Here is a 56861-nt window from a genome sequence, read left to right as displayed (position 1 = left end):
TCAGGGCGGTATGCAATAGCGGCAGGGCTTGATCTAGTTGGCCCAACTGCATGGCGATCACCCCCAGATTGTGGTTGGCATCCGGATGGTTGGGCATCGCCTGCAAGACCACACGGTAGAGCATTTCCGCTTGACTCAAGCGGCCAGCCTGGTGGTGAGCAATAGCCGACTGAAAGGCGGCGTTCAGGTCAATTTCGGTGGCAGCGGGTTCTGACATGGTATGGGACAGCGGACGAGAATGTCAGCAGTGTACCCCAAGCCACCAGTCAGGCGGCATCCGGCATTACAGATGCAGCAGGCGAGCCCCTTGGTAAAACAATGCCGCCACGCACCAGGCCAGCGCCAGCGAATAACCCACCGACAGCGCGGCAAAGCCATTACTGCGCGATTCTTTACGAATGGCGGCAATGGTAGACAAGCAAGGCGTGTAAATCAGCGTGAACAGCATAAAGCTGTACGCCGCCACCCAGTCCAGCTGCTGGCTGATCACCTGGGCCAGGCCGGCCTCCGGCACGCCATAAATCACCGCCATACCACCCAGCAGAATTTCCTTGGCCACCACCCCCACCATCAGCGCTACCGCCAGTTCATGATGGATGCCCAGCGGATCCAGCACCGGCGCCAGCCATTCACCCAGTTGAGTGGCCAGCGTCGGGCCGCCGGCCGCCGGCAGATGGGTCAGCGCCCAGATCAACACCACGCCAGCCAGAATGAAAGTGCTGGCCAATTGCAGAAACGCCTTCACCTCGCCGCCAGCGCGGGTGAACAGATAGGTCAGCACCGGCAAACGGTAGGGCGGCATTTCCATCACCAGCGCCTCACGATGCGGCAAGGCGCGCTTGAACAGCCAGGCGGTCAGCATCGCCACCAAAAAACTGGCCAGATACAGGCTCAGCAACACCCACGGCGCCGCCTGGGCAGAAAACAGCGTGCTGACAAAAAACAAAAACACTTGCAGCCGCGCCGAGCACACCGAAAACGGAATCACCAGCATGGTCAGCCAACGCAGCCGACGCTCACGCATGATGCGCGTGCCCAGAATAGCCGGCACATTGCAGCCAAAGCCCATCAGATGCATGACAAAGCTGCGGCCATCCAGCCCCAGCCGGGTCATCCAGGCGTCCATCAAAAAAGCCGCGCGCGCCAGATAACCGCTGTCTTCCACCACGGCCATCAGCACAAAAAACACAAACAGGATGGGCACAAAGGTCAGCACCGTGCTCACCCCCTGCCACACACCTTCCAGCAGCAAGCTTTGCAGCCACGCGGGCGCGCTGGCCAGCGCCGGTTGCCACCACTGCGCCTGCACCCAATCCAGACCAGCGCCCAGCTCTTCTTGCATGGGCGTGCCCAGCAGATAGGTGGCCTGAAAAATCAGTGCCATCAGCACGGCAAACATCGGCAGCCCCAGCCAGGGATGCAACAACAGCTGATCAATGCGGGTGGTCCAGGTGGCTGGCAGGGTGGCCGGCACATGATGCACGCCCGCCAGCATGGCGCGCGCTTCTTCCAGGCCGGCAGGCAAAGCATCCAATGTAGCAATCGCCACCGGCGCCTCGCGGGCCGGAATCTGCGCCGCCAATTGCGTCAACGCCGCGCGCACCGCCGGCCAGTTTTCACCTTTGCGCGCGCTCATCGCCAGCACCGGCGCGCCCAGACGGGCGGACAAGGCATCCAGGTCGGCGCGAATGCCCAGCTGGCGCATTTCGTCCTGCATATTCACCAGCACCACCAGCGGCAAGTCCAGTTGCGCCAGTTGCCACACCAGCCGCCAATGGCGATCCAGCTGCGCGCCGTTGACCACCACCACCAATCCATCGAACACGCTGCCGGCCAGCACCTCGCGCACTACCGCTTCGTCTTCGCTGTAGCCGCTCAGGTCATGAATGCCCGGCAGGTCTACCACTTCCACCGCACGCGCGCCCAGCACCACCTTGGCGCTGGCCAAGTCGATGGTCAGCCCCGGCCAATTGCCCACCCGCTGCGACAGCCCGGTCAGCCGGTTGAAAAACGTCGATTTGCCGGCATTGGGCAAGCCCACTACAGCCAGGCGCCGCCCCTGGCGCGCCGCTTCAATGGCGGACAGACCCGCACCGGATGGCGGACACTTCGGACAACTGGCCGTCATGCTTACGCCCCTTGCAGCTCGACGCGGATGCCTTCGGCCAGCAGCCGGCGCAACAGCAGTTGGGTGGCGCCCACCGCCACATGCAGTGGCCCGCCCAGCGCCGCCCGGCGGAACACTTGCACCTGTGCGCCAGGCAAAATGCCAAAAGCGGACAAACGCTGGCGCTCGGTGTCGGGCAGATCAATGGCCACCACCTGGGCGCGATGGTGGGCAGCAAGCGTGGCAAGCGAAGTCATGTGGGCTCCTTACGCGGAAAGATGTTGCATCACATTCTCAGATAATACGCTGAATGCCGGATTTTGGGCACTGCTTGCGCGGTGTGACAGGAACAATCCAAGTGGGGATTGATCTCTGAACAGCGGATTAATATGTGGCCGGCGCGGCGCCAGCGTAGCGCAGCACAACAATACAGCCAGCAACAAGTGCGCCAGTTTGCTGGCCTTACAAAACAACATGAATAGCTGTTAAACTGTCGGGTTAACGTTTTTAGCAAATCATTCTTCAGACGCCACCCCGTAGCGGCCCTGGCGGCCAGACAGGATGTGGCGCGTTTTCCCCAATTCTCGTAGCGCAGGCGCACATGAGCATCAAATCGGACAAATGGATTCGCCGGATGGCGACAACAGACGGCATGATCGAGCCATTCGAGCCCAACCAGGTGCGCGAGGTGGATGGCCGCAAAATTGTGTCCTACGGCACCTCCAGCTATGGCTACGATATCCGCTGCGCCAACGAATTCAAGATTTTCACCAATATCAACAGCACCATCGTTGACCCGAAAAATTTTGATCACAACAATTTTGTCGACTTCACCGGCGACGTTTGTATCATTCCGCCCAATTCGTTTGCCCTGGCGCGCACGGTGGAATACTTCCGCATCCCGCGCAATGTGCTCACCGTCTGCCTGGGCAAGAGCACCTACGCCCGCTGCGGCATCATCGTCAACGTCACCCCGTTCGAGCCGGAATGGGAAGGCTATGTGACGCTGGAGTTCAGCAACACCACGCCGCTGCCGGCCAAGATTTATGCTGGCGAAGGCTGCGCGCAAGTGCTGTTCTTTGAATCCGACGAAGTGTGCGAAACCAGCTATAAAGATCGCGGCGGCAAGTATCAAGGCCAGGTGGGCGTCACCCTGCCCAAGACCTGAGCGCGGCCGCTGGCCGTCTGCCGCAGCGAGCAAATCGTCGGCGTAAATTGTCCGCCGCCGTCCCCGTCGTGGTCTATGCTGGGTAAAGAATCTCCTGAGTTGGGTCCACGACTGAATGGCGCATCCGCCCCCCCTTGCGGCTGCGCCATTTTTTTAGAGTCGCTCACAAAGCTCAGCGCAGCGATCCTGGCTAGGCGTGCAGCCGCAGGCAGTACAAGAAGTACGACCAGGCTGCACAACAACGCCAGGAGGGTTTTGTGAGTGGCTCTATAATTGCAAATTCACGGATTTCCGATTGACGCACAGTGTGTGCGTCTTATAATTCGCCCCCATTGTTGTTTCCGTTTTTTGCCATGCAGCACGTCGGCCGGTGCCCGACGCGCCAAGCTGGCTGGAGGTCATCATGACAAGCCGTGTACTTACTGCCGTTTCGGCCCTGTATCAACCCTCATTCTTGCAACATATTCCTGTCACCTAGGTTTCTGGAGACCCCGATCAATGGACCGAATCGCTGCCGACGCACTCGCCGCCGCCCCTGAACTCTCTCTCGACTTTGCCCGCGTCAAGGCCCAACTGGCCAAGGGCTACGAAAAACCCTTCCTCATCCTCGATACGCAAATCGTGCGTGAAAAATGCCGGCGCTTTTTTGCCGCCATGCCGCGCGTGCGCCCGCACTTCGCCGTGAAATCCAACCCGGATCAACGCGTGCTGCAAGTGCTCAAGGAAGAAGGCGTCGGTTTTGAAATCGCCTCGATCGCCGAGCTGGATCAGCTGCTGGCGCTCGGCGTGCCGCCGGCGGAAATTTTCTACAGCAACCCGATGAAATCCCGCGCGTATGTCGAATACGCCGTGGCCAAGGGTGTCGAGTGGTTCGTCATTGATTCGGTGGAAGAACTGCAAAAGGTGCATCGCGCCTCGCCGACCGCCAAAACCTACCTGCGCATCTACACCACCAATGTCGGCAGCGACTGGCCGCTGTCTGGCAAATTTGGCGCCTACGAAAGCGAAATCCGCGACATCATCGCCGAAGCCGAGCGCCTGGGCGCCGATCTGGCCGGCGTGACCTTCCACGTGGGTTCGCAATGCCTGAACCCGGAAAACTGGAAAGTCGGCCTGGAAACCACCCGCGCGGTGTTCGACCAGATGCTGGCCGCCGGCCTGAAACCGCGCCTGGTGAATATCGGCGGCGGCTACCCGGTGACCCACACCAAAGACATCCCGACCATCGCCGAAATCGGCGCCGTGGTGAACGCCGGCCTGGCCGCGTTTGGCGACGACGTGCAGGTGATTGGCGAGCCGGGCCGTTATCTGGTGTCTGACGCCGGCTACTTTGTCTGCCGCGTGGTGGGCACCGCCACCCGCGAAGGCAAGCGCTGGGTGTACTTCGACGCCGGCATGTTCGGCGGCATCATCGAAACCACCGAAGGCCTGAAGTACAATATCCTGACCGACCGCAGCGGCCCGGAAATTATCTGGACCGTGGCTGGCCCGACCTGCGATTCGCTGGACATCTGCACCCGCGATCAGGCGCTGCCGCAAGACCTGGTGGAAGACGACTTTATCTACATCAAAAACGCCGGCGCCTACACCACCGCCTATGCCAGCACCTTTAACGGCTTCCCGCTGCCGGATGTGATCATCCTGTAAGCCGCCGTTCACCCCACCGCCGCCCCCGCCAGTTTTGCGCTGCCGGGGGCGGCGGCGTTTGAGCGACTCTACATACGCCATTCGCACCAGACATGCCGACGCAAGGGACTGTCCGCCGCCAGCGCCGGATGGTCAAATTCGCCCTGTTCCAGCATGCCCAGCCGCGCCATCAAGGCGCGCGAGCGCAGATTGCCCAGCGCGGTGAACGCCACCATGCGCGACATGCCCAATTCGCGCGCTGCCGCCAGCGCCAGTTGCGCGCCCTCATGGGCCAGCCCTTGCCCCCAGGCCGGCCGAGCCAGCCGCCACAGCATTTCCACCGCCGGCGCAAACGGGAAACTGGCCGCCACCGGGTTCAGCCCGACACAGCCCAACAGCGCATCATCATCGCGCCGCGCCAACACCCAGGCGCCCCAGCCGCGCTCAGCCAAGCCGGCGCGCAGACGGGCAGCCAGAGCGTCACTGTCGCTGCAGCTCAGCGGCGCCGGAAAATGCGCCATCACCTGCGGGTCGGCATTCAAGGCGGCAAAAGCCGGCAAATCCTCATCACGCCAGTGGCGCAGATGCACCCGTGGTCCGCTCAGCGGTAAAGCTGTGTGCATGTTCAATCTCCTGCCGCCCCTTTCGGCCAGGCGGAACTTTTGTCTGTCATTGGCGCTCGTGACTGGATATGCCATGCATGCGCATGGTGCTTCAGGAGCACTTATGTTGAAAAAACTGCTGGCCTCGATTGGTGTAGGCAGCGCACAGGTAGATACCCAGATTGACAACCCGGAGCTGGCCCCTGGCCAATTATTGCAAGGCCAGGTGCTGGTGCAGGGCGGGCAATCCGCGCAGGATATCGAAAAAATCGAGCTGGTGCTGATGACTCAGGCCGAAGACGAAAGCGCAGACAGCGAACGCAGCGTGGCTTGGCCCTTGTGCCGTCTGCCGGTGTGCGGGCCATTCACCATCGGCGCTGGTGAAACCCGGTATTTTCCGTTTCAGATGACCTTGCCGCTGGAAACCCCGGTCAATGCCCTGCGCACCCGTGACCGCCGTGTGCCGCTGGTGTGGATTCACACCGACCTGGCGATTGCCGCCGGGGTGGACAGCGACGATCGCGATCAATTGCTGGTGCGGCCCGGCATGGCGCTGCAAACCCTGCTGGACGCCTTTGCCCGGCTGGATTGGTATGTGCACAGCTCGGACGTGGAGCTGGGTTCGGCACGAGTGGGGCCGATCAGCAGCACGCTGGGCTGCTATCAGGAAATCGAGCTGCGCCCGCATGGCGGCAGCTGGCGCATTGAAGAAATCGAGCTCACTTGCCTGTGCGATGGCCACCACACCCATGTGCTGATTGAGGTGGATCATCGTCTGGGTGGAGATCACTTCTATAGCCTGGTGATGGGCCCGGACTTTGCCCGCCGCGACTGGGTGGCTATTCTGCGCGACACCTTGCCCTTGTAAGAGCCGCTAACAAAACCCGCCTGGCGTTGTTGTGTGACCTTGCCGTACTACCTGTACTGTCTACGGTCACACGCCTAGCCAGGCGCGCTGCGCTGGGTTTTGTTAGCGACTCTAAGCACCGCTCACAAAACCCGCCAGGCAAACAGCAAAAAGCCCGCATCACTGCGGGCTTTTTGCTGCGGCGTTGCTGAATACGGGCGACGATTACTTGCCGTACACCGGGAAGCGGGCGCACAGGGCTTTCACCTGTTCGGCCACATTGCTCAGGTTGGCGTCGTCGTTCGGGTTGTCCAGCACGTCGGCGATCAGGTTGGCCAGCTGACGGGCTTCGGTTTCGCCAAAACCACGGGTGGTCATCGCCGGGGCGCCGATGCGGATGCCAGAGGTGACGAACGGTTTTTCCGGGTCGTTCGGAATGGCGTTCTTGTTGACGGTGATGTGGGCGCGGCCCAGGGCGGCTTCGGCGTCCTTGCCGGTGATTTGCTTGGCGCGCAGGTCCAGCAGGAACACATGGCTTTCGGTGCGGCCGGAGACAATGCGCAGGCCGCGCTTGATCAGCTCTTCGGCCATGGCGCTGGCGTTCACCTTGACTTGCTTGGCGTAGGCCTTGAAGTCATCCGAGGCGGCTTCTTTGAAAGCAACGGCCTTGGCGGCGATCACATGCATCAGCGGGCCGCCTTGCAGGCAGGGGAAGATGGCCGAGTTCAGGATTTTTTCGTGTTCGGCGCGAGCCAGAATCACGCCGCCGCGCGGGCCGCGCAGGGTCTTGTGGGTGGTGGTGGTCACGAAGTCGGCAAACGGCACCGGGTTCGGGTATTCACCGCCGGCCACCAGGCCTGCGTAGTGGGCCATGTCCACAAACAGATAGGCGCCCACTTCGTCGGCGATGGCGCGGAAGCGCGCCCAGTCGATTTCCAGCGCGTAAGCAGACGCGCCGGCGACGATCATTTTCGGCTTGTGTTCACGGGCCAGACGGGCCACTTCGTCATAGTCGATGGCTTCGGCTTCGTTCAGGCCGTAGGCCACCACGTTATACAGCTTGCCGGAGATATTGACCGAGGCGCCGTGGGTCAGGTGGCCACCATGCGCCAGGCTCATGCCCAGGATGGTGTCGCCCGGCTTGAGCACCGACACATACACCGCCTGGTTGGCTTGCGAGCCGGAATGCGGCTGCACATTGGCGTATTCGGCGCCAAACAGGGCTTTCAGGCGGTCAATCGCCAGTTGTTCGACCTGGTCAACGTATTCGCAACCACCATAGTAACGCTTGCCCGGATAACCCTCGGCGTACTTATTGGTCAGCACCGAGCCTTGTGCTTCCATCACGGCGGGGCTGACGTAGTTTTCCGAGGCGATCAGTTCGACATGGTCTTCCTGACGACGGAACTCGGCGTCCATCATCGCGGCGAGTTCGGGATCGTAGGCATGAATGGTCTGGTCGGCAGCAAACATTGTTTGGATTCCAGTTCGGTGGAGAAAAAAGATGAAACGAATTTTACACGACTTGCCGTAAACGGGGCCATGAAATGGCGACACCCCGACATGAAAACGCTTCATCATGCCGGGGTGTGGCGGGTGGACGCACGCATCCACCCAAGGGGAGAGCAAGAGCCGCTGACAAACTCAGCGCCGCGACCCTGGCCAGGCCGCGCAACAACGCCAGGCGGGTTTGCTGGGCGGCGCTAAACCGCGCGGGTCAGGACTGGCCGGTGACCGCCTGCTTGACCTGCTCCAGGCCGCTCGGATCGTCCAGCGTGGTCAAATCGCCCGGATCGCGGCCTTCGGCAATCGCCTGAATCGAACGGCGCAGCACCTTGCCCGAGCGGGTTTTCGGCAGCTGGGTGACAAAGTGGACCTGCGAGGGGTTGGCAATCGCGCCCAGCTCTTTGCTGACGGTGGCGATCACTTCCTTGGCCAGGCTGGCGCGCAGGGTTTCGTCGGCCAGCTGGGCCGGGTCTTTCACCACGGCAAACGCCATCGGCACCTGGCCCTTGAGCTGGTCGGCCACGCCCACCACCGCGCACTCGGCGATGGAATTGTGGGTGTTGACCGCTTCTTCGATTTCGCGGGTACCCAGACGGTGGCCGGCGACGTTGATCACATCGTCAGTGCGGCCCAGGATAAAGTAATACCCGTCTTCGTCTTTCAGGCCCCAGTCAAACGAGGAGTACACCAGCTTGTCCTTGAAGCCCTTGAAGTAGGTGTTGACGAAGCGGTCATCCTGACCCCACACGGTGGACAGGCAACCCGGCGGCAGCGGCGGCAGCACCGCCACCACGCCTTTTTCGCCCGGACCGACTTCTTCGCCGCTGACTTCGTCCAGCAGCTTGAGGTTGTAGCCATAAGCCGGGAAGGACGGGCTGCCAAACTTCACCGGGGTGTTTTCCACGCCCGGCATGGCGGTCAGCATCGGCCAGCCGGTTTCGGTCTGCCAGTAGTTGTCGATGATCGGCACATTCAGCGCGTCGGAAATCCATTGCGCGGTCGGCTCGTCCAGCGGCTCGCCGGCCAGGAACAGATAGCGCAGGGTGGAAATATCGTATTTTTTCAGCCAGGCCGGGTCCTGTTTTTTCAGCACGCGCACTGCAGTCGGCGCGCTGAACATCACGGTGACTTTGTACTTCTCGACAATCTGCCACCAGATGCCCGGATCCGGGCGAATCGGCAGGCCTTCATACACCACGGTGGCCATGCCGCCAATCAGCGGGCCGTAGACAATATACGAGTGACCCACCACCCAGCCGATGTCGGAGGTGGAGAAATACGCCTCGCCCGGATTGCCGCAGTAGATATGCTTCATCGACGCCGCCAGCGCTACCGCATAGCCGCCAGTGTCGCGCTGCACGCCCTTGGGCTTGCCGGTGGTGCCGGAGGTGTACAGGATGTAGCTGGGGTGATTGGACTCCACCCATTCGCACGGCACGTTGGCGTCCAGATGGCGCTCGCGCAGGCTGGCGTAATCCACATCGCGGCCGGCGACAATCGCCATGTCCGGGTCCAAGCCACGGTTGACGATCAACACGCTGGCCGGCGGATGCTCGGACTGCGCCAGCGCGTCGTCCACCAGATGCTTGTAAGGAATGATCTTGCCGCCGCGCATGCCGCCGTCAGCGGTAACCATCACCTTGGGCTGGGCGTCGTCCACGCGGGTGGCCAGGCTGTGCGCGGCAAAGCCGCCAAACACCACCGAGTGAATCGCCCCCAGGCGCACGGTGGCCAGCATGGCGAAAATCGCTTCCGGGATCATCGGCATGTAGATCAACACGCGGTCGCCCTTGCCCACGCCCAGGTCTTGCAGACAGGCGGCAAAGCGGCTTACCTCGCGGTGTAGCTCGGCGAAGGTGTAGGTTTTTTCCGTGTCGGTTTCGGTGGACACAAAAATCAGCGCGTTCTGGTCGGCGCGATCTTTCAGGTGGCGGTCCACGGCGTTGTGGCACAGGTTGGTTTCACCGCCGACAAACCAGTCGCGGAACGGCGGGTTGTCAAAACGCAGCACCTGCTCGAAAGGCTTGTGCCAGTCGATCAGCTCGGCCTGTTCGGCCCAAAAAGCTTCTGGTTGCTCAATGGAACGGCGATGAAACGCCTGATAGGTTTCGGCCATGGGGTCTCTCCTCCAGCACAAAGACAACCCCGTGGCGGCACATTTTGGTGGTGTTGGCGGCTCGGCACGGGGCGAATATTCTCCTGACCAAGCAATTGCTTGGTAGGGAGCAACCCTACACGCTAACGTCGGGCCGGTCAAATCTTCATGCTGTTGCACTGCGCCAGCCATCTTGCGCGGCGATTGAATGCTGCGACGCAATAATTTGCCAACAAGCGGTATAGATTAGACCCATGCCGTTTTAATCAGCCCATTTTCCGCAGTGCAAAAACGCCGAGCGGGTGTGACGGAATTACCGCATCAGGCACGGGGTTTTCCATCCCGCCGGCCTGGGCCCAAGCCTGAAAGCAGGGCGGGAGCCCCCCACCCTGTGTCATTTCTTGCGCAAACTCACACTGGCCACCCCGCCCACCACCAGCGCCGCACCAGCCAGTTGCAACAGCGACATGCTCTCGGACAACACCAGCCAGCCCAGCAGCAGCGTCATCACCGGCCCCAGCGTGGACACCAAGGCCACCTGATTGGCGCCAATCTGGCGCATCGCCTCGTTCATCAGCACCACCGGCAGCACCGTGCTCAGCAAGGCCATCGCCAGCCCGTAGGCGTACACCGGCCACGGCAGATTCAGCGCCGCCGACAGCGGGTGAGTGAGGGCAAAATGCACCATCACCGCCAGCGTGGCCACCATGCACAGCCAGGCCGACAGCCGCAGCGCGCCCGCCTGCTTGACCAACTCGCCCACACCGATCAGATACAGCGAATAACTCAGCGCGCTGGCCAGCACCCAACTGACCCCCAGCAAGACATTGCTGCCGGCGCCCAGCGCCTGCCAGTCATGCGTCACCGCCAGGCCCGCGCCCAGGTAACACAGCGACAAAGCCAGCCACTCGCGCCCAGCCACCCGGCGGCGGAACAACAGCGCCGAAAACAACAGCACAAATGTGGGGTAGAGAAACAACACCAGCCGCTCCAGCGTGGAGGACACATACTGCAAGCCGATAAAATCACACACGCTGGACAAGTAATACCCCATAAAGCCCAGCGGCAACACCAGCGCCCACGCCCGACGCGGCATCGGCGCCGCCCCACGCGCGCCCATGCCGGCCATCAGCATGAAAAACGGCAGCGCAAACACCATGCGCAACAACAATAAAGTGACAGCGTCCACCGAATAGGCATACGCCAGCTTGACGAAAATCGCCTTGGCGGAAAACCCGGCCGCCGACAACACCGCCAGCACCACGCCTTTGCCAATAGAGAACCCTCCCAAGCGGGGAAGGCGAATCGACGCCGCAGACATCACACGCTCCTGAGTCTTGATCTGCCGGGAAGTATGCGCAGGATACACCCGCTTTCCCATCAGTATTTGACACACTCAGGCTTCGTGAAATACGAAGGCTATGCGAAACTCAAAACCGGCTTTCCACGATCAATGTTACGGCAGCGCACCGTGACGCCGCTCGCCAAGCAGGCCAAGCCGCGCTCAACGCCACAGCCGCCACGCCACCGGCAAGGCCAACCAAAAGCCCGACGCCGGCATCAGCGTCACCCCAATCAGCACCAACACCAGCAAACCCACCGCCAACGTCGGGCTATGCCAAGCCGGCGTTTGCCGCTCCAATTCATCCACCGCCAGGCCCAGCAAGGCCAGCAGCACGCCAAACAGAAAAAACCACGCCACTGCCCCGCGCAGTGGATCACGCCCGACGCTATCCACCACCCCGGCCGCCCACAGCTCGCGCCACACCGGGGCAAACTCGACGCCCGCCACCAGGGTGTGCACCCCGGCAATTGCGCACAATGCCCGCCCACGCCAACGACGCCCACCCATTGCCAAACCCATCGCCCATCCTCCTGTTGCCCATCTCCGGCATGCCCCGGTAAGCGCGCAGAATACGCCCGCAGGTGGCGCGGGTCTTGTACGCAGACGACATCTTGCCGCCCCGGCCGACGGCGCTTACACTGCCAGACAGACGGCTGGGGAAAGCATCCCGAGCAGGAGCCGCTGGGAAACCAGTAGCCAGATCCTGACCTGGTTAGAGTTTAGACAACCGTGGATTCGGGCCGGTTGACAGTCGTACACGGGCGAGTCAGGCGACGTCCAACTTTTCGGTGAAATGCTGCACAGGCATCTGCCAGTCACCCTGAACAGGGCTTAAGAATGCCTCACAGGCATCAGTCAGTACACTTTCAGGCTCGTAGCGCATCGAGCTTCGATAGGAAAAAATCTGTGGTCTGAAAATACCTTAACACTAAAAAATCGGATCGCTCTACAATCAGCCAACAATCTAAGAAGGTGGGTCAAATGGCAGTTTATGCAATATGGAATAACAAAGGCGGCGTTGGCAAAAGTTATTTAACTTTCCAAGTTGCATCTGAATATGCGCAGCAAAATCCAAACAAGAAAGTTTTAGTTATTGATCTTTGCCCGCAGGCAAATTCATCGTCGATGCTGCTTGGCGGAATGGTCAATGGTGAGAATGCACTTGCTGCCTTGCATAGCACAGTTCCGAGAACATCAATCGCCGGATATATTAATGATCGAATCGTAAGTCCATATCAGAACCCAAGGACCGGGAGCCAGTATGTAAAACCGCTTGCCGCAACCAATCCGGCACTGCCAAGCAATCTTTATTTGATTGCAGGTGATGAGCAGCTCGAATTACAATCGTCAAGGGTTCGTGCAGCAACAGAACGTGGGCCAGATGATGCTTGGCGTCTCGTCCATATGTGGATTCGTGATCTGATTGCTGATGTTGCAGACGCGTGGGCCCATCATGAACATGAATATACCGTGTTCGTTGACTGTAATCCCAGCTTCTCCATTTATACAGAACTCGCGCTGTCGGCTTCAGACAGACTGATTATTCCTTTTTCAGCGGATGGTTCCTCGAAGCGCGCCGTTCGTTCTGTTTTAGCCCTCGCTTATGGTGTTAGCCGGCAACCTGGACAGGCACAGTCTGAGTTCTTCTTAGGAACTCTGAGGCACCAGATGAATCGGCCTAAAATCTACATGTATGTAGGCAACCGGTTGACGCAGAGCTATTACTCCTCAGCCGCAGCTTTCAAAACTGTTGTCGGAGAGATTGGCGACGAAATCTATGATGTGTGGTGCGCGAACCCGAATGAATTCAGCATCCATCCAGCGGGCTCGCCTTTTCCAGCCAGCAAGAGAACATTTAAAGCGATGTTCCAGAAAGAAGTTGGCGATGCCAACACGGCTTCTGTCGTATCTAGCACCTTGGGAACACCGATATGTCAGATGACTTCTGGCACTAAATTGGTTCTCGGTAAAAATGTCGTTGTGAATCAGTCTCAGCTAGATAAGCAGGCACCAAATATCCGGGACGTTGTTAGTGCCATTGAGTAACTGTCAAGTAACGGCTTTATTTTTCAGGGTGGCAGCTCAAGGCTGTCACTCGTTTGTCAAGTCCCGGCCTCCCAGCGAGGCCGTTTTCACGTCCCGCATTCTTCAATACGCCCACTCCAGCCAAGCATACGCTTGGCTGCGTTGCGGCAGTTGCCGGATCAGCGCACTGGCGGGGCCGGCGTGGCGGCGCAGGCCGGCTTCCAGTTTCAGGCGGTCGCCTTGCCAGCTGAGTGCGGCGGTGAGCATCAGCCCGCCGTCCTGCGGGTGATACAGCGCGTCCAGCGTGGGTTGCCAGCCGTCGTGCGTCCAGCTTAGCCGGGCAAACAGGCTGTCGCGGCGCAGATTGCCCGAGGTGGGGAACATCTGCGCTTGCCAGGCTTGGTTGCCGGCCACCGCCATGGCTGGCGCGCCGGCAGCGGCGTAGCGGCTCAGCTCGGCATTGCGCGCGGCCCAGCCGCGCCAGTCGGCGGCGGACGGCGCTGTGTCGTCGCGCCAGGCTTCCAGCAGCAGGCTGATTTGCTCGGCGGTGGTCCAGCTGCCGCCGATCAGCCATTGCCGGGCGCTGCCTTGCCGCTGGTTCAGCCAGGGGTTGCTGGCGCTCAATGGCGGGCTGTCGGCGCTGTGGCGCAGGGTGTCGTGGTGGCGCAGGTAGCGCGCCGAGGCGTGCAGTTCCAGCGATTCGTTCACCACCCAGGCGGCGGCCGCGCCCACGCTGGCGCCAGTGTGGGCGCCCAGGCGGGCAAAGCCGTGCCAGTCGGCGTCGCCGTCGCGCTGGTACACCCGCGCCGCCAGCGCCGGCTCGCTGCCGCCCGTGGCGCTGCGCCGGGCGGTGGGGTTGACCGCCGCCAGCGACCAGGCGCGCTCGGCGCTGAAATATTCGCCCAGCAGCATGCTGCGCCCTTCCAGCGGCAGATTCAGCAGGCTGCGCCGGGTTTCTTGTTGCACCAGGTCGTTGGGGCGAAAGCCCTGACCAACATCCCAGCTGAGCACTTTTTTGCCCACGGTCCATTGCCAGGGGCCGCTGCCGCCGCTGAGTTGGGCTTCATTGAATTGCATGCGGCCTTGCTCGTCCTCGCCGCTGCGCCGTCGCTGGCGCGCCAGCGCCTCCACCCGCAGTTGCGCGCCGCCCAGCATCAGCGCGCCTTGCAGCTGGGCTTCGCTGTTGAGCGTGCTGGGCGGGCTGATGGCCAGGCCGGCGGCGTCGGCGGCGGCCAGCGGGCCGGCATTGGCGGCGCGGCCGCCTTGCCAATAGGTGCGCAGCACGCCATGCCAGGCGGGATCATCGGCCTGGCTGGGCGTGGCGGCCAGCAGCGCGGCCAGCGCACAAGCGGCGCGGCGCCACAGCGGGGGCAAGCAGGTCATCGGGCTTAGTCCAGGCTGGGGTTGCGCACCAGGAACATCGGGTTCAGCCAGGTGTCGGGAATGCTGCGCGGCTTGCGGCTTTGGTAGCTCACTCGGGTTTCTTTTTGTTTGTTCAACTGGTCGGTCAGAATCATGTCGGTGACAGTGCTGCGCGCTTTGTCCAGGGTGAAGCGCGCCTGCTTGGCCAGTTTGTCGGATTGCACATACAGATCAGCGCGCACCGGCTCGTGGCGGGTTTTGCCCAGCCACAGCTCGATGCGCGAGTAGGTCACCCCCTTGCGTGTGGCGTGCAGGCTCAGGTGCAGGCATTGGCGGGCGGCCTCATTGGGCTGGCAGGGTTCTTCGCCCACCAGTTCGGCGCGGTAGTCGCCGCTCCAGCTCAGTGTGGCGATGTCGCCGGTAGAGGCGTCGCCCAACAGTTTTTGCATCGGCGTGATGCGCAGCGGGCGCTGGCTGTTGGGCATCAGCAGCCAAAAGTCATCGCCCAGCATCAGCACTTTTTGGCCTTGTTCGGCCGGGCTTTGCATCAGCACCAGCGATTGGCGGCCGGCCTGGGCAAACACGGTGTAGCGGCGTTCTTTGTCCAGCTCGCCGCTGGCGTGGTAGGTTTGCACCAGGGTTTCCACTTGCAGGTTGTCGGCGCTCATGCGGTAGCGGTCGGCGTCGCGCAGCAGGGTGTCGAGGTCTTGTCCCCAGGCGGGGGCGATGGCGCAGAGCGCCAATAAGCAGGCTGTTCGGGTCATGGTGGGTCTTTGTGCAAAGCTAAACGTGTTCAGAATATGTGCGCGCGCTGCGCGCAGTATTTGGTTGGGGCGGGGTTTCACCCCGCACCCGACCCTATTTCTTTGTCTCGCCAAAGAAATAGGGGAAAGAAAGGCGACCCGGGCGCGCGGTCAGCCCTGCGGGCTGACTGCCCTGTGCTTCTCGAAAGTCAGGGCCGCCACGGAATGGCGCGTCGGCTGCGCCGCCGCTTAGCCGTGGCGGACACCTCCCTGACTTTCTGCGATGCTCGGCGCGCTTAACGGGGGGTAGACCGGCTAAGCACAACCGTCAGCACATGAAGAGCCGCTAACAAAACGCTTCTGGCGTTGGGGTGTGCGGTCGTGCGCCTCGCCAGGATCGCTTCGCTGAGTTTGGTGAGCGACGCTAAAAATCAGCCCATCATCACTCAGGTATGCGCCAGCGCATCCACCACCGGCAGGCGCACGGTTTTGCGCGCCACCAGCAGCGAGGCGGTCAAGGTCAGCAGCAGCATCAGGCTCATCACCACGGCGTACATGCTGGCGTCCACGGTCACCAACAGCGGGTAGCCGACGCTGCGGCCGGGTGGGGGCGGCATGTCCATCGGAAACACATGCAACAGCGCGCTGATGGCCAGCGCCAGCGCCGCGCCCAGCAGGGCGCCGGCGCCGCCCAGCAAGGCGCCTTCCAGGCCCAGTGTGCACAGCAGTTGGCTGGGCAGGGTGCCCAGCGCGCGCAGGGCGCCGATTTCGCGGGTGCGCTCGATGATGGCCATGGCCATGGCGTTGGCCACCACGGACACCACAATCACCGCGATGATCAGGCCCAGCGCGCCAAAGATGCGGTTATACAGATTGCGCACCGCCCGGTAGAACGCGGCTTGTTCTTCCCAGGTTTGCACCGCCAGTTGCGGCAGTTGCGCGGCCAGGCGCTGGCGCGCGGGCTCGGTGGCTTCCATGCGATCGAGAAACACGCCCAGGGTGGAGACTTTGTCGGTCACCAGCAGCTGCTGGGCGGTGGCGATGCTGGTGTACACCATGCGCTTGTCCACTTCCGGCACGCCAGTGGTGAACAGCCCGGCGACGACGACGTCCACCGCGTTCATGGCGCCTTCGGTGGTGCTGGCCAGCAGGGTGAGGCTGTCGCCGGGGCGGGCTTTCAGGTTGCGCGCCAGGTCGGCGCCCAGCATCACTTGCGGCTGGGCGGCGTCGGCGGCCAGGGTTTTGCCGGCGGTGACGGTCAAAAACGGGCCTTTGACGGTGAATTCGCCGTCCGGGTCCACCCCGGCGGCCAGCATCACCGTGGATTTGTCGCCATTGCTGATCAAGCCGGTAAACGCCACGCGCGGCAGCACATGGCGCACCGCCGGGTCGGCCAATAGCGTGGCGCGCAGTTGTTGCACGCCGCTTAAGCCGTGTTGCAGCGGCACGTCTTCGTCGCGGTCAAACTGCGCGGGCGTGCCCAGCACCAGATGGCCGCTGTCGCGGGCGGAGGCTTCGGCCAGGCTTTCGTAGGTATAGAGGGCAAAGCCGCCCGCCAGCAGCATGCCGGCCGCGCCCAGCGCCACAATCGACACCGTCACTAGCGAGCGGCGGCGGTTGCGCAGGGTGTTGTGCCAGGCAAATTTCAACCAGGTCAGCAAGGCGCGCATTGGATTCTCCCGTCCAGTAAATTCACCACCCGATCACAGCGGGCGGTCAGCCGGTTGTCGTGGGTGGCGATGACAAAGGCGGCGCCTTCGGCGCGGCCGCGTTCGCGCATCAGCGCCAGCACTTGCTCGGCGGTGTGCGAATCCAGGCTGGCGGTGGGTTCGTCGGCAATCACCAGGCTGGGGCGCTTGATCAGCGCGCGGGCAATCGCCACCCGCTGGCGCTGGCCGCCGCTGAGCGCATCCGGGCGGTGGTGGGCGTGTTCGGCCAGGCCCACGGCCGCCAGTTGCGCCGCCACCCGCGCGCGGCGCTCGGCCGGCGGCACATCGGCCAGAAACAGCGGGTAATCGACGTTCTCGGCCACGGTCATCACCGGAATCAGATTGAAGTTCTGAAACACAAAGCCCAGCGCATCGCGGCGCAGCAGGGTGCGCGCGGTTTCATCCAGCGCATTGACGGGCTGGCCGTTGAGCTCGATGTCGCCGGCGTCCGGGGTGTCGATCAGCCCGCACAGGTTCAACAGCGTGCTTTTGCCGCTGCCGGACGGGCCGGTCAGCGCCAACAGCTCGCCGGCCTGCACGTCCAGGTCCACGCCGCGCAAGGCGTCGATGCGGTGTGCGCCCAGTTGGTAGTGTTTATGCACACCGGCCAGGCGCAATACTGGCCCATTCTGTGGCGACATCAAGACCGCGCTCATAAGCCCACCCCGTATTGTTTGGCGGTTTGCCGCACACGCTCGCGCAAGGCGGCAGGCGCGGCGGCCAGTTGCGGATGGGCCTGCACTTGCGCCAGCAGCCGCATGCCCTGCTCGTGGCGGTGCATCACCGTGGGCACCGCCAGAAAGGTGCGCGCCGCCACATACTGAACTTCCAGCGTGGTGGCCGCGCCGCTCGGGCTGAGCCCTGGCTGGCCCGTTGCCAACATGGCCAGTGATTTATCCAGCATGGCCAGGCCATCCTCGGCCTGACGCATTTTTTTCCAGGGCATCCACATGGTTTTGGCCAGCATGGCCGTGGCCGCGCCACGGTAGGCCAGCAATACCGCATTGCCTGGTTCGGACTGGGACAGCGCAGAAAATGCCTCAGCTGCGGGCTCGATGGCGGCATCGTCGCCATCGCTGGCTTGTAAAAACACATGCAAAGCCGGCATGAATTGCGCTTCGTTGACGGCGTGCGCCGGCATGGTGATCAAGCAAAGCGCACAGCAGGCACCAAGCCACAGGGATTTGAACATCAGAAGCCTCGCTATCAGGGGGTCATGCTGACAGTATGGCGAGGTGGCTGCGCGGGCTCAGTAAGCATGTGACGAAAGGGGTTATTCACGGCGTCAGCCGGGATGCCAGGCCCGCCAAACGCGGGCTCGCCATGTCGGCAAATTTCCCCGATGATGGCGAACCCATGGCTGTCTGGATCTCTGCAATGCGATTTGATTTTGTCGATCTGCGCCTGTTGGTGCATGTGGCCGAAGCCGGCAACCTCACTGCCGGCGCCGCGCGCCTGCCGATTGCCCTGTCGGCGGCCAGCCAGCGCATCCGCAAGCTGGAAACCCTGTTTGGCGTGAGTTTGTTCGAGCGCGAGCGCGACGGCGTGCGGCTGACGGCCGATGGCGAGCGTTGCGTCGAGCATGCCCGGCTGCTGCTGCGCGGGGCCGACCGCATGCAGCGCGAGCTGACCCACCCGGCGCAGCAAGGTCGCCATGTGTTGCGCCTGGCCGCCACCACGGTGACCACGGCGGAATTTTTACCCGATGTGCTCGGGCGCTTTTTGGCGCTGCACCCGCAGGTGGACGTGGAAATCGACGAACGGCAAAGCGCGGCGGCGATTCAGGCCATCCGCGACGGCGAGCACGATCTGGGCATTATCGACGGCAACACCGGCGCCGAGCGGCTGGCGCTGCTGCCGTTCAGTCGCGACAAGCTGGTGCTGGTGGCGCACGCCGGCCATCCGCTGGCGGCGCGCCAGCAGGTGTCGTTTGCCGAAGCGCTGGATCATCCGTTTGTCGCTCTGCGCCCGGACAGCGGTATGCAGCAATTTATCGAGCGCGCCGCGCTGCTGCACGGCGGCAAGCTGCAAGTGCGGCTGCGCGTGCCCAGTTTCGAGGCGCTATACCGATTGGTGGCGGCGGGGGCGGGTTTGGGGGTGTTGCCAGAAGCGGCCGCGCTGCGCTATCGCAGCGCCGGCCAGCCGGTGACCATTGTCGAGTTTCGTGATCGCTGGGCCGAGCGCGAGTTAAAGCTGTGTGCGCGCGACTTTGTCAGCCTGTCGCCCTTGCAGCAGACTTTCGTGGCGTTTTTGACGCCGGCCTGACGCCGTGCTGCCGGGCCCGCTCAATAGCCGTCGTAAGGCAGCCACACCGGCACATAGCCGACGTCCGGTTCAGCGGCCAGCAGCTCGGTGTTGATGCCAGCGCCGGGCGCGGCGAGCAGGGTGTCGTTCTGATAGATCAGCGGCAGGCGCTCGCGCCGGTAAGGCGGCATGCCGGCTTCTTGCAGCAGGTTTTTCAGGGTTTTGGTCACGCCGTTTTGCGGCAGGCTCTCGCCGCCCTGGCGCGGGCGCAGGGTCAGGCCGCCGGTCAGCGCCACCTGGCGCAGGCCGCCATTGGCAATCGGGTTAAAGCGCAGCCGGCCGCCCCAATCGGGGAAGTCCAGGGTGAGTTGCTCGGGCGAGAATTCAAAGGCAATCGGCGCGGAGGGGGTGGTGAACGGGCGAATCAGATAGGCGCGCTGGCGATAGCGGGTGAGCCGCCAGGCGCCAACGTCGATCATCGGATTGGCGTCGGGCGCGGCGTCCAAAAGCTGCACCAGCGCTTCGTCCAGCCCATCCGGGGTAAGCGCGCCGCCGCGCTCTTCCACCCAGGCAAACAAGGCATTGCGCGCACGCGGCAGCGACACATGGGCGAGTACGTCCAGGTCGAGCGAGCTGTCGGCGCCAACCATCAACTCCAGGTCGGACGCCGCCAGTTCGTCCAGCAGCGCGGCGGCATCGGCGGCACGGCGCACGCTGCGCAATAGCTGCTCGCGGTAGTCCGGGTAGCCTTGCGCCAGGCGCGGCAGGATGTCGTGGCGCAAAAAATTGCGCCGCAAGCGGGTGTCGTCGTTGCTGTCGTCTTCGATCCAGATCCAGTCTTCCACCGTGGCCAGCGCTTCCAGTTGGTCGCGGGTGGCGTTCAGCAGCGGCCGCCATAACTGGGTGTGCTCGGTCAGCGCGCGCGTCACCGGCATGGCGGCCAGGCCGTGCGGGCCGGCGCCGCGCAGCAGTTGCAGCAGGATGGTTTCCGCCTGATCGTCGGCGTGGTGCGCCAGCGCCAGCACATCGGCCTGGCTCTGGGCAAAAATGGCGTAGCGCGCCTGACGGGCTTCGGCCTCCAGGCTGTCGCCGCCGCCCCAGTTGACCTCCACCTTGGCGGTGCGCAAGGGAATGTTCAGCGAGGCGCACAGCCATTGGCAGAATTCCTGCCAGTCGCCGGCGCGCAGATTGATCTGATGATTGACATGCACGGCAGACAGGCGAAAGCCGCGCCGTTTGGCCAGGTCGGCCAAGAGATAGGTGAGGCAGACGGAATCCACCCCACCGCTGAGCGCCACTTCGATATGGCGCGCCTCTGGAAACGCCTCGTGCAAGGCGCTTTCCAGATAGTCCACCCAATCAAGCCTCAGCGTCGTCCTTGAATCGGCCATAGTTCATCAAGCGGTCAAAGCGTTGTTTGAGCAGTTCATCCACCGGGGCGTCCTGCAGATCGCGCAACGCTTCGGCCAGCGCGCGCTTCATGGATTGCATCATCGCCGCATGGTCGCGCTGGGCGCCGCCCAAGGGCTCGTTGATGACTTTGTCGATCAGGCCCAGGGTTTTCAGTCGGCTGGCGGTGATGCCCAGGGTTTCGGCGGCCTCGGGGGCTTTTTCGGCGCTCTTCCACAGGATGGAGGCACAGCCTTCCGGCGAAATCACCGAATACGTGGAGTATTGCAGCATGTTCAGCTGGTCGCCCACGGCAATTGCCAGCGCGCCGCCAGAGCCGCCCTCGCCGATCACCGTGCAGATGATGGGCACGCGCAGGCGGGTCATTTCATACAGATTGCGGCCAATGGCTTCGGACTGACCGCGTTCTTCTGCGCCGATGCCAGGGTAGGCGCCGGGGGTGTCAATAAAGGTGATGATGGGCAGATTGAATTTTTCTGCGGTTTTCATCAGCCGCAAGGCCTTGCGATAGCCTTCCGGGCGCGGCATGCCAAAGTTACGGTAGATCTTTTCTTTGGTGTCGCGGCCCTTCTGGTGGCCGATCACCATCACCGACTGGCCATTGAAGCGGGCCAGGCCGCCCACAATGGCCGGATCGTCGGCATAGGCGCGGTCGCCGTGCAGCTCGTGAAAGTCGGTAAAGATGCTTTTGATGTAATCCAGCGTATACGGGCGCTGCGGGTGGCGCGCCACCTGGGAGATCTGCCACGGGGTGAGCTTGGCGTACACAGCCTTGGTCAGTTCCTGGCTTTTCTTTTGCAGACGGCTGATCTCTTCCGAGATGTCCAGCACCGAATCATCCTGGACAAAGCGCAGCTCTTCGATCTTGCTTTCCAGTTCGGCAATGGGCTGCTCGAAATCGAGAAAAGTGGTTTTCATGCGTGACATCGGTCGATTTCAGAATCGGGCAATCATACAGGAGGCCTTTGGCGTTTGCCATGAAACGGTTGTTCGGATTGTGGCGAAATGGCGCAAAAGCGCCTGCATACCGGGCACTGCCTTGATCCAGGGCAGATGGAGATTGGTTTGTGTATTTACGCATAAGACCATCGCGGCAGGCTGGCATGCGAATACGGCAAACACGGCGATTATCGCCCGCAGGCAGGTGCGCACGCATGCACAGCAGGCACGCCCAATTGCCGATTTATCAAACAACATGCTGTTTTCAAAAAATATTCAAGGTAGTTCACCCGCCATCCGACATGGTCCGGCAAGAAAAAATGCACATTTTTGCAAAAAAACGCTTGCACACCTCATGGGCCTATGGTTAAATGCGCACCTCTTCGCTGCAGCGCAAACAGCAACGCAGCGATGGGCGGTTAGTCTCAGTTGGTAGAGCACTGCCTTCACACGGCAGGGGTCACTGGTTCGAGTCCAGTACCGCCCACCATTTAGGAGTGGTAGTTCAGTTGGTTAGAATACCGGCCTGTCACGCCGGGGGTCGCGGGTTCGAGTCCCGTCCACTCCGCCAACCCCAAGCAGTACTCAGCAATACCGTGCATTCGCGCAATCTCTGCCCGCTGGAGTGGTAGTTCAGTTGGTTAGAATACCGGCCTGTCACGCCGGGGGTCGCGGGTTCGAGTCCCGTCCACTCCGCCAATTCAGAGAATATCGCGTTTGCCATTGCACTGTGGGTGATTAGCTCAGTTGGTAGAGCGTCTGCCTTACAAGCAGAATGTCGGCGGTTCGACCCCGTCATCACCCACCACGCTTCTATAGCGTTACAATTCGGAGTGGTAGTTCAGTTGGTTAGAATACCGGCCTGTCACGCCGGGGGTCGCGGGTTCGAGTCCCGTCCACTCCGCCAATACTCAGTAAGATATCGCCACCGCCAGGTGGTTTTTTTACGTCCTTACGCCAGCGGTGTTCTGCCGCATCCTGTCTTTTCCGGCTTTTCACTTCTGTCTGTCTTGCTCTGCGTGGTTTTTTTATCTGTTTGCCATGCAAACGAGTGTTCTTCACGACAGGCAAGCAATTTCTCGCGTGCGCGCTAGAATGGAATCAGAAACACGTCATTCAGTCCATGTCCGGCGTGTTTCACCACCATAACAGCCCGCCGGCGCCGGAGATTCGCCACGGGCGCACAATGAGGAGATTCAGTCATGGATGCTCTGTTTCACCCCCTGCCAACCAGCCAACTGCCCGTCAATACCGATTTATTGCATCTGGACGAACGTCCGGCCCGCCCGGTGACTTACGACAGTCCGGCGCTGGAGGTGATGACCGACCTGCGCGTGCTTGATCCGGTCAGCATTGCTGAGGACGCCACGCTGGACGCCGCGCACACGCTGATGGTCAGCCGCGCCATTCGCCTGCTGTTTGTCACCGACGGCGACCATCACCTGACCGGGGTGATCACCGCCACCGACGTGCTGGGTGAGCGGCCAATGCAGTGCATCCATCAGGATGGCAAGCGCCACACGGAAATCCTGGTGCGCGACGTGATGACCCCGCGCACCCAGCTGGACACCTTGCAGCTCAAAGACGTCAGCCACGCCAAGGTGGGCCAGCTGATCGCCACCATGAAACAGCTGGGCCGTCAGCACACCCTGGTGGTGGAGCACAACGCCCACACCGGCCACCACGAGCTGTGCGGGCTGTTTTCTACCTCGCACATCGCCCGCCGCCTGGGCGTATCGCTGAATTTTATCCGCGTGCCGCAGACGTTTTCCGAAATTCAGCACACGCTGACCCACCCGGCCTGAGCGGGTTTTGCCCGCCAGGAGCATGCAGACAAAACCGCCATTTCCACACGAGTGGGCATGGCGGTTTTTGATTTTGCCGGGTTTGGCGCCTGCTTTAGCGTTCAGCCGCCGCATAGTTCGCCGATGATCTGACGCAACTGTGCGGCGGTTTCGCGCGGGCGCTCCAGCGGAAACAAATGACGACCGGGGTGTTCGTATAATTTCAGGCCAAAGCGCCGGCAGGCAAAGCGCACATCGCTGGGGCGCATCACCTCATGGCGGCTGCACGCCACATAGGCGCCGGGCACCGCCAGCCGGCCGCGATAGGCGGCAAAGCTGTGCGGCAGGGTGGCGAAAATCCGGCCTTCGATCTGCGGCTGAAAGCGCAGGCGCACGCCGTGCTCGCTGGCGTCGGCGCCGTGTTCAATATAATCGCGCAGCGCCTGCGGCGAAAACTCGGCAAACAGCGCCTTGCCGGCAAAGTGCTGCACCGCGCTATCGGCGTCCGGCCAGTGCGCGCGGCGGCGCAAGGCCGCGCCGGCCGGGGTGATGCGCTCGGTTTGCCCCAGCAATTTGCCCAGCCAGATCAAGCGCCCGCGCCAGGGGTTGAACAGCGGCGCATCCAGCAACACCACGGCGCGAAACGCCTGCGGCCGGCGCAGCGCCGCCAGCAGGGTGATCACCCCGCCCAGCGAATGCCCCACGCCAATCACCGGCTGGGTGTAACGCGCTTGCAGGGTGTGCAGGGTTTCTTCCACCAGATGCGGCCAACTGTCGGTCACCGGATAGCGCGGATCGTGGCCGATCATGTCCAGATAGCCCATGTCGTAATCCGGCGACAACTCAGCAAACAGCTGGCGGTACACCGGCGCCGGAAACCCGTTGGCGTGAGAAAAATGAATGATGTCGCGCATGCTTTGTGAGCTCCCTGTCTGGCGGCCGATTGCGCTTGGCGCGGCGCACAACACCGGCCTGGCCTTGCCGTATTTTTTTGTACTGTCTGCGGTTGCGCGGCTCTGCGCTGAGGAAGGTGAGCCGTGCTGATACACCCAGAGCCAGTGTCGGCCTGGCGATAAGGTCGTCGCACCGAACAAGCAAACAGTTGTTTTAATTTCTCCGCCAGCATTGTAAACACCTCAATGCAGTTCCCGCCATGGTGGCGGCAAATCTTGCTAACATCATGCTCTCCCGCCGCTGCCTCTGGAGCTGTCATGATGCGTCCCAACCCTGCCGACTGGCTGGCCTTTCACGCCCACACCCGCCCGCAGGCGCGCGCGCTGGCTGCGCCAGCCGAGGGGGTGCTGTATGACTACGCCAGCCTGCATGCCCGCGTCGAGCGCCTGGCCGGCGGCCTGGCTGCGCGCGGGGTGACGGCCGGCGCGCGGCTGGCGGTGCTGGCGCTGAATCACAGCGACACCCTGTGCCTGACGCTGGCCTGCGCCCGACTGGGCGCCATGCTGCTGCCGCTGAACTGGCGGCTGACCGCCAGCGAGCTGCAATACCAGCTCGACGACGCCGAACCGGCCTGGCTGTGGCATGACGATACCCACGCCGCGCTGGCCCACCAACTGAGCGGCCCGGCATGCGCGCCGCTGGCCACGCTGGACGACTGGCTGGCCGCGCCGCTGCACCCCACGCCGGACATCGACCCGGAAACCCCGCTCTTGCTGCTGTACACCTCGGGCACCACCGGCCGGCCCAAGGGCGCCTTGCTGTCGCAACGCATGCTGGCGGCCAATGCCGACAATACCGCGCTGTCCTGGGATTTGTCCGGCGCGGACAGCAGCGTGGCGCATGCGCCGTTTTTTCATACTGGCGGACTGAATGTGCTGACCCTGCCGCTCTTGCAGCGCGGCGGCTTCAGCGTGTTGCTGCCGCGTTTTGACCCCGGCCAGGTGCTGGACGCCATCGTCCGCTGGCGCTTGAGCGTGCTGTTTGCCGTGCCGACCATGTTCCAGATGCTGGCCGACCACCCCGACTTTGCCGCAGCGGAACTGGGCAGCCTGCGCTTTTGCATCTCGGGCGGCGCGCCCTGCCCGATTCCGCTGATCGAGCACTGGGCGGCGCGTGGGCTGACCTTCAAGCAAGGCTACGGCCTAACCGAAGCCGGGGTGAACTGCCTGACCCTGCCAGAAGCCTACGCGGTGTCGCATCGCGGCTCGGTGGGCTTTGCCAACTGGGGCACGCAAACGCGCATTGTCGATGAGGCCGGCCAGGATGTGGCCGTCGATCAGGTGGGCGAGCTGTGGCTGGCCGGGCCAACCTTGTGTTCTGGCTACTGGCGACGGCCAGACGCCAGCGCCGAGCTGTTTGCCGGCCGCTGGCTGAAAACCGGCGACCTGTTCCGCCGCGACGCCGCCGGTTTTCATTATGTGGTGGACCGCAAAAAAGACATGTATATCAGCGGCGGCGAGAATGTTTACCCGGCCGAGGTGGAAGCCGCCATCCAGCGCCACCCCGGCGTGCGCGCCGCCGCCGTGGTGGGCGTGGCCGATGCGCGCTGGGGCGAGGTGGGCCATGCTTTTGTCGAAATGGCCGCCGGCCTGACCCTGAACGTTGACGCCTTGAATGCCCATCTGGCCAGTTGCCTGGCGCGCTTCAAGCGCCCGCAGCGCATTGAGCAACTCGACGCGCTGCCGCTGACGCCCTCGGGCAAGGTGCACAAGGTGGCGCTGCGCGCACGGGCCGGGGGCTGACGGCAAGCATGCCGATCACCCACCGGCATGAGCCGGCAAGTGATCTCCCGAACAAGGTGAATGGAAAAACCACAGTCAGCGGTCGGCTTTGCCGGCCATACTGGCCAACCCGGCCAGTTTGCGCGCCAGCCACGCGGGCTGGCGCCCGGCGTCCTCGGCGCGCTCCACCCGACGGATGGCCTCGCGCACCAGCATGGCACCGGGCCAGCGCCAGGGCTCGGGCGGAAAATGCGCCAGCGGCCCGCGCACCAGCGGGCTGCGCGTCCACTCGCTATCCACCCCCAGCAGCATGTCCCGGAGCACTTCTCCCCCCAATCGGCTGGGGGCCACGCCATTGCCGGAATAGCCCATGCCATAACACACCCGTCGATGGCCGGGCAGCCAGCCAAAAAACGGAAAACCACTGGCGGAGCGATCTGAGGCGCCGGTCCAGCTGTGTTGCACATCTGCGGCGGAAAAATCCGGAAAAAACCGCGTCAGCGCGGCTTCCAGCATCGGCCGCTGCGGGCTGGGCGCATCAAAATACGGCAGCATGCGATTGCCAAAGGCAATCTGGTTGCCGCCCTTGCCCAGCATCAAGCGGCCATCGGCGCTGGCCCGCCAGTAATGCACAAAGGTGCGCAAGTCGCACACGGCCTGGCCGCGATCCAGCCCCAGGCGAACAATCCGCTCCGGCAGCGGCGTGGTAATGATCATGTCGGACGACACCAGCAGCACGCTATTGGCCAGGGGCGCCGGGCCATTGGCCATGTCGGCGTTCATCGCCAGCACCGCCTGGCGGGCGCGCACGCAGCCCTTGGCGCAGGCCACCGTCACCCGGTCGGTTTCCTGCAAATGGGTCATGGCGCTGTGTTCGTGAATCTCCACGCCCATGGCCTCGGCCACTCGCGCCAGCCCGCGCGCCAGCTTGGCCGGCTGCACGCTGCCGGCAGCGTCTGTCCAGGCGCCAGCCGACAAAGCGGCGCTGCCGGACAGGGCGGCGGTGTCGGCGTCGGACAGCATGCGCCAGCGCGAGCCGCCTGCCGCCGACAGCGCGGCCAAAGCGCCATCCAGCGCGCCGCGTTGCGCGGCATTGCTGCCGGCATACACCGCGCCGCCCAGACGCAGGTCGGCGTCAATGCCGTGCTGGCGGCAAAAATCGGCAATATCGAACACCGCTTGTTCTGACGCACGCGCCAGCCGCAGCGCCTCAGCCTGGCCAAACCAGCGCGTCAGCGACGGCAGCTTGGCAGACCAGGTCAGCAGGCAACCCCCGTTGCGCCCGGAAGCGCCGCTGCCACAGCGGGCTTTTTCCAGCAGCACGATGCGCCAGTCGGGCCGCGCCTGACGGGTGAGGATGGCGGTCCACAGCCCAGTAAAGCCACCGCCGACAATACACAGATCGGCTTCTTGCTCGCCGGACAACGGCGGGCGGACAGGGCCGGCATCCTCGGCCAGCGCCTGCGCCAGCCAGAAAGGCAGGACGGGTGCGCTCATGGCCGCTCGCCGGCGGCCAGCCGGGCTTCAATGGCGTCCAGCACGGCCGGCAAGTCGGCCAGGGTGTCGATCACATAATGTGCGCCAGCCGCGCGCAACATGGCTTCTGCCGGGGCGCGCCGCGCGGCCTGTTGCGCCGGGTCGAGCGCCTGCCAGTCCTCGGCACTCAGCCCGACGGCATTGCCGCTGGCAGATAAGCCCACGGTCCACATGCCGGCGCGCAGCCCTTCGGCAATGCCAGGCTCGGTGTCGTCCACCTTGACGCAGTGGCGCACATCGCCAATGGCCAGCGCCAGCACATTGGCCAGCGCCATCCACGGCCCAGGCCGCCCGCCAGCGGGCAGGTCATCGGCGGCGACGGTGTAATCCGGGGCATAGCCCAGCGCGGCGGCGTGCGGCAGCAGCGCGTCCATCACCACCCGCGGGTAGCCCGAGCAGCTGCCGATTTTCAGACCGCGTGCGCGCAATGCATTCACCGTGTCGATGGCGCCGGGAATCGGCGCCGAATACGCGGCCACCCGCGCCACTTGCAGCGGCATGAATTTATCATACAGCGCATCGACATCCGCCGCGTCCATGTCGCGGCCAAAGCGGGCGCGCCAGCGGGCGGCCACGCTGGGCAGATGGCCCAGCGCCTGAATATGGTCCCACTTGGCCAAGCCCATCGGCACACGGGCTTCGGCCATCGACACCGCCACGCCTTGCGCGGCAAACACATCCAGCAGCACTTGCGTGGGGGCGAACGAGCCAAAATCCACGACCGTGCCGGCCCAATCAAAAATCACAGCTTCCAGAACTTGCTCATGCGGCATGACAGATACTCCTGATGATTAATGCACCGCGGGCAACCAGCCCAGACGACGCAAAGTGGACAAAATGGCGTGAGCAGCCTGTTCGATCTCCGCCTGGTCGATGGCGCCAATGCAGCCAACGCGGAAGGTTTCCTGCTCGGTGAGCTTGCCGGGGTACAGCACGAAACCCTGTTCGCGCACCGCCTGGTAAAACGTCTGAAACTGATAGTCCGGGTGGTCTGGCGCATGAAAAGTGAAGATGATCGGCGCTTGCAGGCTGGCCGGCAGCAGCGGGCGCAAACCGCCAGCGCACAGCGCGTCGCGCAGTCGTGCGCCATTGGCGGCGTAACGCGCCAGCCGCGCCGGCTGCCCGCCTTCGGCGTGGTATTGGTCCAGCGCCGCGCGCAGCGCCGCCAGCACATGGGTGGGCGGGGTAAAGCGCCACTGGCCGGTGCGTTGCAGGTAGTCGTACTGGGCCAGTAAATCCAGCGACAGCGAATGGCTGTTGCCCTGACTGGCCAGCAAGCGCTGGCGGTCGGCAATGACAAAACCCATGCCCGGCACGCCTTCCAGGCATTTATTGCTGCTGGCGATCAGCGCATCCACGCCCAGCGCGGCCACATCAATCGGCAAGGCGGCAAAGCTGGACATGGCGTCCACGATCAGCCGCCGGCCAGCGGCGGCGGCGACGGCGGCAAGCTCGGCCAGTGGATTGAGAATGCCGGTGCTGGTTTCGCAATGAATCAGACCAACATGGGTGATGGCCGGGTCATCGCGCAGGCGGGCAGCCAGCTCGGCCGGGCAGGGCGGCGCATCATCGGCAGTCACATACAGGCTATGGTCGCGCCCCAGGTATTGGGCGATCTGCGCCATGCGCTTGCCGTAAGCGCCATTGACCAGCACCAGCAGCTTGCCGTCGCGCGGCACCAGATTGGCCACCGCCGCCTCGACGGCAAAGGTGCCCGAGCCTTGCAGCGGCACGCACACATGGCTGCGCTCGCCGCCGGCAATGGCCAGCAGGTCCTGACACACACTGGCGGTGAGCGCGTTGAAGCGGCTGTCCCATGAACCCCAGTCGGTGAGCATGGCGGTTTTGGTGGCCAGGCTGGTGGTCAGCGGGCCGGGGGTGAGCAGAATGGGTTCTCGCATGGTGATGTTCCAGTCACGAAGAAAAGTCATCTAGACGTCTTTGTCGGGTGAAAATAAACCGGGCGCACAGGCCCGGCGTCCGGCATCAGGAAGGGCGTCGCCAGCGCTGGCTGCGTCGCAGGCTGGCGTGCGAGAGCAGGGCAAACAGCAGACAGGCCAGCGCCGAGGCCGCCACAATCAGCGTGGCCATCGCCGCCGCTGCCGCGGTGTCGCCAGCGTCGTCCATGTTCAGCACGGCGATGGCGGCCAGCACGGTGTCCGGGGTGTACAAAAACACCACGGCAGACACGGTGGTCATGGCCGACACAAAAAAGTAGCGGGCGATTTCCAGCAGCGCCGGCAGGCAAGCCGGCAGCGTCACCCGCCACAGGGTGAGCCACAGCGGCACCTTCAGCGAGGCGGCCACGGGCTCGAAGTCGGCATCCAGCTGCGCCAGCGCCGTGCGCGCGGTCAGGTGAGCGGTGGTGTAAAAATGCGCCACCGAACACAGCACCAGCAGGGTCAGCGTGCCGTAGAGCGCTGACAGCGGATTGCCCGGCTGATTGAACACAAACACATAGCCTAGGCCCAGCACCAGCCCCGGCGTGGCCATCGGCAGCATGGCCAGCGCGTGCAAGCCCAGGCCGGCCACCCCAGCCACCCGCAGCTTGCAGGACGCCCAGGCGCCAATGAAGGTCAGCGCCACGCCGGCCAGCGCGGTGTATATGGCCATCTTCAGGCTGTTGGCAAAGGCCAGCCAGCCGCCGCCATCCACCAGATCAAAATCAAAATGCTGCCAGGTCAGGCTCATGTTATACGGCCACAGCTGGATAAAGGCCGCGGCGATGGCCACGCCCAACAGCACCAGCAAAGCGCCGCCCACCGTCAGGCAATACAGCAGCGCCAGCGCGCGCGGCCAGACGCCGGCCAAGAGCTGCAAGGGCTGGGCGCGCGCTGACACCTGGGCGTGCTGACGGCGCTGCAACAGCCGATCCAGGACAAACGACAGCACCGCCGGCAACAACAGCAACAGACCGATGGCGGCGCCACGGGCAAAATTCTGCTGGCCCACCACCTGCTTATAGGCCTCCAGCGCCAGCACCGGGTACTGGCCACCCACCACTTTGGCCACGCCAAAATCGGTGAGGGTCAGGGTGAACACCACCATCGCGGCAGAGAGCAGACCATGGCGGGATGCCGGCAGGGTGAGCGTGGCAAAACGGCGCAGCGGGCCGGCGCCCAGCGTGCGCGCGGCTTCGTACAGCCGCGCATCGCCGACGGCCAGCGTGGTCAGCAAAATCATCAGCGCATGCGGAAAAGTATAAAACGCCTCGCCCAGCACAATGCCGCTCAGACCATACAGCCCACCCTCAGCAAACCAGTGTTTGAGCAGGCCCTGATTGCCGAACAGATACACCAGCGAAATCCCCGGCAACAACGAAGGGGCCAGCAGCGGCAGCAAGGCCAGCAGCCGGAATGCCGCCCGGCCGGGCAAGGCCACCCGAGTGAGGGCGGCGGCATAGCCATACGCCAGCGGAACCACCAGCGCTGTGGTCAGCGTCGCCGCCCACAAACTGCCCACCGCCGCACGCCGCAGCCCGGGCTGCGCCAGGGTCTGGCCCAACACGGCCAGGCCGCCATGCAGCGCCTGCCCCAGCATGGCGGCAATCGGCCACAACACCAGGATGGCCAGCATCGCCAGCAATAGCCACAGCAGCAGGCGGGCGGCGTGTTCATCGCGGCTGGCGCGCACCCGAGAAGACGTCATTACCCGCCACATGGCGAAACCTCCGCAGCAAACACCTGCAGACGCGCCAGGTTCAGCGACAGCGGCACGCGCCGCTGCGGCGTCAGTTCCAGCTCGGCCAGTTGGGCGTGGGTCAGGTCCGCCTGCACCTCGGCGCCGCCCCAGGCCGGCACATGCAGGCCAACCCGGTAAATCGGCCCCAACAGTTCCAGCTTGCGCACCTCGGCCAAGTCAGCATCGCGGCTGGCCGACCAGCCAGCGTGCAAAATCAGATCTTCCGGACGGATAAACAAGGACAAGGGCTGGCCATCCGCCAGGCCGTGGCTTTGCGCCAGCGTCAGCACGCGCTCGCCCAATTGCGCCTGTTGACCGCCCAGCGCCCGCCCCGCCAGCCAGTTGCCCTGGCCGACAAAGCTGGCGACAAACCGGCTGGCCGGCTCGCGGTATACCGTGTGCGGGCTGGCGCATTGCTCGATGCGCCCGCCGTGCATCACCACCACGCGATCGGCCATGGTCAACGCTTCTTCCTGATCGTGGGTGACCATGATGGTGGTGACGCCCAGTTTTTGTTGCAGCGCGCGGATTTCCCGACGCAGATGCTCGCGCACCCGCGCATCCAGCGCCGACAGCGGCTCATCCAGCAACAGCAGGCTGGGCGACACCGCCAGCGCCACTCGCTGCTGCTGGCCGCCCGAGAGCTGGGCCGGGTATTTTTCAGCGATGTCGTCCAGGCCGATCAGCGCCAGCAATTCACTCACCCGGCGCTGTTTGTCGGCGCGGCGACCGCCAAGGCCATAGGCAATATTGCCGGCGACATCCAGATTGGGAAACAGCGCATACGACTGAAACACCATGCCGTAGTCGCGCGCAGCAGGCGGCAATCGGGTGATGTCGCGGCCATTGAGCAGAATGCGACCGGCGTCGGGCGCATCCAGCCCGGCAATCTGGCGCAGCAAGGTGGTTTTGCCACAACCGGATGGCCCCAGCAGGCAAACAAACTCGCCCTTGTTCACACTCAGCGTCAGCTCGCTGAGCACGGCATGCCGGCCAAACCGTTTGCTGACGCCGTCCAGCAGCAGGTGCGGCGCAGCGCTGGCGGCATCGGCCGGCGTGCTGGCGACATGCAGCGCCGTCATGCCTGGGCCGCCTGTGTCGCCCGGGCGGCAATCGCCAGATAGTGCGCCAGCGGCGGCGTCACCAGGCCCGGGGTCTTGGCCTGGTCGTCGTAACGACGCAGCCGCAGGGCATCAGCGACATGCGGATGACGAGCAAAACGCGCGCAGGCAGCGGCATCCATTGCCCCGCCCTGCAGGGCCAGCGAAGCACGCGAGGCGTCCGACAGGCTGGCGTGGTAGCCAGGCTCAATGCTGCACAGATAGCGCTTAGCGGCCACATGCAGGGCAATGGGCTGCAAGACATCGTCGGCAAACAAGCTGCGCAATACCTGGGTGGCCACGGCTTCGTGATGGTCGTTGATGCCGTTGGCGACATCGTCGTCGCCCTGCTCGCACACCAGATGACCCAGATCGTGCAAGAAGGCGGCGGTGATCAGCGCATCAGAGGCGCCGTCCTGCTCGGCAGCCAGCGCCGCCTGCAGTGCATGTTCCAGTTGGCTAATCGCTTCGCCGCCATACAGGCGCACGCCATGCTCGCTGAGCAAGGCTGCCACTTGCTCAAGGCTGTTCAGAGGGGAATAAGGCATGAAACTCTCCCGCGGCGGGCCATGCCCGCCGCGTCAGGCAGGATGGATTACGGCTTGGGCTCGGACTTGGCGTCGTAGCGCTTGCTCCACTCGGCCAGAATGCGGTCGCGGTTGGCCGCCGACCAGCGCAAATCCTGCTTAACCAGGCGCTGCTCATAATCCGCCGGAATGTGCGCATTGGGCTTGGCCACGCCAGGCATGGCGACAATGGCAAAGTTCTTTTCATACAGCTCATTGGCGGCCGGGGAAGCCGACCAGTCGGCCAGTTTTTTGGCGGCGTCCAGATTCTTGCTGCCCTTCATGATGGCCGTGGCTTCCACGTCCCAACCCAGGCCTTCTTTGGGGAACACCACGTCGATCGGCGCGCCGCTGTCCTTGAGCTTGGCGGCGCGGTATTCAAAGGCAATGCCAATCGGAAACTCGCCGGCAGCAGCCTGCTTGCACGGCTTGGAGCCGGAATGGGTGTACTGGGCGATGTTCTGGTGCAGCTTGTCCATATAGTCCCAACCGCCTTTGTCGCCAAACAGCGTCAGCCAGGCGGTCACGTCAAAGTAGCCGGTGCCGCTGGACGCCGGATTGGGCATGACGATCTTGCCCTTGTATTCCGGCTTGAGCAGGTCTTTCCAGCTTTCCGGTTTTTTCAGGCCCAGCTTGGCGGCTTCGACGGTGTTAAAGCAGATTGCCGAACCCCAGACATCCATCCCCACCCAGGCCGGCGGCTGAGTGGAGTCCACATAGGCCTTGTTCAGCTTGGCCAGGTTTTTGGGGGCGTACGGCAGCAGCATGCCTTCTTTTTCCAGCACCAGCAGCGAAGAGGCCGCCACGCCCATCACCACATCGGCTTGTGGGTTGGCTTTTTCCGCCAGCAGCTTGGCGGTGATGATGCCGGTGGAGTCACGCACCCAGCGCAGTTTGACGCCGGGGGTGTCTTGCTCGAATTTTTGCTGATAAGCCTTGAGCTGATCGGCTTCCAGCGCGGTGTACACGGTCAGGGTGACATCGGCCAGCGCAGACACGCTGCACAGCGCCAGCGTCATGGCCAAAAGAGAGCGGGTGGCGAACATGGTGGGATTGCCTTGGGTCGGTGGGTGACAGGCTGGCATTGTGCCTGCGTCAGATTACAGGCGATTTACATCTAGATGTCTAGATGTCTTTAGTGACAAATACAAACCCCACCATCTGACCGGCGCCAACACATCGCCGGTTTACAAAGTGTCCGGCGTCACTTCAATCTGCACGCTGTCACCGCCAAAGCGGGTGATGCCATATTCAATGCGCACACCGTCAGCGTCGGCGTACACGCTTTCCACATACAGCACCGGCTGCTGACGGCCCTGTTGCAGGGCAGCGGCCACTTCCGGGCGCGGCAGACGGGCGCTGATGCGGCTGAGCACCCGGCTGAACTGGCGGATGCCCACGCGGGCAAATGCTTCGCTGGTGCTCTTGCTGTCGCGGTAAATATCAATAAAGCCGTCAAAGCGGGGCAAGGGGAAATACTGAGTGCAGACGCTGACCACCCGCTCATCGGCCAGATCCAGCGACTCCACCCGCAACACCGGCGCACCGGCATCCAGCGCCAGCAACTGCGCCACCCGCTCGTCAGCCGGCTCGAAATGGCAGGACTGGATATCCACCTCGCTGACCAGATGCTGCTCGCTCAGGCTATGAGAAAACCGGCTGCTCTTGCCCAGCCGGTAGGCGATCATTTCTTCGCGCACAAAGGTGCCGCGCCCACGCTCGATGCACACCAAGCCCTTGTGCTGCAAACTCTGGATGGCCTGGCGCACGGTATGGCGGTTGACGGCAAACCGCTCGGCCAGGCTTTGTTCATTGGGCAGACGGCCGGTGAGCTGGCGGGTGAGAATTTCCTGGCTCAGGGTGGCTTCGATTTGCAGCCACAAGGGCGCGCCCGTCGGGCGGGAGATGCGAGCAGACATGATGGCCAAACACAATCAAAAACACAGCAAGCCGCCAACATAGCATATTTTGCCAACCTGGGCCGGGCGCCGCGCCAGCAAGGTCAGGCCAAGCGCCACGTCTGGCAGGGTGATGCTCCCGCTGCGGCGTGAAAGCCGTCCAGCCCGCGTCACCCGGCATGCATTGGCACATGGCAAAAAAAAGCGATGGGTATCCAGCCCATCGCCAAAGTTCAGCGGCATGTCATCTGTCGAGGCCAAGCCACTTTCCGGGGTATCTGCGCCCAGGCCGCCGCCTGGGCGGGGTGAAACTTACGCTTGCTGTTCGGCGGTGCGTGCCGCCGCCGGCTGGGCGTGGCTGTCTTGCTGGTGCAGTTCCACCAGCGGGGTCGGGTCGTCCAGCTCACGGGCCAGGGTGGCCTTGTCCAGCGAGTTTTCCCAGCGCGCCACCACCACGGTGGCCACGGCGTTGCCAATCAGGTTGGTCAGCGCGCGGGCTTCCGACATAAAGCGGTCGATGCCCAGAATCAGCGCCAGGCCGGCCACCGGGATGGTGGGCACGGTGGCCAGGGTGGCGGCCAGGGTGATGAAGCCCGAGCCGGTGACGCCGGCCGCGCCCTTGCTGGTCAGCAGCAGCACGCCAAGGATGGTCAGCTCTTGCGTCAGCGTCAGGTCGATGCCGCAGGCCTGGGCGATAAAAATCGCCGCCATGGTCAGATAAATCGACGTACCGTCCAGGTTGAACGAGTAGCCAGTGGGCACCACCAGACCGACCACGGTCTTGTCACAGCCCAGTTGTTGCAGTTTTGCCATCAGTCGCGGCAGGGCGGATTCGCTGGAGCTGGTGCCCAGCACAATCAGCAATTCTTCGCGAATGTACTTGATCAGTTTCCAAATCGAAAATCCGTTGGCTAGGGCAATGCTGCCCAGCACGCCAAACACAAACACCACACAGGTGAAGTAAAACGTGCCCATCAAGGCCGCCAGCGAGGACAGGCTTTGTACGCCATACTTGCCAATGGTGAAGGCCATTGCGCCAAAAGCGCCAATCGGAGCCAGCTTCATGATGAAGCCGATCACCACAAACAGGCCGTGGGAGATTTGCTCCAGCAGATTCACCACCGGGCGGGCGCGCTGGCCCAGCGCCGACAGGGCAAAGCCAAACAGCACCGAGAACAGCAGCACCTGCAGAATCTCGCCTTCGGCAAACGCGCCCACCACGCTATTGGGGATGATGTGCATGATGAAGTCCACGGTGGACTGTTCGCTGGCCTTGCTGGTGTACTTGGCCACCGCGCTGGCGTCCAGCGTGGCCGGGTCAACATGCATGCCAGCACCGGGTTTGACCACATTCACCACGATCAGGCCGATGGCCAGGGCCAGGGTGGTGACCACTTCAAAATACAGCAGCGCCTTGCCGCCCACCCGACCGACTTTTTTCATGTCTTCCATGCCGGCGATGCCGGTGACCACGGTACAGAAAATGATCGGCGCGATCATCATCTTGACCAGCTTGATGAAGCCATCGCCCAGCGGCTTGAGCGAAGCGCCCACCTGCGGCCAGAAATGCCCAAGCAACACGCCCAGCACAATGGCGACAATCACCTGGAAGTAAAGAGAACGGTAAAACGGTTTGCGGGGCGTCATCGGCGCGGACTCCGGAGGGGCAAAAAACCCGCCGCCGCGCCAATCAGGGGGAGCGCGGCAGCGGCCACAGTATTGCGGGTAACCGGCGGCGATATTGCGCGGATTTGTTGCAATATGAAATTAGGGCTGGCCCTATTCGGGAAAACCCTAATGAACCGTGATTCAGGCGGTAGCGCTGCGCTTGACGAGCCCCCACAGCTGCGGCATGCTTGGCCGCACATTCAAACCAACGTTTGAATTTCGCCGATCCGGCGAACCCGAATTGCGCACACGGCGCGCAACGCACGCGCCAGGCCATCGAGTCAACACGAGGAAGATAGAGGAGACCTAACCATGCAATTTGCCACTCGCGCGCTGTGCCTTGCCGCCAGCCTCACCCTGTCGTCGCTGGCGCTGGCCAATAACGACTCTCCGGTTGGCACCTGGAAAACCATCGACGACGAAACCAAGCAGGCCAAGGCGCTGGTGCAAATCAGCGAATCCGGCGGTGTGCTCACTGGCAAGATCATCAAGCTGTTCGCCAACCCGGACGTGCTGTGCGACAAATGCGACGGCGAGCGCAAAGACAAGCCGGTGCAAGGCATGACCATTCTGTGGGACCTGAAAAAGAACGGCGACGCCTGGGAAGGCGGCAAGATCCTCGACCCGAAAAAAGGCCAGGTGTACAGCAGCAAGGCCAAGCTGGTGGACGGCGGCGCCAAACTGGAAGTGCGCGGCTTTATGGGGGTGTCGCTGCTGGGTCGCTCGCAAGTGTGGGAACGCCAACCGTAAAAAACATCACCGGACGCGCCAGGCGCTGCGGGGCGGCAGCCTTGGCGCGACGATTCAGCCTGACGGGCGCTGCGGCGTCCGTTTTTCAGTGCGGCGCCTATCCGAGGGATGGCCCGCATCACCGGGCATTCATCCATGTCTGCCCACCCCGCTGACCCGCGCCAACACGGCGCCAGACAGCGGGGCGAGCATACTGTGCCTGTCAGTCCGCCAGGGCTGACGCAGGGGAAAACGAGCCAGCGCCCTCTCCCGCCGGCTCGTGCATCAGTGGGGTTGAAACGGCGTGACCGGCGACAAACCGGCGCGCCGTTTTTTTTGCTGGCATGGGTACAATAGCCGCATGAAAAGCTCCCGCCTGACAGTCGCGCCGGCCACGGCGCAAAAGCTGGCCCGTCTGGGCCTGGTCGAGCCGATGGATCTGGTGTTGCACCTGCCGCTGCGCTACGAGGACGAAACCCGCATCACCGCCATTGCCGACGCCCCCTATCAGCACAGCGTGCAGATCGAAGGCGAGGTGCGCCAATGCGAGGTGCGCCGGCAGCCGCGCAAACAGCTGCGCGTGTTGCTGGCCGACGCCAGCGGCGCGGTGTGGCTGCGCTTTCTGCATTTTTATCCCAGCCAGGAAAAACTCTGCGCCGTCGGCCAGCGCCTGCGCGCGGTGGGCGAGGTGCGCCGGGGGTTTCAGGGTGACGAAATGGTGCACCCGAAAATCCACGCCGTTGGCGACAACGACGTGCTGCCCGAGGCGATGACCCCGGTCTACCCCACCGTGCAGGGGCTGAACCAAAGCACGCTGCGCCGGCTGATCGGCCAGGCGCTGGCGCTGGAAGACCTGTCCGACACCTTGCCGGCGGCGCTGCGCGCCGAGCTGGCCCTGCCCGACTTTGCCGACGCGGTGCACACCCTGCACCACCCGCCGCCCGACTGCGCTCAGCAGGCGCTGGCCCTGCGCAGGCTGCCGGCCTGGCAGCGGCTGAAATTTGACGAGCTGCTGGCCCAGCAACTGGCCATGCGCATTCTGTATCGCCAGCGCCGCCATGGCGGCTCGCCGCGTCTGTGCGGCGATGGCCGGCTGCGCCAGGCCTTGCTGGCGCAGCTGCCGTTTGCGCTGACCGCCGCCCAGCAGCGCGTGCTGGCCGAAATCGACGCCGACCTGGCCAGCCCGCACCCGATGCGCCGGCTGTTGCAGGGCGATGTCGGCAGCGGCAAAACCGTGGTGGCGGCGCTGGCGGCGCTGACCGCCATCGAGGCCGGTTATCAGGCGGCGCTGATGGCCCCCACCGAGCTGCTGGCCGAGCAACACTACCTCAAGCTGCGCGACTGGCTGACCCCGCTGGGGCTCACCGTGGCGTGGACCTCTGGCAGCCAGAAAAAAAGCGAACGCCAGGCGGCGCGCGCGGCGATGGCCAGCGGCGCGGCGCAGCTGACGGTGGGCACCCACGCGCTGTTTCAGGACGACATCGACTTTGCCCGGCTGGGGCTGGCGATTGTTGATGAACAGCACCGCTTTGGCGTCGGCCAGCGCCTGGCGCTCAGCGGCAAGGGCGGCGAGCCGCACCAGCTGATGATGAGCGCCACGCCGATTCCGCGCACGCTGGCGATGAGTTACTACGCCGACCTGGATGTGTCGGTGATTGATGAATTGCCGCCGGGGCGCACGCCGATTGTCACCAAGCTGATCAACGCCGCCCGCCGTGGCGAGGTGATGGGCGCGGTGGCGCATGCCGTGGCGCAGGGCCGCCAGGCGTATTGGGTGTGCCCGCTGATCGAAGAAAGCGAAACCCTGCAATTGCAAACCGCCGTGGACACCCATGTCGAACTGCAAGCCGCGCTGCCCGGTGTGGCGGTGGGCCTGGTGCACGGGCGGATGAAAAGCGCCGACAAAGCGGCAGTGATGGCGGCGTTCAGCCGCAATGAGGTGCAATTGCTGGTGGCCACCACGGTGATCGAAGTGGGCGTGGACGTGCCCAACGCCAGCCTGATGGTGATCGAACACGCCGAGCGCATGGGCCTGGCGCAATTGCACCAGCTGCGCGGCCGGGTGGGGCGCGGCGCCGCCGAAAGCCGCTGCGTGCTGCTGTTTGAAGCGCCGCTGTCTGACCTGGCCAAGGCGCGGCTGAAGGTGATGTACGACACCACCGACGGCTTTGAAATCGCCCGCCAGGATTTGCAGCTGCGCGGGCCGGGCGAGTTTCTGGGCGCGCGGCAAAGCGGCGCGCCGATGCTGCGCTTTGCCGACCCGGAAGCCGACCAGCCGCTGCTGGACGTGGCCCGAAACTGGGCGACGCGCCTGCTGGCCGAGCACCCGGACGCAGTAGACGCCCATTTGCGCCGCTGGCTGAGCGGCAAAGAGCAGTTTCTGCGCGCCTGAGCGCAGCCCATCCTTATCTGTGGCGACAGCGGAGCGGCCGCCAACCCCTTTTGTGCGGCGGCAATCCCGCCGCCGCACAAGCCGCCAACGGCCTGACCCTGACCGTTTTTACGCCATTTTTACACCCGCCCTCCCAGTCTTGATCCTGTCTTTACGCCGTGCCGCCTAGAGTGGCAGTGTCGATTTCCGACAGGAGAATTTCATGAACGATCTGATCTGGCTGACCGTGTTGCTGGCGCTGTACGCCGCCACCCGCGGTCTGGTGACTGTCTGCGCGGCGCGTCAGCGCAAGGGGGCGTGATGGATGCGCTGACGGTGTGCGCCGGCCTGCTGGCGCTGGGGCTGGCCGTGTGGCTGATTCATGCCCTGCTCAATGCGGAGGACATCGGATGTTGACCGCATTTTTTTGGTTGCTGGCGCTGTTCATGGCGGTGCTGACGCTCAGCGTGCGGCCGATGGGCGCCTGGCTGGCGCCGCTGGCCAGCGGACAAGTACCAGCACGACTGGCGGAGTTTGACCGCGCCTTGCTGCGCCTGATGGGCGTGCGTGACACGGCGATGGACTGGCGCGAATACGCCCGCGCCGTGCTGCTGTTCAGCCTGCTGGGCGCGCTATTGCTGTATGTGCTGCAACGCGTGCAGGGCTGGCTGCCGCTCAACCCCGGCCAACGCGGCGCGGTGACGGCGGATTCGGCGTTCAACACCGCGGTGAGCTTTGTCAGCAACACCAACTGGCAAGGCTACGCCGGTGAGGCGAGCATGAGCCACCTGACGCAGATGCTCGGGCTGACCGTGCAGAACTTTTTGTCTGCCGCCACCGGCATTGCCGTGGCCTGCGTGCTGATGCGCGGCTTTGCCCGGCGGGAAACCAGTAACTTGGGCAATTTCTGGGCCGACCTGACCCGCATCAGCGTATATCTGCTGGCCCCGCTGTCGCTGCTGCTGGCGCTGGTGCTGGCCAGTCAGGGCGTGGTGCAAAGCTGGGCGGCCACGCTGCCGGTGGCCACGCTGGCCGGCGGCGAGCAAACGCTGACCCTGGGCCCGGTGGCCTCGCAAGAAGCCATCAAGCTATTGGGCACCAATGGCGGCGGGTTTTTCAACGCCAACTCGGCCCATCCGTTTGAAAACCCCAATGAGCTGAGTAATTTCCTGCAAATGCTGGCGATTTTTTTGATTCCAGCCGGGCTATGCCATGCCTTTGGCCGAGTGGTGGGCGACCGTCGCCAGGGCTGGGCGCTGTATGGGGCGATGGCGCTGCTGTTTGTGCTGGCGGCCAGTGCGCTGGCGCTGGCCGAGGCGCAGGGCAACCCGCTGCTGAACGCGCTGAGCGCCGACGCCAGCGTCGGCAGCCTGGAAGGCAAGGAACTGCGCTTTGGCGCAGCGGGCTCCAGCCTGTTTGCCGCCGTGACCACGGCGGCCAGCTGCGGCGCAGTGAACGCCATGCACGATTCGCTCACCCCGCTGGGCGGCATGCTGGCCATGTGGCTGATGCAGTTGGGCGAAGTGGTGTTTGGCGGGGTGGGCTCTGGGCTGTACGGCATGCTGGTGTTTGCCGTGCTGGCGGTGTTTGTCGCCGGGCTGATGGTGGGGCGCACGCCGGAATATCTGGGCAAAAAGATCGAAGCCTTCGAGATGAAGATGGTGGCGCTGGTGATTTTGCTGTCGCCGGCGCTGGTGCTGCTGGGTTCGGCGCTGGCGGTGGTCAGCCAGGCCGGGCTGGCGGGGCTGGCCAATGGCGGCGCGCATGGGTTTTCTGAAGTGCTGTATGCGTTTTCTTCCGCAGCCAATAACAACGGCAGCGCCTTTGCCGGGCTGTCGGCCAATACGCCGTTTTATAACGGCCTGCTGGGGGCGGCGATGTGGCTGGGGCGCTTTGGCGTGATCGTGCCGGTGCTGGCGCTGGCCGGCGCACTGGCCGCCAAGAAAACCCTGCCGCCGTCGGCCGGGGCCATGCCCACCCATGGCGGGCTGTTCATTGGCCTGTTAAGCGGCGCCGTGCTGATGGTGGGCGCGCTCACCTATTTGCCGGCGCTGGCCCTGGGCCCGATGGCGGAACACCTGGCGCTGTGGGCTGGCCGCTGAGCGCCGCGCGCACAATAAGGAAATCATCATGACGCAACACACTCTGCCGCTGTTCGACGCCGCGCTGCTGCGTCCGGCGCTGCTGGATGCCTGCAAGAAACTCTCGCCCCGCGCCCAACTGGGCAACCCGGTGATGTTTGTGGTTTACCTGGGCAGCCTGCTGTGCTCGGCGCTGTGGGTGCAAGGGCTGCTGGGCCACGGCGACGCGCCCACCTGGCTCACTGGCGCGCTGGCGCTGTGGCTGTGGTTCACCGTGCTGTTCGCCAACTTTGCCGAAGCCCTGGCCGAGGGGCGCAGCAAGGCGCAGGCAGCCAGCCTGAAGGGCCTGAAAAAAGCCGCCTGGGCCAAAAAACTGGGCGCGCCACACCGCTACGGCGCACCGTTTGCCACCGTCGAGGCCGGTGAGCTGCGCAAAGGCGATGTGTTCATCGCCCAGGCGGGCGACATCGTGCCCTGTGACGGCGAAGTGCTCGAAGGCATCGCCGCCATCGACGAATCCGCCATCACCGGCGAATCTGCTCCGGTCATCCGCGAATCCGGCGGCGACTTCAGCTCGGTCACCGGCGGCACCCGCGTGCTGTCGGACTGGGTGGTGGCGCGGGTGACCGCCGATCCGGGCGAAACCTTTATCGACCGCATGATCGCCATGGTGGAAGGCGCGCGGCGCGGCAAAACCCCCAATGAAGTCGCCCTGACCATCCTGCTGCTGGCGCTGACCCTGGTGTTTTTGCTGGTGACCGTCACCCTGCTGCCGTTTTCGCACTACAGCGCCCAGGCCGCAGGCGCGGGCGAGCCCACCTCGCTGGCAGTGCTGATCGCCCTGCTGGTGTGCCTGATTCCCACCACCATCGGCGGTCTGCTGTCGGCAATTGGCGTGGCAGGCATGAGCCGGCTGATGGCCGCCAATGTGATTGCCACCTCCGGACGGGCAGTAGAAGCCGCTGGCGATGTGGACGTGCTGTTGCTGGATAAAACCGGCACCATCACCTATGGCAACCGCCAGGCCAGCGCGCTGTGGCCGGCGCCCGGCGTGTCGCAGGCGACACTGGCGCAGGCGGCATGGCTGGCCTCGCTGGCCGACGACACCCCGGAGGGCAAGAGCATTGTTCAGCTCACCCAACCGCTGTTGCCGCCCGCGGCCAATCCGCTGGATGCCGCGCTGCGTCAGGGCGAGCGGCCCGAGGCGGTCAGCTTTGCGCCGTTTACCGCCCAGTCGCGCATGTCGGGCGTGAATTTGCCCGAGCGCGCCATCCGCAAAGGCGCCGCCGATGCGGTGCGCCAGTGGCTGGCCGCCAATGGCGGCGAGCTGCCCGCCGCGCTGCAACAGCAGGTGGACCAGGTGGCCAGCCGTGGCGGCACGCCGCTGGTGGTGGCCGAGCCGCAGCGCGCGCTGGGGGTGATCGAGCTGAAAGACGTGGTCAAGCCCGGCATCCGCGAGCGTTTTGCCCAATTGCGCGCCATGGGCATCCGCACGGTGATGCTGACCGGCGACAACCGGCTGACCGCCGCCGCGATTGCCGCCGAAGCCGGCGTGGATGACTTTCTGGCCGAAGCCACCCCCGAAGCCAAGCTGGCGATGATTCGTGACTGCCAGCGCCAGGGCCTCTTGGTGGCGATGACCGGCGACGGCACCAACGACGCCCCGGCGCTGGCCCAGGCCGATGTGGCGGTGGCCATGAACAGCGGCACCCAGGCCGCGCGCGAAGCCGCCAATATGGTGGACCTGGACTCCAGCCCGACCAAGCTGATCGAAGTGGTGGAAATCGGCAAACAGATGCTGATGACGCGCGGCGCGCTGACCACGTTCAGCCTGGCCAACGATGTGGCCAAGTACTTTGCCATCATCCCCGCCGCCTTTGCCGCCACTTATCCGCAGCTGAACGCGCTGAACGTGATGGGACTGAGCAGCCCGGCCTCGGCGCTGCTGTCGGCGGTGATGTTCAATGCGCTGATCATCATTGCGCTGATTCCGCTGGCGCTGCGCGGCGTGCGCTACCGCCCGCTGGGCGCAGCGGTGCTGCTGCGGCGCAACCTGCTGCTGTACGGCGTGGGCGGCATGGTGCTGCCGTTTGCCGGCATCAAGCTGATCGACCTGGGCTTAAGCGCACTGGGCTGGGTGTAACCCGTCTGGTTTGGCGCTTGGGCGCCAAACCAGGCAACATTGACTTACGAGCCGCTCACAAAACTCAGCGCCGCCATTCTGGCCAGGCGAGTGACCACAGACCGCAAGGCCACACCACTCCGCCAGACGGGTTTGACGAGCAGCTCCATCAGGACACGACATCATGATTTCCACATTACGCCTCTCTCCTGCGCTGGCCCCTGGCCTGCGCCTGCTGGGCCTGTTCACCCTGCTGCTCGGCCTGCTTTATCCGCTGCTGGTCTACGGCCTGGCCAATGCGCTGTGGCCCTGGCAGGCGCAAGGCAGCCTGTGGCTGCGCCATGGCCAGCCGGTGGGCTCGGCGCTGATTGGCCAGTCGTTTGCCGGGCCACAGTGGTTTCATGGCCGCCCCTCGGCCATCAGCGTCGAACCGGGGCAAACGCCGGTGTCCACCGGCAGCAATCTGGGGCCCAGCCAGCCGCAGCTGCTGACACAAGCCCACGAGCGTCTGGCCGCCTGGCGCGCCAGCGAACAACAGGCTGGCCCGGCGCCACAAGACATGCTCACCGCCTCGGCCAGCGGGCTGGACCCGCACATCAGCCTGGCCGCCGCGCTGGTGCAAGTGGCGCGCGTGGCGCAGGCGCGTGGGCTGGATGCCGCCCAATTGGCCGCCCAGGTGCGTGCGCAGGCAGCACATCCGTGGTTTAGCGATGGCCAGGCCGCGCTGGCGCGGGTGAATGTGCTGCAGCTGAATCTGCTGCTGGAGACGCCATGAACCCGCCCGCCGCCCGCCCCGACCCGGATGCCCTGCTGGCGGCGCAGCCGCGCCGGCGCGGCCGGCTGAAGCTGTTTTTTGGCGCGGCCCCCGGCGTGGGCAAAACCTGGGCCATGCTGGCCGAGGCCGCTGAACGGCGTGCGCAGGGGCTGGACGTGCTGGTGGGCTGGGTGGACACCCACGGCCGCGCCGACACCGAGGCCATGCTGGCCGGGCTGGAGGTGCTGCCGCGGCAAGCGCGCGCCCATCGCGGCGCACAGCTGTGGGAATTCGACCTGGACAGCGTGCTGGCGCGCCGGCCGGCGCTGGTGGTGGTGGACGAACTGGCGCACAGCAACGCCCCCGGCAGCCGTCACCCCAAGCGCTGGCAGGACGTGGAAGAACTGCTGGCCGCCGGCATTGATGTGTACAGCGCAATGAATGTCCAGCACCTGGACAGCCTGAACGACGTGGTGGCGCGGGTCACCGGCGTGGCGGTGCGCGAAACCGTGCCCGATACCGTGTTCGACCACGCCGACGAAGTGCGGCTGGTGGATTTGCCGCCGGACGATCTCTTGCAACGGCTGGCTACCGGCAAGGTGTATCTGCCCGAAGTGGCCGAGCGCGCCGCCGGGCAGTTTTTTCGCAAGGGCAATCTGATCGCCCTGCGTGAGCTGGCCTTGCGCCGGCTGGCCGACCGAGTGGACGGCCAAATGCGCGCCCAGCGCGGCGCAGCGCCCAGCCCGGTGTGGGACACCTCATTTGGCCTGTTGCTGCGCCTGAATGGCGACGCTCGCGACGACGACGCGCTGCGCCAGTGCGCGCGGCTGGCGCGGGCCTTGGCCGCGCCCTGGCATGCCGTGTGGCTGGACAGCGGCCACGACGACGGCCAGCGCGCCCACGCCCTGGCCAGCCTGTCGCGCGCCGGCGAGCTGGGTGCCGTCACCCTGCTGCTGTCGGGCGGCGAGCCCGCTGCGCTGCTGGCCGGCTACGCCCGTCGGCATAATCTGTCGCTGCTGGCCTCAAGCGATCACGCCAGCGCCCTGACCCGCGCGCTGGCGCGCCAGGCGCCGGAGCTGAATCTGCTGTGGCTGGGTGGCGCCACGCCCGCCCCAGCGCCACGCTGGCGGCTGGCCTGGCAGGCGCTGACGCCAGGCTGGAGCGGCGCGGCGGCCGCTGGCGCGCTATGCGCCGCCATCACCGTGCTGGCGCTGCCGCTGCGCGGCGTGCTGGACGCCACCAATCTGGTGATGTTCTACCTGCTGGGCGTGCTGTGGACCGCGCTGCGCCACGGCCGTGGCCCGGCGGCGCTGGCGGCGGTGCTGTCGGTGGCCTTGTTTGATTTTTTCTTTGTCCAGCCGCATCTGTCGTTTGCCGTCTCGGATGTGGAATACCTGATCACCTTTGCCGTGATGCTGATCGTCGGCCTGGTGGCCGGCCAGTTGGTGGCGCGCGAGCGGCACAGCGCGGCGCGCGCGCGCCAGCGCGAGGCGCACACCCGGCTGCTGTACGAAATGGCGCGCGAGCTGGGCTCGGCGCTGCTGCCCGAGCAAGTAGCCGACATCAGCGCGCGCGCCTTGCGGGCGGCGCTGGACGCCGACATCCACCTGTGGCTGCCCGACGCCAACGACACACTCAGCCTGGATGCCCCGGCGTCGTGGGAAGACGCCGCCATTGCCCGCTGGTGCCACGACCACGGCGAAGCCGCCGGGCAGGGCACCCACACCCTGCCCAGCGCCCCTTGCCTGTACCTGCCCTTGCAGGCGACCATGCGCACCCGTGGCGTGATGGCGATTCACGCCGCCGACCCCACCCGGCTGAGCGACCCGGACAACCGCCGCTTGTGCGAGGCCGCCGCCACGCTGGCGGCGCAAACGCTGGAGCGACTGCACTATATCGACGTCGCCCAGCACACCCTGGTGGCGATGGAATCCGAACGGCTGCGCCATTCGCTGCTGGCGGCGCTGTCGCACGATCTGCGCACGCCGCTGACCGCGCTGTCCGGCAATGCCGAAACCCTGCGCAATGCGCTGGCGCGCGCGCAACGCCCCGAAGCCGAACAAGCCGGCCTGTTGGTGGAAGACAGCCGGCGGCTGGCGCGGCTGGTGACCAATCTGCTGGAAATGGCGCGGCTACAAGCCGGCGCGGTGACCTTGCGGCAAGACTGGCTGCCAGTGGAAGAACTGGTGGGCAGCGCGCTGGCGGCGCTGGGGCCGGCGCTGGATGCGCACCCGCTGACGCTGGAACTGGCCGCCGACTGCCCGCTGGTGTACGGTGACCCCTTGCTGCTGGAGCGGGTGTTGGCCAACCTGCTGGACAACGCCGGCAAATACAGCCCGCCCGGCGCCGGCATCAGCCTGTCAGCCGCGCGGGAAGGCGACTACACCGCGCTGCGCGTGCGCGACCACGGCCCCGGCCTGCCGGCGGGCGATGCGGCGCGGCTGTTTGAGCCATTCAGCCGTGGCGAGCGCGAATCAGCCATTACCGGCGTCGGGCTGGGGCTGGCGATTTGCCGCGCCATTGCCGACGCCCACCAGGCGCGGCTGGAGGCCGCCAACGCCGCGGATGGCGGCGCGTGTTTTACCCTGTGGCTGCCCTGGCGCGATGCGCCGGCCGCCCCTTTTGACGGCGAGAACAGCGAACATGCATGAAGCCACCTTGCTGGTGATCGAGGACGACGCGGCGATTCGCCGCTTTGTGCGCTGCGCGCTGGAAGAACAGGGCCACAAAGTGCACGAGGCCGACACCCTGGCGCGCGGGCTGATCGAAGCCGGCACGCGCAAACCCGATGTGCTGATTCTGGATCTGGGCCTGCCGGACGGCGATGGCGTGGATTTGCTGCGCGATTTGCGCAGCTGGAGCCAGACGCCGGTGTTGGTGCTGTCGGCGCGGGTGGACGAAACCGACAAGATCGACGCGCTGGACGCTGGCGCCGACGACTATCTGACCAAGCCCTTTGGCGTGGGTGAATTGCAGGCGCGGGTGCGCGCGCTGCTGCGCCGCCGCCATGGCGCCGACGCCAGCCCGGAAGTCTGGCTGGGCGAGGCGGTGCGGGTGGATTTGCCCGCCCGTGCGGTATGGCGCGACGGCGAGCCGGTGCACCTGACCCAGCTGGAATACCGACTGCTGGCCACGCTGATTGCCGAACGCGGCAAGGTGCTGACCCACCGCCAGCTGCTCAAGGCGGTGTGGGGGCCCACGGCGGTGGAGCACAGTCATTATCTGCGCATTTACATGGCGCATCTGCGCCAAAAGCTGGAGGCCGACCCGGCGCGGCCGCGCTTTTTGCTGACCGCCACCGGCGTGGGCTACCGGCTGGCGGCGGGCTGAGCGCGCTCAAGCCGTTGGCGTAACCTCAGCAGTGCAATGCGGGCAGCGGCTGGCTTCGGCGCGGATGCTGCTCAGGCAATGCGGGCAGTCGCGCATGGCCGGGCCGGCCGGCGCAGCTTCGGCCGGGGTGTCGCGCTGCAGCTTGTTCAGGGTTTTCACCAGCATGAACACGGCAAACGCGACAATCAAAAAGCTGATCACCGCATTGATGAACAGGCCAATGTTCAGCGTCACCGCGCCAGCTTTTTTGGCGGCTTCGACGGTCAGATACGGCCCATGCACCGTCGCGCCTTCTTTCAGCACGATAAACAGCTGAGAAAAATCCACATTGCCAATCAGCAGGCCAATCGGCGGCATGATGACGTCGTCCACCAGCGATTTGACGATGGCGCCAAACGCGCCGCCAATCACCACACCAACGGCCAGATCAATCACATTGCCGCGCATGGCGAAGGTTTTGAACTCTTTAAGCATGCAGCTTCTCCCATAAATTGGATTTAAAGCCGCTCACAAAACTCAGCGAAGCGCGCCTGGCTAGGCGTGTGACCGCAGACAGTACGCGTTGTACGGCAAGGTCACACAACAACGCCAGGAGGTTTTGTGAGCGGCGCTTAATCAGTCGTTCATCATCGCCGCTTGACCGCGCAGTTTCAAGGCGATAAGCGCCAAAATCGGCAAAATCAGCATTATCTGGCGTAAAAGCCGCCCACAAAACCCTCCTGGCGTCGTTGCACGGCCTTGCCGTACTCCCTGTACTGTCTGCGGCCGCGCGCCGAGCCAGGCGCGCTTCGCTGAGTTTGGTGAGCGGCACTAAAAACCCAGTCCATACCCGTCAGCATGGGCAGAGTGGCCGTCATCAGACTGTGATATTGCCCGGCTATGCTTGCCGGTCTGGATTTACCCATGGAGGCCGTCCATGCTTGCCAACCTTATTCTAGCCTCATACGCGCCGACGGCCGTGCGTCCCCCTGCGCCGTGGTGCGCGGATCTGGCGGCAATTTTGGCCGGGCCGGATTTGCACGCGGTGTTTCAGCCGATTGTCGATTTTGCCGACGCGCGCATTGTTGGCTACGAAGGGCTGATTCGCGGCCCGTCCGACAGCGCGCTGCATTCGCCGCTGAATCTGTTTGCAGCCGCCGAACAATGCCAGCAGCTGCTGGCGCTGGAGCGCGCCTGCCGGCAAGTCACCCTGCGCCGCTTTGCCGAGTTGCGCCTGCAAGGCGCGCTGTTTCTGAACATCAGCCCGCAAGCGCTGCTTGACCCGGCCTTTCGCCCCGGCGAAACGCTGGGCTGGATGCGCGCCGCCGGGTTAAGCCCGGAACAGGTGGTGATCGAGCTGACCGAAACCCGGCCGGTGGGCGACTATGCCTTGCTGCGCGAAGCCACCGCGCATTATCGGGACATGGGGTTTCGCATTGCGCTGGATGACTTGGGCGAGGGGTTTTCCAATTTGCGCCTGTGGTCCGAGCTGCGCCCGGACTATGTCAAGCTGGACAAATACTTTACCCAGGGCATCGCCAGTGATGCCGCCAAGCAACAGTTTGTCCGCTCGATTCAGGCCATCGCCCACGCCACTGGCGCGCGGGTGATTGCCGAAGGCATCGAAACCGCCGATGACCTGGCCTGCCTGAACGGGCTGGGCCTTGGCCTGGGTCAGGGCTACCATCTGGGCCGGCCGCTGGCGCAGCCGGCGCGCGCGCTGGATGAGGGGGTGACGGCGGCGCTGGCGGCATTTTCACCTTGCCATGCGGCGCATCCGTGGCCATAATCCGGCCAACCATGCAGGAGAGAGCCGCCCCGGAGCGGCCGCCGAAGGCGCAAGCGCACCCGCAATCGCTCAGGCTAAAGGACTGCATCGGCCTGGCTTGCTTCAAGAAGCGCTAACAAAATGCAGCGAAGCGATCCTGGCTAGGCGTGTGACCGCAGACAGTACAAACAAGTACGGCAAGGTCACACAACAACGCCAGGAGCATTTTGTTAGTGCTTCTTTAAGAGCGGCTAACAAAACCCAGCGCAGCGATCCTGGCTAGGCGCACGACCGCAGACAGTACGTGTAGTACGGCAAGGTCGGGCAACAACGCCAGGAGGGTTTTGTTAGCCGCTCTTAGCGGCCGACCAACTCTGGAGAGCGCCGGCTTACGCCGGACACCGAAGGGGCTAACGGTGCAATAAGCCAAGCATAAGTACAGCTTGGCGGCGCCGGAAAATCTCAGGTCATCAGGACAGAGGGGTGTGAAGCACATTGCTTATCGACCCTTCAGGATTCCGAACCCATGGCCGACTCCGCCCTGCATACCCCGCTTTACGCCGAACACCTCGCCGCTGGCGGCAAGATCGTTGATTTTGCCGGCTGGGCGCTGCCCATTCATTACGGCTCGCAGCTGAAAGAACACGAAACCGTGCGCAGCGACGCCGGCATGTTCGACGTCTCGCACATGACCGTGGTGGACCTCACGGGCGCCGACGCCAAAGCCTATCTGCAAAAACTGATCGCCAACGACGTCGACAAACTGGGCTTTGTCGGCAAGGCGCTGTACGCCGGCATGCTCAACCCGCAAGGCGGCGTGATTGACGATCTGATTGTCTATCTGACCGACTGGGGCTACCGCGTGGTGGTCAACGCCGCCACCCGCGCCAAAGACCTGGCCTGGATGCAAGCGCAAACCGCCGGCTTTGCCGTCGAGTTGAACGTGCGCGATGACCTTTCCATGCTGGCCATCCAGGGCCCGAACGCCCGCGCCAAGGTGGCCGCCGCCCGCCCGCAACTGGCCGAACTGATCCAGTCGCTGAAGGTGTTTCAGGGCGTGCCGGTGGGTGACTGGTTTGTCGCCCGCACCGGCTACACCGGCGAAGACGGCCTGGAAATCATGCTGCCCGACGCCGACGCGCCAGCCTTCTGGCGCGAGCTGCTGGCCGCTGGCGTCGCCCCCACAGGCCTTGGCGCGCGCGACACCCTGCGCCTGGAAGCCGGCATGAATCTGTACGGCCACGATATGGACGAAACCATCAGCCCGCTGGCCGCCGGCATGGGCTGGACCATCGCCTGGGAGCCGGCCAGCCGTGATTTCATCGGCCGCGCCGCGCTGGAAGCCGAACGCGCCGCCGGCCCGGCCATGAAGCAGGTGGGCCTGGTGCTGGAAAGCCGTGGCGTGCTGCGCGAAGGCATGACCGTCACTGTCGATGGCGCCACTGGCGTGATCACCAGCGGCACCTTCTCGCCCACCTTGAAGCTGTCCATCGCCATTGCCCGCGTGCCGGCCGCCACTGGCGACGTCGCCACGGTGGATCTGCGCGGCGTGGCCACCCCGGTGCGGGTGGTCAAGTTGCCGTTTGTTCGCAACGGCAAGCAGGTTTACGCCTAAGCGAAGCTCAGCACTGCGTTAAACGACACACCATACCCGCCCGACCCCGTCGCCCGGACGCATTCATCCGCCGCGATTTGGGCGGCGCGCGCAATCCCTTTATCATGTCGGGGTGGCGTGTGCGCCGCGTTCCGGGCCCTTTTGCGGCGGCCAGCCCTGTCTGGTCGCCAACCCAATTGCTTGATTGACTGAATCTTCAGGAGAAACTCATGAGCCAAGTTCCCGCCGAACTGAAATACAACGACAGCCACGAATGGGTGCGCCTGGAAGCCGACGGCACTGTCACCGTTGGCATCACCGCCCACGCCCAGGAAGCCTTGGGCGATGTGGTGTTTGTGGAAACCCCGGAAGTGGGTCGTGAACTGTCCGCTGGCTCCAGCGCGGGCGTGGTGGAATCGGTGAAAGCCGCCTCCGACATCTACAGCCCGATTGACGGCGCCGTGCTGGCCACCAACCCGGCGCTGGAAGGCGAGCCCGAGCTGGTCAACAGCGACCCGTACGGCGAAGGCTGGATGTTCCGTCTGCAACCGGCCAACCCGGCGCAGATCAACGACATGCTCGACGCCGCCGCCTACAGCGATCTGATCGGCGCCTGATAGCGCGCCAGCGGGACGCCGCCCTTGCCCGGCGCGGCGTCCCGCTTTGTTTTTGGGGAACCTGCACACATGACCACCCTGACTGAACTGGAAAACCACGACGGTTTTATCGAACGCCATATCGGCCCATCCGCCGCTGACATCGACGCCATGCTGGGCGTGGTGGGCGCGCAATCGCTGGACGAGCTGGTGACGCAAACCGTGCCCGCCAGCATTCTGCTGGAACAAGACATCCCGCTGCCGGCGCCGCGCGCCGAGCACGAAGCGCTGGCCGAGCTGAAAACCCTGGCCCAGCAAAACCGCCTGAGCAAGAGCTTTATCGGCATGGGTTACGCCGACACGCTGACCCCGGCGGTGATTCTGCGCAATGTGATGGAAAACCCCGGCTGGTACACCGCCTACACCCCGTATCAGGCCGAAATCGCCCAAGGCCGTCTGGAAGCGCTGCTGAACTATCAGCAAGTGATCATCGACCTGACCGGCCTGCCGCTGGCCAACGCCTCGCTGCTGGACGAAGCCACCGCCGCCGCCGAAGCCATGACCATGGCGCGCCGGGTGTCCATCAGCAAGAGCAACCGCTTTTTTGTCGATAGCCAGATCTGGCCGCAAACCCTGGATGTGCTGAAAACCCGCGCCGAGCCGTTTGGCTTTGAGCTGGTGCTGGGCAACCCGGCCGACGCCGCGGGCGCCGATGTGTTTGGTGCGCTGTTCCAATACCCGAACGCCCGTGGCGAAGCCCACGACCTGAGCGCGGCGATTGCCGGCGTCAAGGCGCAGGGCGGCGTGGTGGCCCTGGCGGCTGATTTGCTGGCGCTGGCGCTGCTGAAGTCGCCGGGCGAGCTGGGCGCCGACATTGCCCTGGGTTCGGCGCAGCGCTTTGGCGTGCCGCTGGGCTTTGGCGGCCCGCACGCGGCTTTCTTTGCCTGCCGCGACGAATACAAGCGCGCCATGCCCGGCCGCATCATCGGTGTGTCGATCGACGCCAACGGCGGCCAGGCGCTGCGCATGGCGCTGCAAACCCGCGAGCAACATATCCGCCGCGAAAAAGCCAACTCGAACATCTGCACCTCGCAAGTGCTGCTGGCCAATATGGCCGGCCTGTACGCCGTGTACCACGGCGAAGCCGGCATCCGCCGCATCGCCGGCTATGTGCACCGCCTGGCCAATCTGTTTGCCGCCGCCGTGCGCACCCAGGGCGGCACGGTCATCAACCAAAGCTGGTTCGACACCGTGCTGGTGGCCACCGGCCCGCGCACCGACGCCGTGCTGGCCAGCGCCGAAGCCGCCGGCTACACCCTGCGCCGGGTGGACAACAACACCATCGGCGTGGCCTTCCACGAAGCTGCCAGCCGCGCCGACGTGGCCGCGCTGGCCCAGCTGTTTACCGGCCAGCCGGCCGACATCGACGCGCTGGATGCCAGCGCGACCGATGCCATCCCGGCCAGCCTGGCGCGCACTTCGCGCTACCTGACCCACCCGGTGTTCAACACCCACCACAGCGAAACGGAAATGCTGCGCTACCTCAAGCGCCTGCAAAACCGCGACCTGGCGCTGGATCACTCGATGATCTCGCTGGGCAGCTGCACCATGAAGCTGAACGCCACCAGCGAGATGATCCCGGTCACCTGGCCGGAATTCGCCGGCCTGCACCCGTTTGCCCCGCGCGAACACGCCGCCGGCTACCTGGCGATGATCGACAGCCTGTCCGAACAGCTGAAAGCCATCACCGGCTTTGACGCCATCTGCATGCAGCCCAACTCCGGCGCGCAGGGCGAATACGCCGGCCTGCTGGCCATCCGCCGCTATCACGCCAGCCGTGGCGACGCCCAGCGCACGGTGTGCCTGATCCCCAAATCCGCGCACGGCACCAACCCGGCCACCGCGCAGATGATGGGCATGCAGGTGGTGGTGGTGGCCTGCGACGACAACGGCAATGTGGACGTGGCCGACCTGAAGGCCAAGGCCGAGCAATACAGCGCCACGCTGGCCTGCCTGATGATCACCTACCCGTCCACCCATGGCGTGTTTGAAGAAGCCATGCGCGATATTTGCGACACTATCCACGCCCACGGCGGCCAAGTGTATATGGACGGCGCCAACCTCAACGCCCTGGTGGGCCTGGTGCAGCCGGGCAAGATCGGCGCAGACGTGTCGCACATGAACCTGCACAAGACCTTCTGCATCCCGCACGGCGGCGGCGGCCCCGGCATGGGCCCGATTGGCCTGAAAGCCCACCTCGCCCCGTTCATGGCCAACCACAGCGTGGCGCCGATCGCCAATGGCAGCGAAGGCCAGAGCGCGGTGTCGGCCGCGCCGTTTGGCAGCGCGTCGATTTTGCCGATTTCGTGGATGTACATCCGCATGATGGGCGCCGCAGGCCTCAAGCGCGCCACCCAGGTGGCGCTGCTGAACGCCAACTATGTGGCCACCCGCCTGCAAGGCGCCTTCCCGGTGCTGTACACCGGCAAGAACGGCCGCGTGGCGCACGAGTGCATCATCGACCTGCGCCCGCTGAAGGCCGCCACCGGCGTGACCGAAGTGGACGTGGCCAAGCGGCTGATGGACTACGGCTTCCACGCCCCGACCATGAGCTTCCCGGTGGCCGGCACCATCATGATCGAGCCGACCGAGAGCGAATCCAAGGCTGAACTTGACCGCTTTATCGACGCGCTGCTGAGCATCCGCGCCGAAATCGCCAAGGTGGAAGCCGGCGAATGGGCCGCCGACAGCAACCCGCTCAAGCACGCCCCGCACACGCAAAGCGATGTGATCAGCCGCGAGTGGAGCCGTGCGTACAGCCGTGATCAGGCGGTGTTCCCGCTGGAATGGGTGCGCGACAACAAGTTCTGGCCGTCGGTCAACCGCATTGACGATGTGTATGGCGACCGGAATCTGATGTGCTCGTGCCCGGGCATGGAGAACTATCAGTAAGCTTGGCGCGGCTGACGCAATCCTCCTGGCGTGCTGGCGCGACCTTGCCGCACTGCTCGCCAGGGATCGCTGCGCTGGATTGTGTGCGCTGCGTTTGAGCGTGTGACGCCAAAAAAACCGCCCACCGGCCATTGCCGGATGGGCGGTTTTTTTATCTGCACGCCGCGCATCGCTCACAGAGGCGCTGGGCCGACGTTTTGCACAGGGTGTGCGCCACACCCTGTGCTTGGCGGGTGATCAAAATCGGGCGTTGGCGCGCCGATTTTTTCCATCAAACACCATGAAGAGGCTCATCCATGAAAGCACATCATTCTTTCCTGCACTGGCCACGCGCCGTCGCCAGCCTGGGTTTACTGGCCCTGGGTCTGTCTGCTCCGGCACTGGCCGCCCCCTGCCGCGACATCGCCACGGTGCAACAAAGCGCCAATGCCGACCAGAACACTGCCATGGGGGGTCATGTCACCCAGCACATCTACGGCATGACGCCACCAGCCGGCAGCTCGCAACTGGGCAAAACTTTATTTGAAGCGCGTGGTAAATACGACGCGGCCTGGCGCCAGTATCAATATATCTCCAACCCGATTGCCTGCTCGGGCAATGCCCCGTTTCAAGTGGTGTCATTGACTGCGCTGGGCATGGGCAATCTGGGCGCCTATTCGTGCACCCAGGCCGACGTCCAAGGGCGCTGCACCAAGTGGGACAGCTATATGGCCAAAGAAATCTCTTTTGGCTTCATCCTGCGCAATGGCCAATGGATTGTGAACACCATCTACCCGGTGGCGCTGAATTAAAAGAGCCGCTCACAAAGCTCAGCGCAGTAGCCTTCGCGGGGCATGCCATTGCAGGCAGCACAAGAAGTACGACCAGGCAGCGCGATGACGCCAGAAGAGTTTTGTGAGCGACGCTAAGCATCTACCCAACTATGGGTTGATGACGGCACCGTATCGGCGATTGTCGAAGCTTCTCAATGCTTGATGACCATGCCCTGTCCCGTGGGCAGCTCAAGGACATGGTAGCCATGTTGTTGGAACCAAGGGTCTTCGATCAGTTTTTGCTCTCGATAATCTAACCAACCATAATCATCCAGAATCAGAATCGCGCCTGGCGTCATGCGCTCAAATAAGCATTCCAGAGCCCCCAGCTCAGCTTGGGCATGGTTAAGATCGAGGTGCATAAATGCAATCTTGTCAGGCGCAACGTCTGCCAGCACATCTGGCACGCGCCCCTGAGTAACGATAACATTGTCGTAATGTTTGAATTTTTCACGCACTTTGTCAGCCAAGTCTTCCCCATGCTCGGTCAGTTCGCTATGTGGCGTCGTGTCATTATGTTCAAACAAGTCATATAAATAATACTTTTTTTGTGGATACTGATCAAAATTGACCGTATCACAGATAATTTTTGCTGTGGTGCCTTTATAACAGGCACATTCCACCAGATCACCCTCCAGGTGCAAGGCGTTGCGCACGCCCCAGAGAATCACGGCTGTCCGCCAGAGTACAGCGCGCTCTACTTCAGTCTTGGCATTACGGCTAAAAGCTTGGATGAATGCAGTGTCTTCAAGGAAGCTCAGGTTTCTTCCCATGACAAAAAAATTGTCTCCCGCATAAACACCCTCCGTAACCAGGCTCTCCAATATCATATTCAAGCCTTGGCTAAATTTATTTGGATCGGCAACGCCAAAGAATATCGGTTTGATATATTTTGTCATAGAGTTTCTATTTTCTGCGCAGGGTGTGCTACTTGATGAAGTATATCGCACCTCTTGAAGCCGATCAGGCGAACCTGTTTCTGCTCAAGGGTGTGCGACTGACAAAAATAAAAGCATATTGGGTCTATTGTGGTACTTGGCACCATCCCCTTACACACATCGTGCTACAACAGCTCACGAGCGAAACGCATCCCCTCAACGCACACAGCAATGTCACGTAGCCCAAGCCACAACGTCT

At 64.0% G+C, this 56861-nt stretch carries 48 protein-coding genes, 5 tRNA genes and 2 riboswitches (1 of these 55 running past the window's edge); of the genes, 26 read left to right on the top strand and 27 right to left on the bottom strand.

The annotated features are described in order from the left end of the window. The 3 genes from DFR34_RS09195 to DFR34_RS09185 form a co-directional block, all read right to left on the bottom strand. Positions 1-217: the start of a tetratricopeptide repeat protein gene (locus DFR34_RS09195; RefSeq protein ID WP_110390854.1), read on the bottom strand. It extends 2045 nt beyond the left edge of the window; only the first 217 of its 2262 coding nucleotides appear in the window; the start codon lies at positions 215-217; its stop codon lies beyond the left edge, outside the window. A gap of 66 nt (positions 218-283) precedes the next feature. After that, positions 284-2128 carry a ferrous iron transport protein B gene (gene feoB, locus DFR34_RS09190; protein WP_110390853.1) on the bottom strand — a complete coding sequence of 615 codons (1845 nt, stop codon included), beginning with the start codon at positions 2126-2128 and terminating at the stop codon, positions 284-286. Between the two features lie 2 nt (positions 2129-2130). Then, positions 2131-2364: a FeoA family protein gene (locus DFR34_RS09185; protein WP_110390852.1), complete on the bottom strand. Its 234-nt coding sequence runs from the start codon at positions 2362-2364 to the stop codon at positions 2131-2133. A 344-nt stretch (positions 2365-2708) separates the two neighbouring features. Between DFR34_RS09185 and dcd the strand changes: the two genes are divergently transcribed. Then, a complete protein-coding gene (dcd, locus tag DFR34_RS09180; protein ID WP_110390851.1) occupies positions 2709-3275 on the top strand; it encodes a dCTP deaminase in 567 nt (188 codons plus the stop codon). Positions 3276-3773: 498 nt separating this feature from the next. After that, positions 3774-4922 (top strand): type III PLP-dependent enzyme, encoded by a 1149-nt coding sequence (locus tag DFR34_RS09175; RefSeq protein WP_110390850.1) that lies wholly within the window; start codon positions 3774-3776, stop codon positions 4920-4922. A gap of 68 nt (positions 4923-4990) precedes the next feature. Here the strand turns inward: DFR34_RS09175 and DFR34_RS09170 are convergent, their stop codons facing one another. Next, positions 4991-5524, bottom strand: a complete 534-nt coding sequence (locus DFR34_RS09170; RefSeq protein ID WP_110390849.1) for a GNAT family N-acetyltransferase — start codon at positions 5522-5524, stop codon at positions 4991-4993. A gap of 103 nt (positions 5525-5627) precedes the next feature. Between DFR34_RS09170 and DFR34_RS09165 the strand changes: the two genes are divergently transcribed. After that, on the top strand, positions 5628-6371 hold the full coding sequence (locus DFR34_RS09165; RefSeq protein ID WP_158281786.1) for a sporulation protein: 744 nt from the start codon (positions 5628-5630) through the stop codon (positions 6369-6371). A gap of 204 nt (positions 6372-6575) precedes the next feature. On the opposite strand, the gene glyA is transcribed toward DFR34_RS09165, so the two are convergent. The 4 genes from glyA to DFR34_RS09145 form a co-directional block, all read right to left on the bottom strand. Continuing rightward, positions 6576-7823, bottom strand: a complete 1248-nt coding sequence (gene glyA / locus DFR34_RS09160) for a serine hydroxymethyltransferase (RefSeq protein ID WP_110390847.1) — start codon at positions 7821-7823, stop codon at positions 6576-6578. Between the two features lie 244 nt (positions 7824-8067). Then, entirely contained in the window at positions 8068-9972 is a 1905-nt protein-coding gene (locus tag DFR34_RS09155; RefSeq protein ID WP_110390846.1) for a propionate--CoA ligase, read from the bottom strand. A 373-nt stretch (positions 9973-10345) separates the two neighbouring features. Next, complete coding sequence (locus tag DFR34_RS09150; RefSeq protein WP_110390845.1) at positions 10346-11272, bottom strand: DMT family transporter; 927 nt, start codon at positions 11270-11272, stop codon at positions 10346-10348. A 183-nt stretch (positions 11273-11455) separates the two neighbouring features. Continuing rightward, positions 11456-11815, bottom strand: a complete 360-nt coding sequence (locus DFR34_RS09145) for a DUF6463 family protein (RefSeq protein ID WP_211309351.1) — start codon at positions 11813-11815, stop codon at positions 11456-11458. A gap of 462 nt (positions 11816-12277) precedes the next feature. On the opposite strand from DFR34_RS09145, the gene DFR34_RS09140 reads away from it, so the two are divergent. Beyond that, positions 12278-13342, top strand: coding sequence for a ParA family protein (locus DFR34_RS09140; protein WP_110390843.1), 1065 nt, complete (start codon positions 12278-12280; stop codon positions 13340-13342). A 102-nt stretch (positions 13343-13444) separates the two neighbouring features. On the opposite strand, the gene DFR34_RS09135 is transcribed toward DFR34_RS09140, so the two are convergent. The 5 genes from DFR34_RS09135 to DFR34_RS09115 all read right to left on the bottom strand — a co-directional run bounded on the left by DFR34_RS09135 (position 13445) and on the right by DFR34_RS09115 (position 18276). After that, a complete protein-coding gene (locus DFR34_RS09135) occupies positions 13445-14704 on the bottom strand; it encodes a hypothetical protein (protein WP_110390842.1) in 1260 nt (419 codons plus the stop codon). Positions 14705-14709: 5 nt separating this feature from the next. Next, the gene (locus DFR34_RS09130; RefSeq protein ID WP_110390841.1) at positions 14710-15447 is read right to left on the bottom strand and encodes an outer membrane lipoprotein-sorting protein; all 738 of its coding nucleotides are present in this window, start codon (positions 15445-15447) and stop codon (positions 14710-14712) included. Between the two features lie 425 nt (positions 15448-15872). Continuing rightward, complete coding sequence (locus DFR34_RS09125; protein WP_211309350.1) at positions 15873-17096, bottom strand: ABC transporter permease; 1224 nt, start codon at positions 17094-17096, stop codon at positions 15873-15875. Next, positions 17081-17776: an ABC transporter ATP-binding protein gene (locus DFR34_RS09120; RefSeq protein WP_110390840.1), complete on the bottom strand. Its 696-nt coding sequence runs from the start codon at positions 17774-17776 to the stop codon at positions 17081-17083. Before DFR34_RS09120 ends, DFR34_RS09125 begins: the two co-directional genes overlap by 16 nt. Before the next feature lie 11 nt (positions 17777-17787). Next, positions 17788-18276, bottom strand: coding sequence for a hypothetical protein (locus DFR34_RS09115; RefSeq protein ID WP_146215110.1), 489 nt, complete (start codon positions 18274-18276; stop codon positions 17788-17790). Positions 18277-18512: 236 nt separating this feature from the next. Between DFR34_RS09115 and DFR34_RS09110 the strand changes: the two genes are divergently transcribed. Beyond that, positions 18513-19400, top strand: a complete 888-nt coding sequence (locus tag DFR34_RS09110) for a LysR family transcriptional regulator (protein WP_158281785.1) — start codon at positions 18513-18515, stop codon at positions 19398-19400. 20 nt (positions 19401-19420) lie between these two features. Here DFR34_RS09110 and tilS read toward each other — a convergent pair whose 3' ends face one another. Together tilS and DFR34_RS09100 are read right to left on the bottom strand one after the other, a co-directional pair. Next, positions 19421-20770 (bottom strand): tRNA lysidine(34) synthetase TilS, encoded by a 1350-nt coding sequence (gene tilS / locus DFR34_RS09105; RefSeq protein WP_110390837.1) that lies wholly within the window; start codon positions 20768-20770, stop codon positions 19421-19423. Next, positions 20739-21707, bottom strand: coding sequence for an acetyl-CoA carboxylase carboxyltransferase subunit alpha (locus DFR34_RS09100; RefSeq protein ID WP_110390836.1), 969 nt, complete (start codon positions 21705-21707; stop codon positions 20739-20741). Before DFR34_RS09100 ends, tilS begins: the two co-directional genes overlap by 32 nt. Between DFR34_RS09100 and DFR34_RS16880 the strand changes: the two genes are divergently transcribed. The 7 genes from DFR34_RS16880 (at position 21706) to DFR34_RS09070 (ending at position 23533) form a co-directional block, all read left to right on the top strand. Then, positions 21706-22164 (top strand): hypothetical protein, encoded by a 459-nt coding sequence (locus tag DFR34_RS16880; protein WP_146215109.1) that lies wholly within the window; start codon positions 21706-21708, stop codon positions 22162-22164. The two genes, DFR34_RS09100 and DFR34_RS16880, sit on opposite strands and share 2 nt — an antisense overlap. Beyond that, positions 22142-22218 (top strand) — tRNA-Val (locus DFR34_RS09095). Before DFR34_RS16880 ends, DFR34_RS09095 begins: the two co-directional genes overlap by 23 nt. A 4-nt stretch (positions 22219-22222) precedes the next feature. Continuing rightward, positions 22223-22299, top strand: a tRNA-Asp gene (locus DFR34_RS09090). Positions 22300-22350: 51 nt separating this feature from the next. Beyond that, positions 22351-22427, top strand: a tRNA-Asp gene (locus DFR34_RS09085). Between the two features lie 33 nt (positions 22428-22460). Further along, a tRNA-Val gene (locus tag DFR34_RS09080) sits at positions 22461-22536 on the top strand. A 22-nt stretch (positions 22537-22558) separates the two neighbouring features. Further along, a tRNA-Asp gene (locus DFR34_RS09075) sits at positions 22559-22635 on the top strand. Between the two features lie 295 nt (positions 22636-22930). Continuing rightward, entirely contained in the window at positions 22931-23533 is a 603-nt protein-coding gene (locus DFR34_RS09070; protein ID WP_110390835.1) for a CBS domain-containing protein, read from the top strand. A gap of 101 nt (positions 23534-23634) precedes the next feature. Here the strand turns inward: DFR34_RS09070 and DFR34_RS09065 are convergent, their stop codons facing one another. Next, the gene (locus tag DFR34_RS09065; protein WP_110390834.1) at positions 23635-24426 is read right to left on the bottom strand and encodes an alpha/beta fold hydrolase; all 792 of its coding nucleotides are present in this window, start codon (positions 24424-24426) and stop codon (positions 23635-23637) included. Between the two features lie 297 nt (positions 24427-24723). Here DFR34_RS09065 and DFR34_RS09060 point away from each other — a divergent pair, with 297 nt between their 5' ends. Then, complete coding sequence (locus tag DFR34_RS09060) at positions 24724-26208, top strand: AMP-binding protein (protein ID WP_158281784.1); 1485 nt, start codon at positions 24724-24726, stop codon at positions 26206-26208. 75 nt (positions 26209-26283) lie between these two features. On the opposite strand, the gene DFR34_RS09055 is transcribed toward DFR34_RS09060, so the two are convergent. The 9 genes from DFR34_RS09055 to DFR34_RS09010 all read right to left on the bottom strand — a co-directional run bounded on the left by DFR34_RS09055 (position 26284) and on the right by DFR34_RS09010 (position 36615). Then, a complete protein-coding gene (locus tag DFR34_RS09055; protein WP_110390832.1) occupies positions 26284-27684 on the bottom strand; it encodes an FAD-dependent oxidoreductase in 1401 nt (466 codons plus the stop codon). After that, the gene (phnX, locus tag DFR34_RS09050; protein ID WP_110390831.1) at positions 27681-28496 is read right to left on the bottom strand and encodes a phosphonoacetaldehyde hydrolase; all 816 of its coding nucleotides are present in this window, start codon (positions 28494-28496) and stop codon (positions 27681-27683) included. The genes DFR34_RS09055 and phnX overlap by 4 nt, the downstream gene beginning before the upstream one ends. A gap of 18 nt (positions 28497-28514) precedes the next feature. Further along, on the bottom strand, positions 28515-29624 hold the full coding sequence (locus DFR34_RS09045; protein WP_211309349.1) for a 2-aminoethylphosphonate--pyruvate transaminase: 1110 nt from the start codon (positions 29622-29624) through the stop codon (positions 28515-28517). 85 nt (positions 29625-29709) lie between these two features. Continuing rightward, positions 29710-31371 (bottom strand): putative 2-aminoethylphosphonate ABC transporter permease subunit, encoded by a 1662-nt coding sequence (locus tag DFR34_RS09040; RefSeq protein WP_245906851.1) that lies wholly within the window; start codon positions 31369-31371, stop codon positions 29710-29712. Continuing rightward, entirely contained in the window at positions 31371-32486 is a 1116-nt protein-coding gene (locus tag DFR34_RS09035) for an ATP-binding cassette domain-containing protein (protein WP_110390829.1), read from the bottom strand. The genes DFR34_RS09040 and DFR34_RS09035 overlap by 1 nt, the downstream gene beginning before the upstream one ends. Next, a complete protein-coding gene (locus DFR34_RS09030; RefSeq protein WP_110390828.1) occupies positions 32483-33052 on the bottom strand; it encodes a phosphonate degradation HD-domain oxygenase in 570 nt (189 codons plus the stop codon). The genes DFR34_RS09035 and DFR34_RS09030 overlap by 4 nt, the downstream gene beginning before the upstream one ends. Before the next feature lie 47 nt (positions 33053-33099). Next, positions 33100-34116 (bottom strand): putative 2-aminoethylphosphonate ABC transporter substrate-binding protein, encoded by a 1017-nt coding sequence (locus DFR34_RS09025; RefSeq protein ID WP_110390827.1) that lies wholly within the window; start codon positions 34114-34116, stop codon positions 33100-33102. Between the two features lie 141 nt (positions 34117-34257). After that, complete coding sequence (gene phnF / locus DFR34_RS09020; protein ID WP_146215108.1) at positions 34258-34989, bottom strand: phosphonate metabolism transcriptional regulator PhnF; 732 nt, start codon at positions 34987-34989, stop codon at positions 34258-34260. A gap of 291 nt (positions 34990-35280) precedes the next feature. Next, positions 35281-36615, bottom strand: coding sequence for a dicarboxylate/amino acid:cation symporter (locus tag DFR34_RS09010; RefSeq protein ID WP_110390824.1), 1335 nt, complete (start codon positions 36613-36615; stop codon positions 35281-35283). Positions 36616-36948: 333 nt separating this feature from the next. Here DFR34_RS09010 and DFR34_RS09005 point away from each other — a divergent pair, with 333 nt between their 5' ends. The 8 genes from DFR34_RS09005 (at position 36949) to kdpE (ending at position 48023) form a co-directional block, all read left to right on the top strand. Continuing rightward, positions 36949-37386 carry a DUF2147 domain-containing protein gene (locus tag DFR34_RS09005; protein WP_110390823.1) on the top strand — a complete coding sequence of 146 codons (438 nt, stop codon included), beginning with the start codon at positions 36949-36951 and terminating at the stop codon, positions 37384-37386. A 340-nt stretch (positions 37387-37726) separates the two neighbouring features. Next, positions 37727-39757, top strand: coding sequence for an ATP-dependent DNA helicase RecG (gene recG, locus DFR34_RS09000; RefSeq protein ID WP_110390822.1), 2031 nt, complete (start codon positions 37727-37729; stop codon positions 39755-39757). 300 nt (positions 39758-40057) lie between these two features. Further along, on the top strand, positions 40058-40153 hold the full coding sequence (locus tag DFR34_RS16875) for a potassium-transporting ATPase subunit F (protein WP_146215107.1): 96 nt from the start codon (positions 40058-40060) through the stop codon (positions 40151-40153). Then, positions 40147-41838, top strand: coding sequence for a potassium-transporting ATPase subunit KdpA (gene kdpA, locus DFR34_RS08995; RefSeq protein ID WP_211309348.1), 1692 nt, complete (start codon positions 40147-40149; stop codon positions 41836-41838). The genes DFR34_RS16875 and kdpA overlap by 7 nt, the downstream gene beginning before the upstream one ends. Positions 41839-41866: 28 nt before the next feature. Next, a complete protein-coding gene (kdpB, locus tag DFR34_RS08990; RefSeq protein ID WP_110390821.1) occupies positions 41867-43960 on the top strand; it encodes a potassium-transporting ATPase subunit KdpB in 2094 nt (697 codons plus the stop codon). Positions 43961-44123: 163 nt separating this feature from the next. Continuing rightward, positions 44124-44714 (top strand): potassium-transporting ATPase subunit KdpC, encoded by a 591-nt coding sequence (gene kdpC, locus DFR34_RS08985; RefSeq protein WP_110390820.1) that lies wholly within the window; start codon positions 44124-44126, stop codon positions 44712-44714. Then, positions 44711-47344 (top strand): DUF4118 domain-containing protein, encoded by a 2634-nt coding sequence (locus DFR34_RS08980; RefSeq protein WP_110390819.1) that lies wholly within the window; start codon positions 44711-44713, stop codon positions 47342-47344. The genes kdpC and DFR34_RS08980 overlap by 4 nt, the downstream gene beginning before the upstream one ends. Beyond that, positions 47337-48023 carry a two-component system response regulator KdpE gene (gene kdpE / locus DFR34_RS08975; protein ID WP_110390818.1) on the top strand — a complete coding sequence of 229 codons (687 nt, stop codon included), beginning with the start codon at positions 47337-47339 and terminating at the stop codon, positions 48021-48023. Before DFR34_RS08980 ends, kdpE begins: the two co-directional genes overlap by 8 nt. A gap of 6 nt (positions 48024-48029) precedes the next feature. On the opposite strand, the gene mscL is transcribed toward kdpE, so the two are convergent. Then, the gene (mscL, locus tag DFR34_RS08970) at positions 48030-48497 is read right to left on the bottom strand and encodes a large-conductance mechanosensitive channel protein MscL (RefSeq protein WP_110390817.1); all 468 of its coding nucleotides are present in this window, start codon (positions 48495-48497) and stop codon (positions 48030-48032) included. 442 nt (positions 48498-48939) lie between these two features. Here mscL and DFR34_RS08965 point away from each other — a divergent pair, with 442 nt between their 5' ends. The 5 genes from DFR34_RS08965 to DFR34_RS08945 all read left to right on the top strand — a co-directional run bounded on the left by DFR34_RS08965 (position 48940) and on the right by DFR34_RS08945 (position 55703). Next, the gene (locus tag DFR34_RS08965; RefSeq protein WP_110390816.1) at positions 48940-49791 is read left to right on the top strand and encodes an EAL domain-containing protein; all 852 of its coding nucleotides are present in this window, start codon (positions 48940-48942) and stop codon (positions 49789-49791) included. Between the two features lie 4 nt (positions 49792-49795). Then, positions 49796-49886: riboswitch (glycine riboswitch) on the top strand. Positions 49887-50134: 248 nt separating this feature from the next. Next, positions 50135-50259, top strand: a riboswitch (glycine riboswitch). Between the two features lie 37 nt (positions 50260-50296). Next, positions 50297-51385 carry a glycine cleavage system aminomethyltransferase GcvT gene (gene gcvT / locus DFR34_RS08960; protein WP_110390815.1) on the top strand — a complete coding sequence of 363 codons (1089 nt, stop codon included), beginning with the start codon at positions 50297-50299 and terminating at the stop codon, positions 51383-51385. A gap of 209 nt (positions 51386-51594) precedes the next feature. After that, complete coding sequence (gcvH, locus tag DFR34_RS08955; protein ID WP_110390814.1) at positions 51595-51981, top strand: glycine cleavage system protein GcvH; 387 nt, start codon at positions 51595-51597, stop codon at positions 51979-51981. 69 nt (positions 51982-52050) lie between these two features. After that, the gene (gene gcvP / locus DFR34_RS08950; protein WP_110390813.1) at positions 52051-54912 is read left to right on the top strand and encodes an aminomethyl-transferring glycine dehydrogenase; all 2862 of its coding nucleotides are present in this window, start codon (positions 52051-52053) and stop codon (positions 54910-54912) included. 296 nt (positions 54913-55208) lie between these two features. Next, positions 55209-55703 (top strand): hypothetical protein, encoded by a 495-nt coding sequence (locus DFR34_RS08945; protein WP_110390812.1) that lies wholly within the window; start codon positions 55209-55211, stop codon positions 55701-55703. Positions 55704-55876: 173 nt separating this feature from the next. Here the strand turns inward: DFR34_RS08945 and DFR34_RS08940 are convergent, their stop codons facing one another. Beyond that, the gene (locus DFR34_RS08940) at positions 55877-56623 is read right to left on the bottom strand and encodes a TylF/MycF/NovP-related O-methyltransferase (protein ID WP_110390811.1); all 747 of its coding nucleotides are present in this window, start codon (positions 56621-56623) and stop codon (positions 55877-55879) included. Positions 56624-56861: the final 238 nt, after the last annotated feature.

Source organism: Rivihabitans pingtungensis (genome assembly GCF_003201855.1).
Lineage (GTDB): Bacteria > Pseudomonadota > Gammaproteobacteria > Burkholderiales > Aquaspirillaceae > Rivihabitans > Rivihabitans pingtungensis.
The sequence above is the reverse complement of the archived record's forward strand: the minus strand, read 5'-3'. Positions and strand labels throughout refer to the sequence as shown.

Excerpts from the sequence above, each read along its gene's own strand:
- kdpE (WP_110390818.1), top strand. The coding sequence starts at position 47,337 with ATGCATGAAGCCACCTTGCTGGTGATCGAGGACGACGCGGCGATTCGC.
- phnF (WP_146215108.1), bottom strand. The coding sequence starts at position 34,989 with ATGTCTGCTCGCATCTCCCGCCCGACGGGCGCGCCCTTGTGGCTGCAA.
- recG (WP_110390822.1), top strand. The coding sequence starts at position 37,727 with ATGAAAAGCTCCCGCCTGACAGTCGCGCCGGCCACGGCGCAAAAGCTG.
- DFR34_RS09185 (WP_110390852.1), bottom strand. The coding sequence starts at position 2,364 with ATGACTTCGCTTGCCACGCTTGCTGCCCACCATCGCGCCCAGGTGGTG.
- DFR34_RS09110 (WP_158281785.1), top strand. The coding sequence starts at position 18,513 with ATGCGATTTGATTTTGTCGATCTGCGCCTGTTGGTGCATGTGGCCGAA.
- gcvP (WP_110390813.1), top strand. The coding sequence starts at position 52,051 with ATGACCACCCTGACTGAACTGGAAAACCACGACGGTTTTATCGAACGC.
- DFR34_RS09155 (WP_110390846.1), bottom strand. The coding sequence starts at position 9,972 with ATGGCCGAAACCTATCAGGCGTTTCATCGCCGTTCCATTGAGCAACCA.
- DFR34_RS09100 (WP_110390836.1), bottom strand. The coding sequence starts at position 21,707 with ATGAAAACCACTTTTCTCGATTTCGAGCAGCCCATTGCCGAACTGGAA.
- DFR34_RS09145 (WP_211309351.1), bottom strand. The coding sequence starts at position 11,815 with ATGGGTTTGGCAATGGGTGGGCGTCGTTGGCGTGGGCGGGCATTGTGC.
- gcvH (WP_110390814.1), top strand. The coding sequence starts at position 51,595 with ATGAGCCAAGTTCCCGCCGAACTGAAATACAACGACAGCCACGAATGG.
- DFR34_RS09165 (WP_158281786.1), top strand. The coding sequence starts at position 5,628 with ATGTTGAAAAAACTGCTGGCCTCGATTGGTGTAGGCAGCGCACAGGTA.
- DFR34_RS09030 (WP_110390828.1), bottom strand. The coding sequence starts at position 33,052 with ATGCCTTATTCCCCTCTGAACAGCCTTGAGCAAGTGGCAGCCTTGCTC.
- DFR34_RS09125 (WP_211309350.1), bottom strand. The coding sequence starts at position 17,096 with ATGCGCGCCTTGCTGACCTGGTTGAAATTTGCCTGGCACAACACCCTG.
- DFR34_RS08945 (WP_110390812.1), top strand. The coding sequence starts at position 55,209 with ATGAAAGCACATCATTCTTTCCTGCACTGGCCACGCGCCGTCGCCAGC.
- DFR34_RS09010 (WP_110390824.1), bottom strand. The coding sequence starts at position 36,615 with ATGACGCCCCGCAAACCGTTTTACCGTTCTCTTTACTTCCAGGTGATT.
- mscL (WP_110390817.1), bottom strand. The coding sequence starts at position 48,497 with ATGCTTAAAGAGTTCAAAACCTTCGCCATGCGCGGCAATGTGATTGAT.
- DFR34_RS09150 (WP_110390845.1), bottom strand. The coding sequence starts at position 11,272 with ATGTCTGCGGCGTCGATTCGCCTTCCCCGCTTGGGAGGGTTCTCTATT.
- DFR34_RS09055 (WP_110390832.1), bottom strand. The coding sequence starts at position 27,684 with ATGAGCGCACCCGTCCTGCCTTTCTGGCTGGCGCAGGCGCTGGCCGAG.
- DFR34_RS09135 (WP_110390842.1), bottom strand. The coding sequence starts at position 14,704 with ATGACCTGCTTGCCCCCGCTGTGGCGCCGCGCCGCTTGTGCGCTGGCC.
- DFR34_RS08980 (WP_110390819.1), top strand. The coding sequence starts at position 44,711 with ATGAACCCGCCCGCCGCCCGCCCCGACCCGGATGCCCTGCTGGCGGCG.
- DFR34_RS16875 (WP_146215107.1), top strand. The coding sequence starts at position 40,058 with ATGGATGCGCTGACGGTGTGCGCCGGCCTGCTGGCGCTGGGGCTGGCC.
- DFR34_RS09005 (WP_110390823.1), top strand. The coding sequence starts at position 36,949 with ATGCAATTTGCCACTCGCGCGCTGTGCCTTGCCGCCAGCCTCACCCTG.
- DFR34_RS09175 (WP_110390850.1), top strand. The coding sequence starts at position 3,774 with ATGGACCGAATCGCTGCCGACGCACTCGCCGCCGCCCCTGAACTCTCT.
- dcd (WP_110390851.1), top strand. The coding sequence starts at position 2,709 with ATGAGCATCAAATCGGACAAATGGATTCGCCGGATGGCGACAACAGAC.
- DFR34_RS09045 (WP_211309349.1), bottom strand. The coding sequence starts at position 29,624 with ATGCGAGAACCCATTCTGCTCACCCCCGGCCCGCTGACCACCAGCCTG.
- DFR34_RS08940 (WP_110390811.1), bottom strand. The coding sequence starts at position 56,623 with ATGACAAAATATATCAAACCGATATTCTTTGGCGTTGCCGATCCAAAT.
- DFR34_RS09060 (WP_158281784.1), top strand. The coding sequence starts at position 24,724 with ATGATGCGTCCCAACCCTGCCGACTGGCTGGCCTTTCACGCCCACACC.
- DFR34_RS09130 (WP_110390841.1), bottom strand. The coding sequence starts at position 15,447 with ATGACCCGAACAGCCTGCTTATTGGCGCTCTGCGCCATCGCCCCCGCC.
- DFR34_RS16880 (WP_146215109.1), top strand. The coding sequence starts at position 21,706 with ATGCGTGACATCGGTCGATTTCAGAATCGGGCAATCATACAGGAGGCC.
- kdpC (WP_110390820.1), top strand. The coding sequence starts at position 44,124 with ATGATTTCCACATTACGCCTCTCTCCTGCGCTGGCCCCTGGCCTGCGC.
- DFR34_RS09140 (WP_110390843.1), top strand. The coding sequence starts at position 12,278 with ATGGCAGTTTATGCAATATGGAATAACAAAGGCGGCGTTGGCAAAAGT.
- kdpA (WP_211309348.1), top strand. The coding sequence starts at position 40,147 with ATGTTGACCGCATTTTTTTGGTTGCTGGCGCTGTTCATGGCGGTGCTG.
- DFR34_RS09120 (WP_110390840.1), bottom strand. The coding sequence starts at position 17,776 with ATGTCGCCACAGAATGGGCCAGTATTGCGCCTGGCCGGTGTGCATAAA.
- gcvT (WP_110390815.1), top strand. The coding sequence starts at position 50,297 with ATGGCCGACTCCGCCCTGCATACCCCGCTTTACGCCGAACACCTCGCC.
- kdpB (WP_110390821.1), top strand. The coding sequence starts at position 41,867 with ATGACGCAACACACTCTGCCGCTGTTCGACGCCGCGCTGCTGCGTCCG.
- DFR34_RS09070 (WP_110390835.1), top strand. The coding sequence starts at position 22,931 with ATGGATGCTCTGTTTCACCCCCTGCCAACCAGCCAACTGCCCGTCAAT.
- DFR34_RS09025 (WP_110390827.1), bottom strand. The coding sequence starts at position 34,116 with ATGTTCGCCACCCGCTCTCTTTTGGCCATGACGCTGGCGCTGTGCAGC.
- DFR34_RS09040 (WP_245906851.1), bottom strand. The coding sequence starts at position 31,371 with ATGACGTCTTCTCGGGTGCGCGCCAGCCGCGATGAACACGCCGCCCGC.
- DFR34_RS09035 (WP_110390829.1), bottom strand. The coding sequence starts at position 32,486 with ATGACGGCGCTGCATGTCGCCAGCACGCCGGCCGATGCCGCCAGCGCT.
- phnX (WP_110390831.1), bottom strand. The coding sequence starts at position 28,496 with ATGCCGCATGAGCAAGTTCTGGAAGCTGTGATTTTTGATTGGGCCGGC.
- DFR34_RS09170 (WP_110390849.1), bottom strand. The coding sequence starts at position 5,524 with ATGCACACAGCTTTACCGCTGAGCGGACCACGGGTGCATCTGCGCCAC.
- feoB (WP_110390853.1), bottom strand. The coding sequence starts at position 2,128 with ATGACGGCCAGTTGTCCGAAGTGTCCGCCATCCGGTGCGGGTCTGTCC.
- glyA (WP_110390847.1), bottom strand. The coding sequence starts at position 7,823 with ATGTTTGCTGCCGACCAGACCATTCATGCCTACGATCCCGAACTCGCC.
- DFR34_RS09115 (WP_146215110.1), bottom strand. The coding sequence starts at position 18,276 with ATGCCGGCGCACGCCGTCAACGAAGCGCAATTCATGCCGGCTTTGCAT.
- tilS (WP_110390837.1), bottom strand. The coding sequence starts at position 20,770 with ATGGCCGATTCAAGGACGACGCTGAGGCTTGATTGGGTGGACTATCTG.
- DFR34_RS09065 (WP_110390834.1), bottom strand. The coding sequence starts at position 24,426 with ATGCGCGACATCATTCATTTTTCTCACGCCAACGGGTTTCCGGCGCCG.
- DFR34_RS08965 (WP_110390816.1), top strand. The coding sequence starts at position 48,940 with ATGCTTGCCAACCTTATTCTAGCCTCATACGCGCCGACGGCCGTGCGT.